The 44,151-nt window shown below is 53.4% G+C and carries 40 protein-coding genes and 1 pseudogene; 23 read left to right on the forward strand and 18 right to left on the reverse strand.

The features are described from left to right. A pseudogene (locus ACTU3N_RS06690) lies at positions 1-634 on the forward strand (IS3 family transposase); the annotation flags it as partial. Between the two features lie 37 nt (positions 635-671). Here the strand turns inward: ACTU3N_RS06690 and ACTU3N_RS06695 are convergent. Next, positions 672-1,544: a diguanylate cyclase regulator RdcB family protein gene (locus ACTU3N_RS06695; RefSeq protein WP_443085361.1), complete on the reverse strand. Its 873-nt coding sequence runs from the start codon at positions 1,542-1,544 to the stop codon at positions 672-674. Then, positions 1,541-3,895 carry a clamp-binding protein CrfC gene (gene crfC, locus ACTU3N_RS06700; protein WP_443085362.1) on the reverse strand — a complete coding sequence of 785 codons (2,355 nt, stop codon included), beginning with the start codon at positions 3,893-3,895 and terminating at the stop codon, positions 1,541-1,543. The genes ACTU3N_RS06695 and crfC overlap by 4 nt, the downstream gene beginning before the upstream one ends. A 606-nt stretch (positions 3,896-4,501) precedes the next feature. Between crfC and ACTU3N_RS06705 the strand changes: the two genes are divergently transcribed. The 13 genes from ACTU3N_RS06705 (at position 4,502) to ACTU3N_RS06765 (ending at position 13,708) form a co-directional block, all read left to right on the forward strand. Then, entirely contained in the window at positions 4,502-4,837 is a 336-nt protein-coding gene (locus ACTU3N_RS06705) for a zinc ribbon domain-containing protein YjdM (protein WP_443085363.1), read from the forward strand. A gap of 88 nt (positions 4,838-4,925) precedes the next feature. Beyond that, positions 4,926-5,369 carry a VOC family metalloprotein YjdN gene (gene yjdN, locus ACTU3N_RS06710; RefSeq protein WP_443085364.1) on the forward strand — a complete coding sequence of 148 codons (444 nt, stop codon included), beginning with the start codon at positions 4,926-4,928 and terminating at the stop codon, positions 5,367-5,369. A 191-nt stretch (positions 5,370-5,560) separates the two neighbouring features. Further along, positions 5,561-6,292, forward strand: coding sequence for a phosphonate metabolism transcriptional regulator PhnF (gene phnF / locus ACTU3N_RS06715; RefSeq protein WP_443085365.1), 732 nt, complete (start codon positions 5,561-5,563; stop codon positions 6,290-6,292). Next, on the forward strand, positions 6,293-6,745 hold the full coding sequence (phnG, locus tag ACTU3N_RS06720; RefSeq protein ID WP_443085366.1) for a phosphonate C-P lyase system protein PhnG: 453 nt from the start codon (positions 6,293-6,295) through the stop codon (positions 6,743-6,745). After that, positions 6,742-7,326 carry a phosphonate C-P lyase system protein PhnH gene (gene phnH / locus ACTU3N_RS06725; RefSeq protein ID WP_443085367.1) on the forward strand — a complete coding sequence of 195 codons (585 nt, stop codon included), beginning with the start codon at positions 6,742-6,744 and terminating at the stop codon, positions 7,324-7,326. Before phnG ends, phnH begins: the two co-directional genes overlap by 4 nt. Then, positions 7,326-8,390 carry a carbon-phosphorus lyase complex subunit PhnI gene (locus tag ACTU3N_RS06730; protein ID WP_443085368.1) on the forward strand — a complete coding sequence of 355 codons (1,065 nt, stop codon included), beginning with the start codon at positions 7,326-7,328 and terminating at the stop codon, positions 8,388-8,390. The genes phnH and ACTU3N_RS06730 overlap by 1 nt, the downstream gene beginning before the upstream one ends. Further along, the gene (locus ACTU3N_RS06735; protein ID WP_443085369.1) at positions 8,383-9,231 is read left to right on the forward strand and encodes an alpha-D-ribose 1-methylphosphonate 5-phosphate C-P-lyase PhnJ; all 849 of its coding nucleotides are present in this window, start codon (positions 8,383-8,385) and stop codon (positions 9,229-9,231) included. The genes ACTU3N_RS06730 and ACTU3N_RS06735 overlap by 8 nt, the downstream gene beginning before the upstream one ends. After that, the gene (gene phnK, locus ACTU3N_RS06740; protein WP_443085370.1) at positions 9,228-9,986 is read left to right on the forward strand and encodes a phosphonate C-P lyase system protein PhnK; all 759 of its coding nucleotides are present in this window, start codon (positions 9,228-9,230) and stop codon (positions 9,984-9,986) included. Before ACTU3N_RS06735 ends, phnK begins: the two co-directional genes overlap by 4 nt. A gap of 10 nt (positions 9,987-9,996) precedes the next feature. Continuing rightward, positions 9,997-10,683 carry a phosphonate C-P lyase system protein PhnL gene (gene phnL / locus ACTU3N_RS06745; protein WP_443085371.1) on the forward strand — a complete coding sequence of 229 codons (687 nt, stop codon included), beginning with the start codon at positions 9,997-9,999 and terminating at the stop codon, positions 10,681-10,683. Next, the gene (gene phnM, locus ACTU3N_RS06750) at positions 10,680-11,816 is read left to right on the forward strand and encodes an alpha-D-ribose 1-methylphosphonate 5-triphosphate diphosphatase (protein ID WP_443085372.1); all 1,137 of its coding nucleotides are present in this window, start codon (positions 10,680-10,682) and stop codon (positions 11,814-11,816) included. Before phnL ends, phnM begins: the two co-directional genes overlap by 4 nt. Further along, the gene (gene phnN, locus ACTU3N_RS06755; protein ID WP_443085373.1) at positions 11,816-12,364 is read left to right on the forward strand and encodes a ribose 1,5-bisphosphokinase; all 549 of its coding nucleotides are present in this window, start codon (positions 11,816-11,818) and stop codon (positions 12,362-12,364) included. The genes phnM and phnN overlap by 1 nt, the downstream gene beginning before the upstream one ends. A gap of 49 nt (positions 12,365-12,413) precedes the next feature. Then, a complete protein-coding gene (gene phnP / locus ACTU3N_RS06760; protein WP_443085374.1) occupies positions 12,414-13,172 on the forward strand; it encodes a phosphonate metabolism protein PhnP in 759 nt (252 codons plus the stop codon). Between the two features lie 200 nt (positions 13,173-13,372). Further along, entirely contained in the window at positions 13,373-13,708 is a 336-nt protein-coding gene (locus ACTU3N_RS06765) for a low molecular weight protein tyrosine phosphatase family protein (protein WP_443085375.1), read from the forward strand. 5 nt (positions 13,709-13,713) lie between these two features. On the opposite strand, the gene yjdP is transcribed toward ACTU3N_RS06765, so the two are convergent. Both yjdP and ACTU3N_RS06775 read right to left on the reverse strand, forming a co-directional pair. Then, on the reverse strand, positions 13,714-14,052 hold the full coding sequence (gene yjdP, locus ACTU3N_RS06770; protein ID WP_443085376.1) for a DDRRRQL repeat protein YjdP: 339 nt from the start codon (positions 14,050-14,052) through the stop codon (positions 13,714-13,716). A 70-nt stretch (positions 14,053-14,122) separates the two neighbouring features. Continuing rightward, positions 14,123-15,562, reverse strand: a complete 1,440-nt coding sequence (locus tag ACTU3N_RS06775) for a bifunctional metallophosphatase/5'-nucleotidase (RefSeq protein ID WP_443085377.1) — start codon at positions 15,560-15,562, stop codon at positions 14,123-14,125. Between the two features lie 693 nt (positions 15,563-16,255). On the opposite strand from ACTU3N_RS06775, the gene fdhF reads away from it, so the two are divergent. Continuing rightward, positions 16,256-18,403 carry a formate dehydrogenase subunit alpha gene (fdhF, locus tag ACTU3N_RS06780; protein ID WP_443085378.1) on the forward strand — a complete coding sequence of 716 codons (2,148 nt, stop codon included), beginning with the start codon at positions 16,256-16,258 and terminating at the stop codon, positions 18,401-18,403. A 32-nt stretch (positions 18,404-18,435) separates the two neighbouring features. Here fdhF and ACTU3N_RS06785 read toward each other — a convergent pair whose 3' ends face one another. The 5 genes from ACTU3N_RS06785 to ACTU3N_RS06805 all read right to left on the reverse strand — a co-directional run bounded on the left by ACTU3N_RS06785 (position 18,436) and on the right by ACTU3N_RS06805 (position 23,456). After that, complete coding sequence (locus ACTU3N_RS06785) at positions 18,436-19,278, reverse strand: hypothetical protein (RefSeq protein WP_443085379.1); 843 nt, start codon at positions 19,276-19,278, stop codon at positions 18,436-18,438. Continuing rightward, complete coding sequence (locus tag ACTU3N_RS06790) at positions 19,275-19,796, reverse strand: hypothetical protein (protein ID WP_443085380.1); 522 nt, start codon at positions 19,794-19,796, stop codon at positions 19,275-19,277. Before ACTU3N_RS06790 ends, ACTU3N_RS06785 begins: the two co-directional genes overlap by 4 nt. A 5-nt stretch (positions 19,797-19,801) precedes the next feature. Next, entirely contained in the window at positions 19,802-20,491 is a 690-nt protein-coding gene (locus ACTU3N_RS06795; RefSeq protein ID WP_443085381.1) for a fimbrial chaperone, read from the reverse strand. After that, positions 20,484-22,874 carry a PefC/AfrB family outer membrane usher protein gene (pefC, locus tag ACTU3N_RS06800; protein ID WP_443085382.1) on the reverse strand — a complete coding sequence of 797 codons (2,391 nt, stop codon included), beginning with the start codon at positions 22,872-22,874 and terminating at the stop codon, positions 20,484-20,486. Before pefC ends, ACTU3N_RS06795 begins: the two co-directional genes overlap by 8 nt. A gap of 66 nt (positions 22,875-22,940) precedes the next feature. Further along, positions 22,941-23,456, reverse strand: a complete 516-nt coding sequence (locus ACTU3N_RS06805; protein ID WP_443085383.1) for a hypothetical protein — start codon at positions 23,454-23,456, stop codon at positions 22,941-22,943. 594 nt (positions 23,457-24,050) lie between these two features. On the opposite strand from ACTU3N_RS06805, the gene ACTU3N_RS06810 reads away from it, so the two are divergent. Next, positions 24,051-24,896 (forward strand): EAL domain-containing protein, encoded by an 846-nt coding sequence (locus tag ACTU3N_RS06810; RefSeq protein WP_443085384.1) that lies wholly within the window; start codon positions 24,051-24,053, stop codon positions 24,894-24,896. Between the two features lie 65 nt (positions 24,897-24,961). On the opposite strand, the gene gltP is transcribed toward ACTU3N_RS06810, so the two are convergent. Beyond that, positions 24,962-26,275, reverse strand: coding sequence for a glutamate/aspartate:proton symporter GltP (gene gltP, locus ACTU3N_RS06815; protein ID WP_443085385.1), 1,314 nt, complete (start codon positions 26,273-26,275; stop codon positions 24,962-24,964). Between the two features lie 683 nt (positions 26,276-26,958). Here gltP and acs point away from each other — a divergent pair. From acs to ACTU3N_RS06835, 4 genes are all read left to right on the forward strand, one after another. Continuing rightward, the gene (acs, locus tag ACTU3N_RS06820) at positions 26,959-28,917 is read left to right on the forward strand and encodes an acetate--CoA ligase (RefSeq protein WP_443085386.1); all 1,959 of its coding nucleotides are present in this window, start codon (positions 26,959-26,961) and stop codon (positions 28,915-28,917) included. A gap of 192 nt (positions 28,918-29,109) precedes the next feature. After that, positions 29,110-29,421, forward strand: a complete 312-nt coding sequence (locus ACTU3N_RS06825) for a DUF485 domain-containing protein (RefSeq protein ID WP_443085387.1) — start codon at positions 29,110-29,112, stop codon at positions 29,419-29,421. Further along, the gene (actP, locus tag ACTU3N_RS06830; RefSeq protein WP_443085388.1) at positions 29,418-31,067 is read left to right on the forward strand and encodes a cation/acetate symporter ActP; all 1,650 of its coding nucleotides are present in this window, start codon (positions 29,418-29,420) and stop codon (positions 31,065-31,067) included. The genes ACTU3N_RS06825 and actP overlap by 4 nt, the downstream gene beginning before the upstream one ends. Before the next feature lie 152 nt (positions 31,068-31,219). Beyond that, complete coding sequence (locus tag ACTU3N_RS06835) at positions 31,220-32,515, forward strand: Gfo/Idh/MocA family protein (RefSeq protein WP_443085389.1); 1,296 nt, start codon at positions 31,220-31,222, stop codon at positions 32,513-32,515. Between the two features lie 22 nt (positions 32,516-32,537). On the opposite strand, the gene ACTU3N_RS06840 is transcribed toward ACTU3N_RS06835, so the two are convergent. Together ACTU3N_RS06840 and ACTU3N_RS06845 are read right to left on the reverse strand one after the other, a co-directional pair. Then, the gene (locus tag ACTU3N_RS06840) at positions 32,538-33,227 is read right to left on the reverse strand and encodes an LrgB family protein (protein WP_443085390.1); all 690 of its coding nucleotides are present in this window, start codon (positions 33,225-33,227) and stop codon (positions 32,538-32,540) included. Continuing rightward, the gene (locus ACTU3N_RS06845; RefSeq protein WP_443085391.1) at positions 33,220-33,630 is read right to left on the reverse strand and encodes a CidA/LrgA family protein; all 411 of its coding nucleotides are present in this window, start codon (positions 33,628-33,630) and stop codon (positions 33,220-33,222) included. The genes ACTU3N_RS06840 and ACTU3N_RS06845 overlap by 8 nt, the downstream gene beginning before the upstream one ends. 100 nt (positions 33,631-33,730) lie before the next feature. On the opposite strand from ACTU3N_RS06845, the gene ACTU3N_RS06850 reads away from it, so the two are divergent. Then, positions 33,731-34,636, forward strand: coding sequence for a LysR substrate-binding domain-containing protein (locus ACTU3N_RS06850; RefSeq protein ID WP_443085392.1), 906 nt, complete (start codon positions 33,731-33,733; stop codon positions 34,634-34,636). A 33-nt stretch (positions 34,637-34,669) separates the two neighbouring features. Here the strand turns inward: ACTU3N_RS06850 and ACTU3N_RS06855 are convergent, their stop codons facing one another. The 4 genes from ACTU3N_RS06855 to soxR form a co-directional block, all read right to left on the reverse strand. Continuing rightward, positions 34,670-36,319, reverse strand: coding sequence for a Na+/H+ antiporter (locus ACTU3N_RS06855; protein WP_443085393.1), 1,650 nt, complete (start codon positions 36,317-36,319; stop codon positions 34,670-34,672). Between the two features lie 151 nt (positions 36,320-36,470). Continuing rightward, positions 36,471-37,820 (reverse strand): guanine/hypoxanthine transporter GhxP, encoded by a 1,350-nt coding sequence (ghxP, locus tag ACTU3N_RS06860; RefSeq protein WP_443085394.1) that lies wholly within the window; start codon positions 37,818-37,820, stop codon positions 36,471-36,473. Positions 37,821-38,109: 289 nt separating this feature from the next. Next, the gene (locus tag ACTU3N_RS06865; RefSeq protein WP_443085395.1) at positions 38,110-38,778 is read right to left on the reverse strand and encodes a glutathione S-transferase family protein; all 669 of its coding nucleotides are present in this window, start codon (positions 38,776-38,778) and stop codon (positions 38,110-38,112) included. A 258-nt stretch (positions 38,779-39,036) separates the two neighbouring features. Beyond that, a complete protein-coding gene (gene soxR, locus ACTU3N_RS06870; RefSeq protein WP_443085396.1) occupies positions 39,037-39,501 on the reverse strand; it encodes a redox-sensitive transcriptional activator SoxR in 465 nt (154 codons plus the stop codon). A gap of 81 nt (positions 39,502-39,582) precedes the next feature. Between soxR and soxS the strand changes: the two genes are divergently transcribed. Further along, the gene (gene soxS, locus ACTU3N_RS06875) at positions 39,583-39,906 is read left to right on the forward strand and encodes a superoxide response transcriptional regulator SoxS (protein ID WP_443085397.1); all 324 of its coding nucleotides are present in this window, start codon (positions 39,583-39,585) and stop codon (positions 39,904-39,906) included. A 5-nt stretch (positions 39,907-39,911) separates the two neighbouring features. Here the strand turns inward: soxS and ACTU3N_RS06880 are convergent, their stop codons facing one another. Further along, a complete protein-coding gene (locus tag ACTU3N_RS06880) occupies positions 39,912-41,483 on the reverse strand; it encodes an EAL domain-containing protein (RefSeq protein WP_443085398.1) in 1,572 nt (523 codons plus the stop codon). Positions 41,484-41,811: 328 nt separating this feature from the next. Then, entirely contained in the window at positions 41,812-43,173 is a 1,362-nt protein-coding gene (locus ACTU3N_RS06885; protein WP_443085399.1) for a GGDEF domain-containing protein, read from the reverse strand. Between the two features lie 562 nt (positions 43,174-43,735). Between ACTU3N_RS06885 and ACTU3N_RS06890 the strand changes: the two genes are divergently transcribed. After that, a complete protein-coding gene (locus tag ACTU3N_RS06890) occupies positions 43,736-44,017 on the forward strand; it encodes a YjcB family protein (RefSeq protein ID WP_443085400.1) in 282 nt (93 codons plus the stop codon). Positions 44,018-44,151 lie beyond the last annotated feature (134 nt).

Below are 44,151 nucleotides of genomic sequence, written 5' to 3' on the forward strand. Positions count from 1 at the left end.
CGCTTTATTATCACTTAAAGACAATGAAGCACGCGGAAAAATATCAGCATGTCAGGGAGAAAATCACCGCAATATATCAATACCATAAAGGTCGGTATGGTTACCGCCGCATCACACTGGCACTCAGACGTTGTGGTTATCTGATTAATCACAAAACTGTTCAGCGACTGATGGGGAATATGTCCCTGATGGCAGTAATCCGGGTAAAGAAGTACCGTTCCTGGAAAGGTCAGGTTGGTGTGGTTGCCCCCAACATTCTCAGACGTGACTTCAGGGCAAAAAGCCTAATGAAAAATGGGTAACGGATGTCACTGAATTCGCCGTAAATGGTGAGAAACTTTATCTTTCACCGCTGCTGGACGTGTTTAACGGCGAGGTCATATCGTACAGTCTGTCAGAAAGACCTGTGATGGGGCTGGTACACACAATGCTGGAGAAGGCGTTCCTGAGGCTGAATCCTGGCGACACACCTTTGCTTCATTCAGATCAGGGCTGGCAGTATCAGATGGCAGCTTATCAGGGAAAATTAAAAGCTAAGGGCGTGCTCCAGAGTATGTCGAGGAAAGGTAATTGCCTGGATAATGCGATGGCTGAAAGTTTTTTTAGCACGCTCAAGTCAGAGTGTTTTTATCTGNAGGGGCTTTTTGTTTGATTAAGCAAAATGGCGGCGTTTATCCGTTTTCAAACACTTCATCGACCATCGCCGTCGCCAGGCGCACAGCGGAACACAGCCGCGGCATACCGAGCGCGACGGGTTGCCAGCTCTGCGTTACCGACCAGCAAATCGGCTGACGCTCTGCATCGCACCACTCCCCCAGCCAGCCCAGCAAATCTTTATAATCCATTAACCCCGGCGTGGACGGAATCGATAGCCACTGATGATAATAGTGCCGCGTAGTGATGGCAGCATCGATTCCCTGGGCGAGAAACTCTGCGGCCATCACGCGCAGATTATCTTTCAGCATCTTCGCCACATCCGCACTTGCCAGGCGACAGGCATCGCCAAAAGCGCCCCAACGTAACTCTTCCAGCGCCACGTAACAGCGCCCGGCCATTGACCAGCCGCTGTAGTTCCCGACTCGCCAGTGGTTAAAGACCTGCTCGCTATGATGGCCCGCCTGCACTGCCAGCCCACGCCGGGTCAACGCTTTCTCTTTCCACGCGGCCCGCTGGCTGAAATGCTCCGCCAGTTCGTCAAGCTGCCGGGCGGCGGGGTTGGCCGGGCGGCTGACGGCCTGCTGCATAGCGCTAAGCCGCTGGGTAATACGGGTCAAGGCCAGATGCCCAGGGTCACGCGTGCTGGCCAGCTTTTCCGCCAGACCTAAACGCAAGACTGCGTTTTCGTTGAGCATGCCGGACATCGCCCACGGACGCAGCTGCGTTTGCGCCATTATCTCCTGCGTTAACCGCTCGCGAAATGCCTGCTGTTGCGGCACGCCGGGTGCCTGGCGCGGGTTATCGTTGCCCTGCACCACATCTACGATAAATTTTGGGTAGATACATTCCAGTACCCTTCCCGGCCCATCCAGTAGTCTATTTTTCATGGTTGATCTGCTGCGAACAGGGTTTGTATATCATCGCGTAACAGACGTGCATCCTCATGGATCCAGCCAGCCGTCCTGATGCAGTTCTGCAAATGCTGCTGCAAAGCCTGCACGGATGATTCATTTTGCTGACGTATCGCCAGGCTATCACGCAGGCTTTCCTGCAATCCCTCCAGGCTTAATGAAAATTCCGCGAAAAACGTCGCCATCCCTGCTGACACGGAAATGTTCACCTGGGCGGCTAACGCTTTACGGATTTGCGCAAAAAAGTGGATAACATGATCGGTTAATTTCTTATGCAATGACGCCACATCGATCACGTAACGGGTACGGGTCGCCACATAATCGTCCCATCCCCAGCCAGGGTTATTGAGCCAGCGCGAGACCGTCTCTCGCATCGTCCCGCTTCGTGACGCCTGCCCGGCAGGGAGATCTTCCTCGGCGATCACGTCATTAAACAGCGCGCGGGTATTGAAGTTAAGCATGCTCGGCTGAAACGCGGGAAAAGTGATCCGTGTGCGAAACCCCGCATGATTCAGCTCTTCTTTAATACGCGTCTCGATCGGGCGCATCGCATCATTGAGCGAGCGTGCAAGCGTGGTTTCCAGTTCATCAAAACGTTGCGCCAGCTCGCGACTGATACGCTCCTGCGCCACCAGCAGAATGGTTTCGCAACCGGAGCGGATTTTGCTGAGCGCACTCTGCGCTTTGCTTTCATTTTCCAGCACCAGCTGCCCTGGCGTGTAGCTGTTCCCATACGGCTGATTCTCATGGTTTTCATTCACCATCTCGCTGACCCGACCGCCATAAAACCAGGCATCAATCGCTTCAACAATTTCAAACTGCTGCCCGTGGAGCCAGGTCTCCGCAGCCGCCAGCGCGCCTTCGACCTCATGGGAGACCTCGTCGCCAACGCTCTGCTGACGAGTTCGCAGCAGCGCCATATCCTCTTCGAGCCGCGCAATATTGTGCTCCAGCTGTTCACAGGCAACACTCAGTCCCTGATAGCGAAAATCGAGGTATTCCCGCGCGCTTTGCGTGTAATTGAGAAGCTTATGCGAGGCCGATCGCAGCGCAAACAGTGAGGCGTTTGCGTGAGCGGCCAGCAACAGTTTGCGGATCGGTTTCTCAAAGAGAGAATCCTCCCACAACAGATCGGCGGCGTGCCGGATATGCTCCGGATCGTCCAGATCGGCGCTTCGCCAGCGGCGGCCCAGCGCAGCTTCGGCAAAGTCCTGCACCCAACGCTGCTCTTGCGGGTTCGGTAATCGCCCATGATTGCGCAACTCATGGCGCGCGCGGTTCGCCAGGTATCCCCACATAGAGGAGACGGGAAAGATCTGCGACGGGTTAATATGCCCTTTCATTAATGTGCCGGAGATCATGGTGCGCACCTGATCTTCGTCGTCGCTGTTACGATCTTTCTGATCGAATTTATTCACCAGCGCATAGAGCGGCACCGAGCGGCCAACGGCAGAAATCGCCAGCCGCACTTCTTCATCAGAAATGGATTTAAGTTGGGTGTAATCCATAACGGCCAGCACCGCAGAAGCGCGCGCTAGCTGCTCGCTGAGCATTTTTTGCAGATGCGGCTGCCCGGATTCGTTCGGCCCCGGCGTGTCGAGCAGCGTCAGCTGGCCCGCCTCATTCTCAAGCCCGGCAAGATGCACAAACTCAACTTCAATCACCGGAATATGTTCGATAGCGGCATAGGCTGAAAACGGGAAGTCCACATCCAGTGCTTTTGACAAGCGCACCAGATCGTTAAGACTTTTTAAGCAGTGGAAAATAGGCTGCGCGCCGAGATAGTGCTTATCAAAAGCGCCTCCTTGCTCAATACGCTCCAGCAGCGCGGCCATGTCTTTGTCGATTTCCAGCTTTTGCGCCAGCTCTTCGCGACAATAATTCACCAGCCGCGCCTGTAGCTGTTGGGTCAGCGCGTCGATAGGCCCGACATGGGAAAAATGTAACACCGGCTCTTTCTGGCCTGGCGTGTGGCGAATCAGCGTCGGCAAAGCCGTCATCGGGCGGTTGCGGTTGGGCAGCACCTCTTTTCCCACGATAGCGTTAATCGTGGTCGATTTTCCCGCTTTCATCGTGCCGACAATAGCCAGCACCATTTCCAGTCGGGTGATTTTTCGTAGCTCGTTTTGTAATGTTGCTTGTTGCGCTTCAATACCGCGCGCCGTGAAATGTAATGGTAGAACATTTATGCCTTCAACGTTACCGATAACATTTTTTTCATCTAACGATGCGACCGGCATTTTTGTCAGTGCCAAAAGATTCTGTAATGAAAGCTGTAAAAGCCTTTCAGCCTCCTGGCTTAATTCAAAAATAGTTTGTGTGTGCATATTAAAAATCTTTCCTTAACGCAAATTTATTACTTGTTATTAAGCCGCGTTGGTTTATTAATGAAGTTGCGACTTTTATAATTACGTGTGGAAAATACTTATAAATAGATAACTCTCTGATGAGATTCAGAAAAATATATTTTGCTTACAAAAAATGTAGCCGTGTTCCTCCGGTGGAAAACCAGAGTTTCTTAGAGCGTAGCTCATTTTTAGAAACAATCAGGATATATCGTCATTTATTTTACCCAACCCCTGAAGAGGTAATATCTGCCGGTGCTGGCAGCGCCTACGGGTATGACTGTTCGTTAGCAAATAACAACTTTGCGACATCCCACAATATAGGAATTATTATTAGCTGGCAATTTCATCCAGGAAATATCATGAATATTTGGCATTAGTATTTTCTCCATTTTTTTGCTTTCTATTAGCATCGCTTAACCGAATGACAGGTTATGTCAGCACCTTTTTCTTTATATTTTTCTGAAAAAGAAATAATAACACCGGCAATTGTACGGTTTTGTTGTATAATTGCGGCCTTTTCAGGCCATGTGCCTTTTTGTTGCCGGTCACGTCCGGTTTTGTGTGTACTTTTTGAGGAAACATCCTATGCAACTTCCCCACTGCCCAAAATGTAATTCCGAATACACTTACGAAGATAACGGCATGTACATTTGCCCGGAATGCGCCTACGAATGGAACGACGCGGAACCCGCTCAGGATGCAGATGTATTAATCGTTAAAGATGCCAACGGTAATCTGCTGGCGGATGGCGACAGCGTCACCGTAATTAAGGATCTGAAAGTTAAAGGGAGTTCATCCATGCTGAAGATTGGCACTAAGGTGAAGAATATTCGCCTGGTGGAAGGCGATCATAATATTGATTGTAAAATTGATGGCTTCGGGCCGATGAAACTCAAGTCTGAGTTCGTTAAAAAGAACTAACCTGCTGCGGGAAGCCCTCTTCCCGCCGTTCATTTTTTAACCACACGAACTATACTTACTGGCTACGTTCATTACCAGGATAATGATCATGCCGCTTAGCCCTTACCTCTCTTTCTCTGGTCAATGCAATCAAGCCATTGATTTCTACCAACAAGCCTTACAGGCCGAGCTGACCTACAAAATTACCTTCGGCGAAATGCCAAAACCTCCTGACGAGGAGTACGAAGACGGCTGCGCATCCGGCCAGCCATTTTCTGAGCGTGATATCGCCCATGCGAATTTACGCATTGCCGGGAGCGACATCATGCTCAGCGACGGCAAGCCAAACGATGCCGCCTGGGCCGGGTTTACGCTAAGCCTGTCTACCGATGATATCGCACAAGGAAAAGCCTGGTTCGACGCACTCGCCGCCAGCGGGCGCATTACGATGCCGTGGCAGGAAACCTTTTGGGCACAGGGCTTCGGGATGGTCACCGACAAGTTTGGCGCCCCATGGATGGTCAATGTCGCTAAACCCATGAGCGACGCATAATTGACGACCTTCGGCGGGAGCGCCTCACAGCTCCCGCTTTTCATTCATCTCTTCGCCGCGAAAACTTCATCCGCCAGCAATCATTACATAACCGAAATGAAACAATAAATCGCCAGCATAAAGCCCATGAATGAAGGCTTGCTGCTGTTCATCAGCCTTCTGAATACATCTTTTTCGATGGTGAGGCTTTGATGACCATGCACCTATCCAGACATCCGACCACTTTCCCCACCCGCTACCAGGAGATTGCCGCCAGGCTGGAGCAGGAGCTGCGCAGTAACTACCGTTGCGGCGACTGGCTACCGGCGGAACATCAACTGGCCGCGCGTTTTGAGGTAAATCGCCACACCTTACGTCGCGCTATCGATCAGTTAGTGGAAAAAGGCTGGGTACAGCGCCGCCAGGGAATTGGCGTACTGGTGCTGATGCGCCCGTTCGATTACCCGCTTAATGCACAGGCGCGGTTCAGCCAGAATCTACTCGACCAGGGCAGCCACCCGACCAGCGAACGCATGCTGGCGGTACTGCGCCCGGCATCCAGCCACGTGGCGGACGCGCTGGGCGTGCGTGAAGGCGACAACGTTATCCACCTGCGCACCCGCCGCCGCGTTAACGGCGTCGCACTGTGCCTTATCGATCACTATTTCTCCGACTTGAGCCTGTGGTCGCTGCTGCAACAGTTTACCAGCGGTTCGCTGCACGACTTTCTACGCGAGCAGGCAGGCATCAGCCTGAAACGAACCCAGACACGCATCAGCGCCCGGCGCGCGCAGGCAAAAGAGAGCCGCTGGCTGGAGATCCCCAACATGGCGCCGCTGCTGTGCGTGCGCACCCTTAATCACCGTGACGGCGAGAAAAACGCAACGGAGTACTCCGTAAGCCTGACGCGCGCCGACATGATCGAATTTACGATGGAGCACTGAATGCACTTCGATACCCCGACGCGCCAGCGCTGGATGGCGGCGCTGTCACACTCCACACCGGAGATGCTGCGCGCGCACATGCGCACGCTTGGCCTTGCCCCCGATTATGAGCTGGTGCGCGCGCCGCAAACCGGGCTGGTACAAATCCAGGCCCGCATGGGCGCAACCGGCGAACGCTTCTTACCGGGCGATGCCACCTTAACGCGCGCCGTTATCAAACTGGCGAGCGGCACGCTGGGATTTAGCTGGGTACTCGGGCGCGATAAAGGCCATGCCGAGCGCTGCGCCGTCTGCGATGCCCTGCTGCAAGAGCCGGATGACTTTCAGACATTAATGGAAACGCTGATTACCCCACTGGAAGCCTGGCGCGCCGCGCGTATTCAGGCGCGCCAGGCCGAGATCAACACCAGCCGGGTCGACTTTTTCACCCTGGTTCGCGGAGATAGCGCATGACCTTACAACCTGCCTTCGCCTCGGCGGTACACGATGCCCAACACTGTTTCCGCCGCCTGTTAAAAGCCATGAGCGAACCGGGCGTGATTGTCTCGCTACCGCAGCTTAAGCACGGCTGGCCGCCGCTCAACCCGGCCTCCACCAGCGTATTGCTCACCCTGGTGGATAACGACACCCCTGTCTGGTTGTCAGAGGCTGTGAGTAACGACCTGATACGGCAAAACCTGCGTTTTCACACCGGCGCGCCGCTGGTAGACCAGCCAGGGCAGTCGCTGTTTGCCGTTGCCGATTACACCCTCAGCGCCCTGCAGCTTAGCGAGCTGCCCGCAGGCTCGGTGGTCAGCCCGGAAAACAGCGCCACCCTGATTTTGCAGCTCCCGGCGTTAAGCGGCGGACGTATGTTGCGCCTCACCGGGCCGGGAATTCAGGAGGAGCGCATGATTGCCCCGCAACTGCCGGAGTGCATAACCGATGAGTTTACCGATCGCCCGCACGCGTTCCCGACCGGAATCGACGTCATTCTTACCTGTGGCGATCGGGCGCTGGCGATACCGAGAACCACGCTTGTGGAGGTGTGCTGATGTACGTTGCGGTCAAGGGGGGCGAGAAGGCGATAGCCGCCGCCCATGCGCTCCAGGCGCAGAAACGCCGTGGCGACGTGGCGCTGGTGGAACTGAGCGTCGCGCAAGTCGCTGAACAACTGCATCTGGCGGTAGACAGGGTGATGACCGAAGGCGGTATCGCCGATCGCGAACTGGCTGCGCTGGCGCTTAAACAGGCGAGCGGTGACAACGTCGAAGCAATCTTTCTGCTGCGCGCCTACCGCACAACGCTGCCGCGCCTTGCGGTCAGTGAACCTGTCGACAGCAGCAAAATGCGCCTGGAGCGCCGTATCTCAGCAATTTATAAAGATATTCCCGGCGGCCAGTTGCTCGGCCCCACCTACGATTACACCCACCGTTTGCTCGATTTTACCCTGCTCGCCGAAGGAGAAACCTCTGCGCTGCAAACAGGGGAAGCCAGTGCGCAGGATGCGCCGCATGTGTTTGAGTTGCTGATCAAAGAAGGGCTGGCGAAAGCGGAGCAGGAGAGCGGCGCAACGCCAGACGACATCACCCGCCAACCGCCGGTTTACCCCTGCTCGCGCGCCTCGCGTTTGCAGCAATTAACGCGCGGTGACGAAGGTTATTTGCTGGCGCTGGCCTACTCTACCCAGCGCGGCTACGGGCGTAATCACCCCTTTGCCGGGGAGATCCGCAGCGGTTATGTCGCCATCAATATTGTGCCCGAAGAGCTGGGTTTTGCGGTAAACGTCGGCGAACTGCTGATAACTGAGTGCGAAATGGTTAATGGTTTCGTCGCCCCTCAGGACGAGGAGGCGCACTTTACCCGTGGCTACGGGCTGGTGTTTGGCCTGAGCGAGCGCAAAGCGATGGCGATGGCGCTACTCGATCGCGCCCTGCAAGCCGCCGAGTACGGTGAAGCCGTTACCAGCCCGGCGCAGGACGAAGAGTTTGTCCTCGCCCATGCCGACAACGTAGAGGCGGCAGGGTTTGTCTCGCACCTCAAACTGCCTCATTACGTCGATTTCCAGGCGGAACTGGACCTGCTCAGACAACTGCAACAGGAGAAGCGCCGTGGCTAACTCGCTGACCGGTTACAACTTTGCCTTTCTTGATGAGCAAACCAAACGCATGATCCGCCGCGCGCTATTAAAAGCCGTCGCGATCCCCGGCTTCCAGGTGCCGTTCGGCGGGCGCGAAATGCCGATGCCTTACGGCTGGGGAACCGGAGGAATTCAAATCACCGCCAGCGTGATTGGCGAAGAAGATGTGCTGAAAGTTATCGATCAGGGCGCGGACGACACCACCAACGCGGTGTCAATTCGCCAGTTTTTTACCCGTGTTACCGGCGTTGCCACGACGGAGCGCACCGTGGACGCCACGCTTATCCAGACGCGCCACCGCATCCCGGAAACCGCCCTTCGCGAAGATCAGATCCTCATCTACCAGGTTCCCATCCCGGAGCCGCTGCGTTTTATCGAACCGCGCGAAACCGAAACCCGCACCATGCACGCGCTGGAAGAGTATGGCGTGATGCAGGTGAAGCTGTATGAGGACATTGCGCGCTTTGGTAACTTCACCACCCGCTACGCCTGGCCGGTGAAGGTGAACAATCGCTACGTGATGGATCCGTCGCCGATCCCGGCATTTGATAACCCGAAAATGCACCGTATGCCAGCCTTGCAGCTCTTTGGTGCCGGGCGTGAAAAACGGATTTATGCCGTGCCGCCGTGGACGAAGGTCGAAAGCCTTGATTTTGCCGATTACCCCTTCGCGCCGCAAAAGTGGGATCACCCCTGCGCGATTTGCGGCTCAACCCATAGCTACCTCGATGAGGTGGTGCTGGATGATACCGGCACGCGGATGTTCGTCTGCTCCGATACCGATTTCTGCCGCCAACAGAGCGAGGCTTTGCATCAATGACTCAACCGCTGCTTTCGGTAAATCACCTCACCCATCTTTACGCGCCGGGTAAAGGTTTTATGGATGTGTCATTCGACCTGTGGCCTGGCGAGGTGCTGGGCATTGTTGGCGAGTCCGGTTCCGGTAAAACCACGCTCCTGAACACGCTGTCCGCCCGCCTGGCGCCGCAACAGGGGCAAGTTATCTACAAAGCGCGCGATCTGTATGCATTAAGTGAAGCCGGGCGCCGCCGCCTGCTGCGCACCGAATGGGGCGTCGTGCACCAGCACCCTCTCGATGGCCTGCGCCGCCAGGTCTCCGCCGGGGGAAACATCGGCGAGCGCCTGATGGCTATCGGCGCGCGGCACTATGGCGATATTCGCGCCAGCGCGCAGCAGTGGTTAAACGATGTGGAGATCCCCCCTTCGCGCATTGATGATTTACCCACCACGTTTTCCGGCGGTATGCAGCAACGTCTGCAAATCGCCCGCAACCTCGTCACTCGCCCGCAGCTGGTGTTTATGGATGAGCCAACCGGCGGGCTGGATGTCTCGGTACAGGCGCGCCTGCTGGATATGCTGCGCGGGCTGGTGGTGGAAATGAACCTGGCGGTGGTGATGGTGACCCATGATTTGGGTGTCGCACGCTTGCTGGCGCACCGCCTGCTGGTGATGCAGCAAGGTCGGGTGGTGGAAAGTGGCTTAACCGATCGCGTGCTTGACGATCCGCATCACCCTTACACCCAGTTGCTGGTCTCCTCTGTGCTGCAAAATTAAGGAGTTGTCGATGAATGTATTGCGTGTAGAGAACGTCAGCAAAACCTTTGTTCTGCATCATCAAAACGGCGTCCGCCTGCCGGTGCTGCATGAGACCTCCCTTTCTGTTGATGCCGGTGAGTGTGTGGTGCTGCACGGGCACTCCGGCAGCGGTAAATCCACGCTTTTGCGCTCGCTGTACGCCAACTATCTGCCCGACGCCGGGCATATCCATGTGAAACATGGCGACGAGTGGGTGGATCTGGTGCAGGCTCCCGCGCGTAAAGTGCTGGAAGTTCGCCGCCAGACCCTCGGCTGGGTCAGCCAGTTTCTGCGCGTCATCCCCAGGGTGAGCGCGCTGGATATTGTGATGCAGCCGCTGCTGGAACAGGCCGTCGCGCGAGAGCGTTGCGCGCAAAAAGCAGGCGAGCTGCTCACGCGCCTGAATGTGCCTGAACGCTTGTGGTCCCTCGCTCCGGCCACCTTCTCCGGCGGCGAGCAGCAGCGCGTTAACATTGCCCGTGGCTTTATTGCCGACTACCCGATCCTGTTACTTGATGAACCAACTGCTTCGCTGGATGCGAAAAATAGCGCTGCCGTCGTTGAACTGATCGCGCAAGCCAAAGCGCGCGGCGCGGCGATTGTTGGCATTTTCCACGATGACGCGGTGCGTGAGCATGTCGCCGACCGTCTCTATCCGATGGGAACACCCGTATGATTATCAATAATGTAAAACTGATCCTCGATGACGAGGTGGTTGAAGGATCGCTGGAAGTCCGTGATGGCATGATCCGCACATTTGCCCAGACGCCAAGCCGCCAGCCCGGCGCGCACGATGGCGAGGGCGGCTGGCTGCTGCCAGGGCTTATTGAGCTGCATACCGATAATCTGGATAAATTCTTCACGCCGCGCCCAAAAGTTGACTGGCCTGCGCACTCCGCAATGAGCAGCCACGACGCCCTGATGGTCGCCAGCGGCATCACCACGGTGCTGGATGCAGTCGCCATCGGCGATGTGCGCGATGGCGGCGATCGTCTGGAGAACCTGGAGAAGATGATTAACGCCGTGGAAGATACGCAAAAGCGTGGCCTGAATCGCGCCGAGCATCGGCTGCATCTGCGCTGTGAATTACCGCACCACACCACGCTGCCGCTCTTCGAGAAACTGGTTAACCGGGAATCGGTCACGCTGGTTTCGCTAATGGATCACTCCCCCGGCCAGCGTCAGTACGCCAGTTACGAGAAATACCGTGAATATTATCAGGGTAAGTACCATCTAACGGACGAACAGATGGACTGCTTCGAGCAGGAACAGCTGGCGCTGGCCGCACGCTGGTCGCAGCCAAACCGCCTGGCGATTGCCGCCGCCTGTCGCGCTCGCCAGATACCGCTCGCCAGCCATGACGACGCGACGCCTGAACATGTGGTGGAGTCGCATCAGTTAGGCAGCGCTATCGCGGAATTCCCCACCACGCTCGCGGCAGCGCAGGCCTCGCGCGAGCATGGGATGCGCGTATTGATGGGCGCGCCGAATATTGTGCGCGGCGGTTCCCACTCCGGCAACGTGGCGGCACACCAACTGGCGCAGCTTGGCCTGCTGGATGTGCTCTCGTCTGACTATTACCCCGCCAGCCTGCTGGACGCCGCCTTTCGCATCGCCGCAGACGAACAGAATGCGTTCACGCTCCCGCAGGCCATCCATCTGGTCACCAAAAACCCGGCACAGGCGCTGAATCTGAGTGATCGCGGGGTGATCGATGAAGGGAAACGCGCGGATCTGGTACTGGTTCATCACAAAGGTGATCACGTGCATATCGACCACGTATGGCGACAGGGCAAAAGGGTATTTTAATGGGAAGAGTGATCTGGCTGATGGGGCCATCCGGTGCCGGGAAAGACACCTTGCTGGCCGCGTTGCGCCAGCGTGAGTACCCGCAACTGCTGGTTGCGCATCGTTACATTACCCGCCCGGCGAGCGCCGGGAGTGAAAATTATATCGCCCTCAGTGAAAAAGAGTTTTTTACCCGCGCCGAGCAGCATTTGTTCACCCTGAGCTGGCATGCCAATGGCTTTTACTACGGTATCGGAGCGGAGATCGATCTCTGGTTACAGGCCGGTTTTGATGTGGTCGTCAACGGGTCGCGGGGGCATCTGGCGCAAGCGCAGGCGCAGTATGGCAGCCTGTTGCTGCCGGTCTATGTGCAGGTGTCGCTAGATATCCTGCGCCAGCGGCTGGAAAAGCGCGGGCGGGAAAACGCAGCCGAAATCGCCGCCCGGCTGGAAAGGGCGGCGCGTTATACGCCGAAAGCATGTTTAACGCTCAATAATGACGGAAGTTTGCTACAGTCAGTCGAGGGACTGGTTAAGCTGATACGCACGACACAAGGGAACAGTGCGTAAAAAGGTCAGCATAGCCGATGACGTTGACACATCCGCTGTGGAGGATGTTATGAGCCTGACAATTACCCTTCTTGGTACCGGTGGTGCGCAGTTAGTTCCGGTCTTCGGCTGCGAATGCGATGCCTGTGCTCGCGCCCGGCGAAATGCGGCATACCGCCGGGCGCCTTGTAGCGGCATGGTGCAGTTTAACGATGCAATAACACTGCTGGACGCCGGTATTCCTGATTTAATGGAGCAGTTTCCCGCCGGGCAGTTCCGGCAATTTTTGCTGACCCATTACCATATGGATCATGTGCAGGGGCTGTTTCCGCTGCGCTGGGGGGTGGGAAAGACGCTACCGGTTTACGGCCCGCCGGATGAGCACGGTTGCGACGACCTGTTTAAGCACCCCGGCCTGCTGGACTTCAGCCATACCGTCGAACCCTTTGTGGTATTTGACCTGCAGGGGTTACAGGTGACGCCGCTGCCGCTTAACCACTCAAAACTCACCTTTGGTTATTTGCTGGAAACCGCTCACAGCCGGGTGGCCTGGCTGACGGATACCGCCGGGCTGCCGGACAAGACCCAGAAGTTTTTACTGAACAATTGCCCGCAATTACTAGTGATTGATTGCAGCCATGAACCACGTAAACAGATTCCGAAAAATCACAACGATTTGAATGCCGTAATCGCCCTGAATGCGGCAATAAATTGTCCGCGAGTGATCCTAACGCATATCAGTCATGTCTTTGATCAATGGATGATGAAAAACCCGCTGCCTGCAGGGTTTGAAGCAGGTTATGATGGCATGCGGATTGTGCTGGATTAGCCAGTGTAATATGGATATATTCTTTCCGCTGTTTGTCATAACCTGGATGAGTACACGCCGCCAGAAATTGGGGTAATGGAAGGGTAAAGCGATCCTACTCATACCGACGATTGTTGCGGGCGACGCAACAGGGTCTTGATTACCCGCGTGTGACCAATAAGGAAATAGCACGACGCGGCATTGAAGAGTAATAACTTGCCATGAATGTGCTTTTTATTTGCAGCAGAAACCACTGGCGCAGCCCGACGGCAGAGCACGTCTTTCGCCGCTATCCGGGGCTGAATGCCCGCTCCGCCGGTACCCAACGCCAGGCGCGTAAAACCATTTCCCCCGCCATTCTTTCCTGGGCAGACGTTATTTGCGTCATGGAAGAGCAACACAAAAGCCGGTTACTGGCCGACTACAGCCGCCTGTTGCAGCATAAACCGGTGCATGTGCTCGATATTCCCGATCGCTACGCCTTTATGGACCCGGAACTGGTCGCGCTTCTGGAAGATATCGTTCCGCAGCGCCTGGGGTTACGCACGCCAGCATAGCGCGGCTAACGGTAATAGTCGTTTTCCAGCCTGCGCCGATCGTCTTCAAGCTGGCGCCGCTCCTGATCGAGCTGGTGCTGGCGATCGTCGAGCTGTTGTCGCCGGTCTTCCAGCTGCCTGCGGCGATCCTCGTACTGTCGGCGTCTTTCATCGCTTTGCCGCGACAATTCTGCGTCACGCCAGTCGTCATCGCGCCGGTCATCGTAGCGGCTCTCATCTGACTGATAAGCATCGCCAATCGCCCGCTGAATGTTATCTATCGCATCATTAAGAATGTCGGCGCGGGCCACTTGCCCACCGAGGAAAAACGCGCTGAAAAACAGCGCGGTAAGATAATATTTCATAAAGCCAGTCTCAAAAGGGGACTGGCTTTAACGTTAATTCAGGGTTGTACTAACGAGTAGCGGAGGAATCTCAATTCCCGCTATTGATAAACCGTATGCGCGTATCCGGTGTTGATAACACAGGGTGATTATTCACGTAATCAGTGAGCAGCGAAGCCATCGTCACATCATAGCGATCTTTGATTTTAATATCGCGGATCCCGTAATCACTGACCTGTTCGTTGCAGGCCACGCGGTACAGCTTGTCCGGGTCCAGCGGCATACCATTGACCTTTATCTCTTTCATACGCTGCCCGACCGGCAGAGAATAATCAACCATATAGGTCAGACCACTGACGTGCGCATAAGCTCCGGTTATCAGTTTTGTTTCCCGGTAATTATGCTCAAGAAAACCTCGTATCTGCCTGCCGCTCATTTCGCGTGTGACGAGTGGCAACGTGAAAGGGACGGCATTCAGCACCTGCCCGTATGAAACCGGGCCGGCTTCGATACTGTCACGCAAAAAAGCACCGACGGTGAACGCTACATCGGCCTGCGCATACTCACGCTCGGCATCGGCCAGTACGGAGCCAAGGCTGGTCTGCCCGGAGCGCACGCGCTCCCGTTTGCCATCCAGCGTCCAGGGCAGCGCCATCACGACACGGCTAAGGAGCCGCTCGCTTTTTGCTTGCTCTTCGTCAATATAGGCCTGAGTCTGCTTATCAACAGCAACTTTCATCAGCATGTTTTTATCCAGCAGGCGCTCATTCCACGCGATAATTTTTTTATCTTTGATGGTTAAGGTTAATTGCCCCAGATAGTCACCATATTGCCCGGCATTCACCATAATTGAATTGCCCAGCTGCGCCCCACCGTTCATCGCAATATGATCGTGACCATCGATAATGATATCAATATCCGGCACCGCCGCCGCCAGCTTATTAATATTCACATCCACATCCGTCTTGCCAAGATGCGCGAGCAAGACAATCACATCGACTTTGTTTTTAAGCTGCTCAACAGCATCTTTCACCGCGATGATCGGATCGCTGACAAGAAAACCGGCCAGTTTATTTTCCGTGGTCGCCACCATCGCATTAAGCGGCGAGACGCCAATAATCCCCACCGAGATATCGCCTATTTTTTTTATTATAAAAGGTTCAAATACTAATTTACCCTGGAACCAGACATTGGCAGAAATAAAAGGAAAGCGCGCTTTTTGGTGCAGCGCCAGCAAATTTTGCCCACCAAAAACAAAGTCGGCATTGCCCGGCGTAAACGCATCGTAGCCCATAGTATTCATGGCGTTGATATTCGTCGCACCCTCCGCGAGATCGCTTACCGGTACGCCACTGACGGCATCGCCGACATCGAGAAACAAGACATTATCCGCAGATTTACGAAACGCTTTCACGTAGCCGCTCATCTTACCGTAACCGATACCCTCTGCACTCATTCCCCGACCATGCGTATCCCCTGTGTGAAATACGGTTAGCGTCATTTCACTGGCATATAATGCAAATGAACTCATGATCATAACACCTGAAAGAAACCATTTTTTCACTTCAAATTCCTTTTATTTTCCCGGATGATATATTGTTAGTTTTATATACTTGTGCGATATATATAGATAAAAAAACTAAAGCACCGCCACCTTTCATTGTAAAAAGGTATAGGTATTTTAGGTTTAGCCTTAATTTAGTAGCAACCCTGCAAACACTAAGTTATAGGGCAGAAAGCAGAAGAACAAGCGTATTATTGGCAGGTCTGTGAAGCAGGTCACTTGAAAATAAAAAGATCAATAACGTTGATCAATAAGAATAATAAACCAGAACTATTCATAAAGATTAAATATTTAGTCCGAAGAATATGTTTCTCATGAAATATATTCATGCGGTTTTTTACCGTGTTATACCGCCGCACTTTGCGCGCGCGACCAGCCAGCATATTCCCCTGCTGACTAAACCTTTCCTTTCGCTCATAAGTTGCAAGAAATGATTCACCGCAATCGCACACGGCAGTGGAACCTCTCTTTTATAGCGTCTTTCGAGAGGCGCAGCATCTCGCCATACACGCCGCTTTCGACACGTCACTTTTGACGATTGCCTGCGTTTCGTCAGTACTCTGCCCAATTTTGCGCCGTATTATCGGTAAATATCCCCAATAACGATATGGCATAGAAGATGCATAATGGGGAGCGATTCTATTAACTGGAGCGAGTGTGATGAAAAAAGTCGTCACGGTTTGCCCGTATTGCGCCTCGGGTTGCAAAATCTACCTGGTGGTCGATAACGGCAAAATCGTTCGGGCAGAGGCAGCGCAGGGTAAAACCAATCAGGGGACGTTGTGCCTGAAAGGGTATTACGGCTGGGATTTTATTAATGATACCCAAATCCTGACGCCACGCCTGAAAAGCCCGATGATCCGCCGCCAACGAGGCGGCAAACTGGAGTCGGTCTCCTGGGAAGAAGCGCTGGATTATGTCGCCGGGCGTCTGAGTGCTATCAAAGAGAAATATGGCCCCGATGCTATCCAGACGACGGGTTCTTCTCGCGGTACGGGTAACGAAACCAACTACATAATGCAAAAATTTGCGCGCGCCGTTATTGGTACGAATAACGTCGATTGCTGCGCACGTGTCTGACACGGCCCTTCGGTTGCAGGTCTGCACCAGTCGGTCGGTAATGGCGCAATGAGTAATGCCATCAATGAAATCGATAACACAGATTTAGTGTTTATCTTTGGCTACAACCCGGCGGATTCTCACCCGATTGTCGCCAACCATATTATTCGCGCGAAACAGAACGGGGCGAAAATCATCGTCTGCGATCCGCGCAGAATAGAAACCGCGCGCATCGCCGATATGCACGTTGCGTTAAAAAACGGCTCGAATATCGCCCTGCTGAATGCTATCGGTCATGTCATTATCGAAGAGCAGTTGTACGACCAGGCGTTTGTTGCTACGCGTACCGAAGGCTTCGAAGCGTACCGAAAAATCGTTGAAGGCTATACGCCGGAATCGGTCGAAGATATTACAGGCGTGAGCGCAAAAACGATCCGTCATGCTGCGCGGATGTACGCGGGGGCGAAATCGGCAGCTATCCTGTGGGGCATGGGCGTGACCCAGTTCTACCAGGGTGTGGAAACCGTCCGCTCGCTGACCAGTCTCGCCATGCTGACCGGCAACCTCGGTAAACCCCATGTGGGCGTTAATCCGGTACGCGGTCAGAACAACGTTCAGGGTGCCTGTGATATGGGCGCGCTGCCGGACACCTATCCGGGTTACCAGTACGTGAAAGAAGAGGCTCACCGGGCGAAATTCGCCAAAGCCTGGGGCGTGGAGAGTCTGCCTGCGCATACGGGCTATCGCATCAGCGAGTTGCCGCATCGTGTGGAGCATGGCGAGGTGCGCGCAGCGTATATTATGGGCGAAGATCCGCTGCAAACGGATGCGGAGCTGTCGGCGGTGCGCAAGGCGTTCGACGAGCTTGAGCTGGTGATTGTGCAGGATATTTTCATGACCAAAACCGCAGCAGTGGCGGATGTCATTCTGCCGTCCACATCGTGGGGCGAGCATGAAGGGGTCTACACCGCAGCGGATCGCGGCTTCCAGCGCTTTTTTAAAGCGGTCGAGCCGAAGTGGGATCTGAAAACGGACTGGCAGATAATCAGCGAAATCGCGACGCGGATGGGTTATCCCATGCATTACAACAACACGCAGGAGATATGGGACGAGTTGCGTCACCTGTGCCCGGATTTTTACGGTGCTACCTATGAGAAAATGGGTGAGCTGGGCTACATCCAGTGGCCATGCCGTGATACATCGGATGCGGATCAAGGTACCTCTTATCTGTTTAAAGAGAAGTTTGATACCCCGAACGGGCTGGCGAAATTCTTTACCTGCGACTGGGTTGCGCCTATTGATAAGCTCACCGATGAGTATCCGATGGTGCTCTCCACGGTGCGTGAAGTCGGTCACTACTCCTGCCGCTCAATGACCGGTAACTGCGCCGCGCTCGCCGCGCTGGCGGATGAACCGGGCTATGCGCAGATTAACACGGAAGATGCAGCAAGGCTGGGTATTGAGGACGAAGCGCTGGTGTGGGTGCATTCTCGCAAGGGCAAAATCATCACCCGCGCGCAGGTTAGCGAGCGCCCGAACAGTGGTGCGGTGTATATGACCTACCAGTGGTGGATTGGCGCCTGTAACGAGCTGGTCACTGAAAACCTCAGCCCGATAACCAAAACGCCGGAGTATAAATACTGCGCCGTGCGCGTGGAGCCGATTGCCGATCAGCGCGCCGCCGAGCAGTATGTGATTGATGAGTACAGCAAGTTGAAAACCCGACTGCGTGAAAGCGCGATGGGTTAAGCACTCGCGGGCGGGGGGTTCCCCGCCCTTTTCTATAACCACCGCAGCGTGATATTCATCGTTGCTGTGTGCTGCCCAGGCGTAATCTGCTGCCGGGGTTTTACGCTCAGCAGACACTGGCGCTTATTTTGAGCCGGAGCCACCTCGCACTGCCCCTGCGACGCACTCCCTTGATGGCTGCTTAATGTAAGCATTTGTGCCGGGTCGGAGAGAATACGAAACTCCACGGCATACAAGGCCAGGTCGTTGCCATCAGACACGGTGATGTATTTTTCCAGATACACATTCTCCCCCGGTTCGAGCGTGACCTCCGGCGAATAACGCACCTGCACGGTTTGCGTCTTCTGCGAGATGGGCATATCCCAGCGCTCGTGCACCGCAATACCGGCAAGCGTATGCGCGTCGATAACCGTGCCCGGCGTTGTATCCGGCGGTACGCCAGCCGCCAGGTAAAAAACGCCGAGGTGCAAGGAGCTCAGAAAGTGGTTCCCGACCAGGTTAAAGGTACAGGTCAGGGTATCGCCCAGCGCTTGCGGCGGGAGCCAGTTGCCGCGCGCGTATTGCAGGTTCACCTTGGTCAGAATTGAGGCCGGCGTACTGGTTCCCGTTACGCTATCGTTTATCTGTAGCGTTCCCTGCCCGGCCGGTGCCACGGGCGAGTTCCACACCTGTTCCAGCCACGCGCCGCAGGCAATATGGCTCGAACGCTTCACCGCATCCGACTGCGTATTCAGGTTGACCGTAAACGTCCGCGTCCCGCTGCCATTTGGCGCGATTTCAACGCGCGAGATAGTTATCTGGTCGGTGGTTTCCCATGCAGCATGGCTGGATGCGATAGCGCAAATTGCTGTAATAAAAAGAAGAAGCACTCTCATAGCAGATACACCACATCAAAGCGAATGGCTGCCTCAACCAGCCCTTTTCTGTCGCTGGCATGCACTTCTGTGACGGGCGTCAGCGTACATTCCCGGTGTAGCTCCGCCATTTGCCCCACACAGAATGCATCGTTTTCGCTCCCGCTGAGTTTGATTTTGCGGTTATCTTCCTCCTCCAGCCACAACAGTGTTCCATTGGGTACGCCGCCGCTCACCATCTCCAGCTGGTCTTGCGCGGGTCGCAAATACCCTTTCACAAGCGTGGCCTTAAGCCCCGACCTGACGGGATTATCACAGAACCATTTCACGGCAAACGGCGCGTGTCTTTTCTGTTGCGTCGCGGGGCCAGTCGTCAGCTGTCCGAGGTAATACTCTGCCGGCACTTCCAACCGACAGGTTGGCGCGGGGTTGTTGACTCTTATTGTGACCACGGCAGAGGCGGATTCACTGGCCTGCGCCGCTGTGCCGAAGCAGGCAAGCCCGCCCGCCAGCAAAAGGGGTGTTAATCGTGCCCGCATCGTTTTCAGTTCAGCGCCCAGGACTGAACGCCTCCCCAATCATTCACCGCATTGACGCTAATCTTCCCGGAAACAGAGGTGCCGAGAGACACTTCACTAAAAGGCGCCAGGCGGGCGATGGCCGACGTAGCGCTGGCGGGCAGTTTGACCGTTTTACCGTTGCTGGAAACGCTGGCGATAGCCATATAGTACGGCGTCGGGTTTTTAAGCCAGGTAGTCGCGCCGCGCTGTTCAATCTGCAAGCGTTTTTCCGCATCCTGACGCTCGCCCGCGATGGCTTTCGGGCGATAAAAGAGCTTAACCTTTGTATTCATCGCAATCGCCAGCACGTTGCCATCTTTGGCATCGGGTTTTGGCGGCACTTCCTGCACATTCAGCCAGAACAAGGATTCCCGGTCTTTTGGCAGCGATTCATTCACCGCCATAATGCGTACAATCTGTTTATTTCTGGCATCAACCTTAAAGAAAGAGGGCTGCGGCACCAGGTAAACCTGGCTTTTTTGCATATCGCTGTTTTCAACCCACACTTGCCCGCCATAGGTTTGCTCAGCGTTATTCGTCACCTCAAAGGAGATATTTTTCTTACCTTCCTCATAAATGAAGCGCGTACCGTTGAGCGTAAACGCCGCCATCGCCTGAGCACAGGCCGCAAAAGTGAACGTGGCGGCCAGTATGGCCTGAGTCAATTTATTCACACCGAACCTCCTGAACCTTGTTGGTGTTAGCGTTAAGAGAGTTTGTCGGGATACGGCACTGGCTACCGTCGCCCTTTTCAATCGTGAGCGTTTTCGGTGCGGCCAATAGATTCATAAGCAACACACCTTGATTTGAGATAAAACCCGCGCTGAGCTTCTGTTCGGTAAACGCATTCCCGCCGGTGAGCACATTGCCTTGCGCATCCTTCACCAGCAGGATGTAGCGCAGCACGGTATTGAAATCGAACTGCCGGTAAACGAGGGCTTTTTCTGTTGGCACCACGTTGTAGGATGTCGTCTGTAATTCCAGGCTGTCGGGAATATTCTCCATATCCACGCTGATGATGTTTTCTGCGTATTCCGACAGCGGAACCACGGCGTAACCGTTTTTGTTACTGGGCAGCGATCCGTTAAACGAAACGTCAGACATACCGGGAACAGCCACAATCCCCAGCGTGTCAGACGACTCTTTGCTGAACATCAGGCCCGTTTTGCCGCTCGCCAGCACTGACCCATTGAAGCTGGCAGAGAAACCGGTCTGCTTGCGCTCTTTCGATAGCGACATATTGGTCTGCACCGCATCGAAGGTGTAGCTTGCAGAGGCCGACATCCCACTGCTGCCTTGCTCACCGACATTTGCGTTAAGGCTGTAATTCAGCCGCTTGTTCACCATGGCAGAGACCCCGTGATTCAGGGCATATCCGCTGCTGCGTGAATAACTCAGCGCGCTGTTGCTATAGTGCCGCGTTCCGCCAAAGGTAAAAGGCACGCTGACGCTTAACGACGCCGAGAGATCGGGGCGGCGCTGCTCAGGGGTTTCGCTATAACCCAGGTTCATAAACAGTGTGGTATCGCCAAACATGCTGGTACTGAGCGAGGCGCTCACGCCTGTGGCATGTTGTTTTATCCCCCAGTAATCCTGCCGCCACCAGCTACCACTGAGCCAGGTGTCATTGATGCGATGCGATAAACGTGCCTCATAGCGCGACTTCGCCTTGCCATAAGACTCATGGTTACTCCCATCGAAATCGGCAAATTCGACGTACCCAGGCCCGGTATAACGGCGGGCAGAAACCTGCAGATCGCTTCGCTCGGTAAAACTCCAGGCGTACTTCACTTTCACGCTATGACCTTTATGCTCCTGGCCATTGTCATAACGCGCTTTGGCAGCGTTGCCGCTGAGTGAAATCGCGCCAGGGAAACCAACGGTTTGCGTGATGCCAAGCCCGGTGTTCTGGTAGTCACGATGCCAGACGCCGGCAACGCTTAATGTCAGCAGGTCAAAACCGTAATCCACGCTGCCAAGCCAGAACAGGCCACTATCTTCTGTAAAAGCGTGCTCTACCCGGTTGCTGGCAACCTTTTGCCCGACTGCGGTGTTGTAATGAAACTCACCCGCACGCAAGAGTGTTGGCAGCGTGCCGACCGGGTACACCGTTTTGGTGATATGACCGCTTTCATCTTCTACTGTTACGACAAGCTCGCTGTTGCCGCCGGGTTTTAAATCATCCAGTACGTAAGGGCCTGCCGGGACGATTTTTGAATAAATGGTGTAACCGTTCTGCATCACCGTGACGCGCGAAGGCGACGGGGCGACGCCGCTGATCCGTGGCGCATAGCCGCGCAGCGCCCAGGGGCGCATTTTATAGTTGGAGCGTAATAACGCGCCGTAAAAGTTAAAATCATCAAACATATCGGTGCGAACCTGCGCCTCACCGACAAATAAGTCGCCCTGCACCTGGCTAATCGCGGTGGAGAGTGTCAGCGTGCTGGAAGATATCGAGGTTCGGCTATCCGTGCGCGATGCATTAATATTGCCGAACAATACCCAACGGCCCATATTGATAACGGGCGCAATATTGCCGAAAGCGGCAATTTGCCCACTGGCTGTTTTATTCAGGTTGGCATAATAGTTCAATCGCCCGCTATTAATACCGTAGTCCCAGCGCTCCGGCGCTGTTTCTCTGAGCAGCCAGGCTTGTGGTATTTTAAATTCCAGCGTCTGCGCGCCATAATTAAAGCTTACCTGGGTGTGTGATTCTTCATTCAGAGCGTAGCAATCTTTGCTTTTATCATAAACCGATAAATAATTTTGCCTTTTAAAGAGCACACCGGCATGGGTTAACCACTGTGATGAAAAACAGATACAGTTATTCGCTTGTTCCTCTGCGCTAATATTTAAATCGACGCGGCCAATGTTTTTATTATTGACCTTCACATCGACCGAATATTGCCCTTGTGGATATTGCGTACTGGTTTTTAATATTTCAGGAACCGTGGAGATCCCCTGTAAAAAATCGAGGTTTAATTCTGTAGCGACACAACTTTCGCAATATAACCACAGCGAAATTAACGATAATGCCGGTAGCCGACCGCGTACCAACGCACCTCCCCCATTGATGCAAGCGCAGATAACGGATGGCGAGGGAGCCGCTCCCCCGCCCGGTGATTATTTGTAGGTGACGACATAAGCCGCCGCTGAGCGAAAGTCTCCCACTTGTTCTTTACCGTGTAATGCAGCGCCGAAGCGGAAACCTTCCTGCGTTACTTTGTTGGCTTCAAATTGGACGGTATTGTTAGATACGGTTACGTCCTGTTCATTATTACCAGAGCTATTTAACGTTTTTAAATAAACGACAGCATCCGACGCAGAGCCTGACTGTGCTGCTAACCCTTCGCCATTAAACGCGCCCGCCCAGGAAATTTCGGCAATATTACTGCTGGACAAGCTTGTGCAGTCATCAGGATTTTTAGCTTTTAACGTAAACGGTATATAAGAACCTTTTGTATTCTTTTTTACCGTCCCTAATTGTACCAGCCCGGTAACGGAGCCATTAACTTCTACCGCCAAATCACAGGTCGTTTCAGAAACGTTGCCAAAAAAAGAAACTTCACCGCTGGAGGCCAGCGCCGTTCCGGATATCATCGACAACCCAATAAAAGAATTGATAATAGATTTTTTCATTTATATTCCCAGTTCAATTAACAGGTATAAAGATATCTGCCCCTGCGTTCACAGAGCATAAAATTTGACAAAGTCAAAATAGATTAGAAATGGTTAACAGTTCAGAAAAATTAACTCCTTAATATACCCAAAATAAAAAAGAGATTATTCCGGGCGCGCAATTTAACTTAAAATTTCAAAATTTAAAAGAAAGACCTGAAGATTAAAGCGCTAACTAACGATTATCTTTACAAGTCATTGGCTGGGTTTTCGATAAAAACCAGGAATAACATTCAAAAAAACACAGGAATTAAGAATTTTATATCGTTTTATTTTTAATCGTAAATTAATTAAAACACATAATAATCAATAAGTTATTATATAAATCATGAAAAAATAATCCGTTTGAAATGATACCACGTAGAAATGAATGAAAAGCAATAATTTACGAATTAACTAACAAGCATAAAATTCACACCATACTAACAACTGCGGATACAGAAATAGCCACGTCTGGCGCCATAAGAGATATGCTATAATAGCCACACAGCGAAAATGGATATCGCATAAAGGCGGGACGGCCATTATCAGGAGTGATAATAAATGGCGAGGGATATGTTGAAGCGGAGCACGCGGCCCATTAGCCGGGTGATGAAAACACTTGTTGCCCATGTTACCCGGTCAGGAGGTGAGCCTTCGCCGCTGGAGGCGTTAAAAACCGCTATCGCGCGCGGAGAGTTTGAACCCTGGTTCCAGCCAGTCGTATCGTCGGATACGCGCGAGTGCTGCGGCTGTGAAGTCCTGATGCGCTGGCGTCATCCGTTAATGGGTATCATCCCGCCTGAACAGTTTATCCCCCTTGCTGAGTCCTCCGGGCTTATTGTTCCGATGACGCAATCGCTGCTAACGCAGGTTCAAACTATCCTCTCGCCGCTGGGAAACCAGCTGCCGGATAATTTTCACGTCGGGGTGAATATCAGCCCTGAACACATCACCCAACCTCACTTTGTCGACGAGTGCCTGAGCTTTGTTGCAGCCTTCCCGCCGCAAAAAATTAAGCTGGTACTGGAGCTGACCGAGCGCGATAAGATGCCGATGCGCGAAGAGATCAAAGCGCGCCTTAAAACCCTTAAAAAAGAGGGCATCCTGTTCGCGCTTGATGATTTTGGTACCGGTTATGCCACGCACAGCTACTTGCAATATTTCCCGGTTGATTTTATCAAGATCGATAAATCCTTTGTGCAGATGCTGGATGTTGACGAGATTTCAGGCCATATCGTCGAGAATGTCGTGGATCTGGCGATAAAGCTTAATATCAGCGTCGTTGCAGAGGGTGTGGAAAACGAACAGCAGGCTGCGTTTCTGGTGAAAAAAGGTGTGGAATTTTTGCAGGGTTTTCTCTTTTCCGCCCCGCTGACCAAAGAGCTATTTATTAAAAACTGTTTAACACCAGAAAAATAAGGCGCAGCAATACGTCTTATGCACCCATAAAAAAATCCCTCCTTTATAAGGAGGGACTGAGAGGCTTACTGATCGGCTGTCTTATCGAATTTTCCGAGCACTTCGCGCTCGTAAGCCAGCGCTTTTTTACGGTCGAACTTGTGCTCCCACTTGGCAATCACCAGCACCGCCAGGGCATTACCCACCACGTTTAGCGCGGTACGCGCCATATCAAGGATACGGTCAACACCGGCAATAAACGCAAGGCCTTCCAGCGGGATCCCCACACTACCCAGCGTTGCCAGCAACACCACAAAGGAGACGCCCGGCACGCCCGCAATCCCCTTAGAGGTCACCATCAGAGTCAGCACCAGGATGATTTCCTGGCCGATGGACAGCTCAATACCGTACAGCTGCGCGATAAAGATAGCGGCAATACTCTGGTAAAGCGTGGAGCCATCAAGGTTAAAGGAGTAGCCGGTCGGCACCACAAAACTGGTGATCGAGGCAGGCGCTCCGTAGGCTTCCATCTTCTCAATAATACGCGGCAGCACGCTTTCAGAACTTGCCGTGGAGTACGCCAGAATCAGCTCTTCTTTCAAAATGCGAATCAGGATCCACACGCTCAGGCCGCAAAGGCGCGCCACTATGCCGAGCACCACCAGCGCAAAGAAGATGATGGCGAAATAGACCAGAATCACCAGCTTAGCCAGCGGCCAGAGCGAGGCAAAACCGAAGTTCGCAACGGTCACTGAAATCAGCGCAAACACCCCAACCGGCGCATAACGCATCACCATATGGGTGACTTTAAACATGGTTTCAGAGATAGAGCGGAACACGGTGACCAGCGGCTCGCGGTGCGTTGCCGGTAGCGACGAAAGCCCCAGACCAAACAGCACCGAGAAGAAGATAACAGGCAGCATATCGCCCTTCGCCATCGACGCGACGATATTGGTCGGCACCAGCGATAAAATCGTCCCCATCAGGCCGTGAGCGTGACTTTGCACTTCCGCGGTAGTGCTTTGATATTTCGAAATATCCACCGTCGCCAGTTGCGACATATCAATACCTGAGCCAGGCTGGAACACATTCGCCAGCGTAATACCCAGGATGATAGCAACCGTAGTGATCACTTCGAAATAAATAATGGTTTTCGCACCGATACGACCAAGCTGTTTCGCATCACCTACACCTGCGATCCCGACAATTAACGTAGAGATAACAATCGGTACCACGATCATCTTGATCAGATGGATAAAAATATCCCCTGCCGGAGACAGAAGATTTACAACCAGCCATTCGCGGCTGTCGCTGTGATAATGCAGATAACTACCCAGAAGAATACCCAGCACCAGGGCCAGCAATATCTGCCAGGCCAGGCTGACTTTTATGTTTTTCATAACTACAGACATCCTCAATGAAGCGCCTTCCCATGCTCGGGAACGACACATACTGAAAGGGTATGATTAGCGTCGCACGGTATTGCGGGGTTTTTTAACGCGCATTATCAGTATCATTTGCAGGGTATAGCGCGCAACCCTATACGGGGAGGGGGTTTGACTGAATTTTTACATAAAAACCGCCTTTTATTTCAGTTAAGTTCAATAAGTAATTGTTATGGAAAACTTTTCACTAAGACGAATTCCAATAATCCTTATTTGAAATTATTCACTGCTTACTGTTCATTTGCGCGCTTTTTGTCCAGCCGAATCGGATTTTACCCGCCCTTTGACTAAAAATACGCCCCTGCTTTTCATGAGGGAAAGGAATGGTTGAATGCATAAATAATGATATTGCTATCAATTCATCTGGCGTTTATTTCACCACGACACCATAACGCACAAGCCCTGCTTATGAAAAGTAATCAAAGTCAGAACTAACATAACTTGCTGTTATGAATAATTTTTATTGTTCCACATTGCTCTTCGCCGCGTTTTTATCTCTTCGCATTTCTTTTCCGGCTTTTTCATTCCATGCAATTAATGCGTGATCTATCGCGCAAATAGTAAACAAAACGCGCTCCGGCACTACTATTAACTATTATGTGACATATTATTAACATCTTACAAGGAGAGCAAATGCCATGAGCCAAATTCATAAACATGATATTCCCGCAAATATTGCGGAGCGCTGCCTGATAAACCCGGAACAGTATGAAGCTCAATATCAACAATCGGTCACCGATCCGGATACGTTTTGGGGCGAGCAGGGCAAAATTCTCGACTGGATAAAACCGTATACGAAGGTCAAAAATACTTCTTTTGCGCCGGGTAATGTGTCGATTAAATGGTACGAAGACGGCACGCTGAATCTGGCGGCCAACTGCCTTGATCGCCACCTGGTCGAACATGGCAACCAGCCTGCAATCATTTGGGAAGGTGATAACGCAAGCCAGAGCAAAATCATCACCTACCGTGAATTACACCGTGACGTCTGCCGCTTCGCGAATGTGTTAGTCGATTTAGGTATCAAGAAAGGCGATGTGGTGGCGATTTACATGCCGATGGTGCCGGAAGCAGCGGTCGCCATGCTGGCCTGCGCCCGTATCGGCGCGGTGCACTCGGTTATTTTTGGCGGCTTCTCGCCGGAAGCGGTGGCCGGACGCATTATCGACTCCAACGCACGCCTGGTGATCACCGCCGACGAAGGTGTTCGCGCCGGGCGCAGTATTCCGCTGAAGAAAAACGTTGATGATGCGCTGAAAAACCCGCATGTCACCAGCATTGAGCACACCATTGTTCTCAAACGCACCGGTGGCAATATTGAGTGGCAAGAAGGCCGCGACCTGTGGTGGAACGCTCTGATGGAGAAAGCCAGCGACCAGCACCAGCCCGTTGAAATCGGTGCCGAAGATCCGCTGTTTATCCTCTATACCTCAGGCTCCACCGGTAAACCCAAAGGCGTGCTGCACACCACCGGCGGCTACCTGGTTTATGCCGCGTCCACCTTTAAATATACCTTCGATTACCATCCGGGAGATATCTACTGGTGTACCGCAGATGTCGGCTGGGTGACGGGTCACAGCTACCTCCTGTACGGGCCGCTGGCCTGCGGTGCGACCACGCTGATGTTTGAAGGTGTGCCGAACTGGCCGACTCCGGCGCGCATGTGCCAGGTGGTGGATAAACACAAAGTTAATATTCTTTACACCGCACCAACCGCGATCCGCGCGTTGATGGCGGAAGGTGACAAAGCCATCGAAGGCACAGATCGCTCTTCCCTGCGCATTCTTGGCTCCGTCGGCGAACCGATTAACCCGGAAGCCTGGGAATGGTACTGGTCGAAAATTGGTAACGGGAAATGCCCGGTCATTGACACCTGGTGGCAGACCGAAACCGGCGGCTTTATGATCACGCCGCTGCCTGGCGCTACGCAGTTAAAAGCCGGCTCCGCGACGCGCCCATTCTTTGGCGTGCAGCCGGTACTGGTGGATAACGAAGGCAACCCGCAAGAAGGCGCAGCGGAAGGTAATCTGGCGATTATTGATTCCTGGCCTGGCCAGGCGCGCACACTATTTGGCGATCATGAGCGCTTTGAGCAAACCTATTTCTCCACCTTTAAAAATATGTATTTCAGCGGCGACGGCGCGCGCCGTGACGAAGATGGCTACTACTGGATAACGGGTCGCGTGGATGATGTGCTCAACGTATCGGGCCACCGTCTCGGTACCGCCGAGATTGAATCGGCGCTGGTCTCACACCCGAAAATCGCAGAAGCGGCAGTGGTGGGCATCCCGCACAATATCAAAGGCCAGGCCATTTATGCCTATGTCACCCTTAACCACGGCGAAGAACCGTCGCCGGAGCTTTACACCGACGTGCGTAACTGGGTACGTAAAGAGATTGGCCCGCTGGCAACGCCAGACGTACTGCACTGGACAGACTCCTTGCCGAAAACCCGTTCCGGCAAAATTATGCGCCGTATATTGCGCAAAATCGCGGCTGGCGATACCAGCAACCTCGGCGATACCTCAACGCTTGCCGATCCTGGCGTGGTGGAAAAACTGCTCGAAGAGAAGCAGGCGATCACGATGCCTTCATAAACCTCACCTCACCCCTCTCTGGTGAGAGGGGAAAAATAACAAACCCTACACCCTCCCCCAAGGATTTCGTGTTGCAGGAAGGCAGCAAATCAGTACCTCTCCGGTCACAGAGCAACAGTGACCGGGGCGGGCAAGTGCGGCCAACAAACCTGCGGCACAAAAAACGCAGGGGTTACTTCTGGAGAAACTGCGATGAATAATATTTATCAGCAGATAGAAAACAGTGCGCATTTCAGGGAGTTAGTCGAAAAACGGCAACGGTTTGCCTTTATCCTGTCCATCATCATGCTGATTGTCTACGTCGGCTTTATTTTATTGATCGCTTTTGCTCCCCAGTGGCTCGGCGCACCGCTGCATGCAGGAACCAGCGTGACGCGAGGCATACCTATCGGTATTGGCGTGATTGTTATCTCTTTCTTGCTAACGGGCGTCTACGTCTGGCGGGCAAACGGTGAGTTCGATCGCCTGACAAAAGTGGTTATGAATGAGGTAAAGGCATCATGAAAAAAGTCCTGACGGCGCTTGCCGCCACGCTTCCCGTTGCCGCGAATGCCGCCGATGCCCTGACCGGCGCGGTAGAACGCCAGCCAACAAACTGGCAGGCGATTGTGATGTTCGTGATTTTTGTGCTGCTGACCCTCTATATCACCTACTGGGCGTCAAAACGCGTGCGCTCGCGCAGCGATTATTACACCGCTGGCGGCAACATTACCGGCTTTCAAAATGGGCTGGCCATCGCTGGCGACTTTATGTCTGCCGCATCATTCCTCGGTATTTCCGCACTGGTTTACACCTCCGGCTACGACGGCCTGATTTATTCGCTGGGCTTTCTTGTCGGCTGGCCGATTATCCTGTTTCTGATTGCTGAGCGCCTGCGCAACCTGGGGCGTTATACCTTTGCGGACGTCGCGTCCTACCGGCTGAAACAAGGCCCCATCCGCACTCTCTCTGCCTGTGGTTCGCTGGTGGTGGTCGCGCTCTATTTGATTGCGCAAATGGTTGGCGCAGGCAAGCTGATTGAACTGCTGTTCGGCCTTAATTATCACATCGCGGTGGTACTGGTTGGCGTGTTGATGGTGCTGTATGTGCTGTTCGGCGGGATGCTCGCCACCACCTGGGTACAGATTATTAAAGCAGTACTGCTGCTGTTCGGCGCAAGCTTTATGGCCTTTATGGTGATGAAGCACGTTGGCTTTAGCTTCAACAATCTGTTTAACGAAGCGATGGCGGTACACCCGAAAGGCAATGCCATCATGAGCCCTGGCGGACTGGTTAAAGATCCTATCTCCGCGCTTTCCCTCGGGCTTGGGCTGATGTTTGGTACCGCCGGGCTGCCGCACATTCTGATGCGTTTCTTTACCGTCAGTGATGCTCGCGAAGCGCGCAAGAGCGTGTTCTACGCCACCGGTTTTATGGGCTATTTCTACATCCTGACCTTTATCATCGGCTTTGGCGCGATTATGTTGGTCGGCGCAAACCCGGCCTTTAAAGACGCGGCGGGGCAGTTGATCGGCGGCAATAATATGGCTGCGGTACACCTTGCCGATGCGGTCGGCGGCAATCTGTTCCTCGGCTTTATCTCAGCCGTCGCATTCGCCACTATCCTGGCTGTCGTGGCCGGGCTGACGCTGGCGGGTGCCTCGGCGGTTTCGCACGATCTCTATGCTAATGTGTTCCGCAAAGGTGCCACCGAGCGTCAGGAGCTGAAAGTGTCGAAGATCACCGTGCTGGTGCTTGGCGTGGTGGCGATTCTGCTCGGCATCCTGTTTGAGAACCAGAACATTGCCTTTATGGTCGGTCTGGCCTTCTCAATAGCCGCCAGTTGTAACTTCCCGATTATTCTGCTCTCCATGTACTGGTCGAAACTGACCACCCGTGGCGCGATGATCGGCGGCTGGCTGGGGCTATTAACCGCCGTGATACTGATGATCCTCGGCCCCACCATTTGGGTACAGATCCTCGGTCACGCCGCTCCGGTGTTCCCGTATGAGTACCCGGCGCTATTCTCCATTGCGGTGGCGTTTATTGGTATCTGGGTTTTCTCAGCCACCGATAACTCTGAAGCGGGCAATCGCGAGCGCGAGCTGTTCCGCGCGCAGTTTATCCGCTCTCAAACCGGCATCGGTATTGAGCAGGGTCGCGCACATTAACCTTCTGCCCCGGTCAGGAATGGCCGGGGATCACACTTTCCCCTTCTGCCTGTATCCATCTTGCGCCATCGCGCTACAGTATCCAAAGCAAAAATGAAACATCGTTTTTAATACATCAATACGTTAATTCATTTATGACTTGCGAGGATGCGATGAAGAAATATGCTCTTGTGGGAACAGGCGGGCGCTCCGGGTTATATATCTCCGCCATCGGCGGGCAATGGCGCGCAAACGCGCGGCTGGTGGCGTTTTGCGATACGAACCAGACGCGTATGGACTACGCCAACACGCTGTTACAACAGGCAGGTGCTGCGCCGGTGAGTACCTGGAAAGCGGCTCGGTTTGAAGAGATGATCCGCGAAACGAAGCCGGACGTTATTATCGTCACCACGATGGATCGCACCCATGACGATTACATTGTGCGGGCGTTGCATGCGGGTTGCGATGTCATTACGGAAAAACCGATGACAATTGACGAGCAGCGCGCGCTACGCATCCTGGATGCGATTGAGCAAACCGGGCACACGGTACGGGTAACGTTTAACTATCGTTACGCGCCGCATCACAGCAAAGTGCGTGAACTACTGATGAATGACACCATTGGCGAAGTCTATTCGGTGCATTTTGAATGGCTGCTGAATACGGAGCATGGCGCGGATTATTTCCGCCGCTGGCACCGCGAAAAGCGCAATAGCGGCGGGCTGCTGGTGCACAAATCCACCCACCATTTTGACCTGATGAATTTCTGGCTTGGCAGCTATCCGCAGCGCGTTTACGCCGAAGGCGCTCTGCGCTTTTACGGTAAAGAGAATGCCGAGAAACGCGGCGTAACGCATTTCTACCCGCGCGCTCACGGCTACGCCGCAGCAAAAGACGACCCCTTTGCCCTGCATATGGCCGACAATCCACAGCTTAAAGCGCTCTATCTGGATGCGGAGCACGAGGATAATTACTGGCGCGATCAGAGCGTATTCAGCGATGGCATCACCATTGAAGATACTATGTCGGTGCTGGTGAAATACCAGAACCAGTGCCAGCTTAGCTACTCGCTAAACACTTATCTGCCCTGGGAAGGTTTAAACGTTGTGTTTAACGGCAGCCGCGGGCGGCTGGAGATGAAACTGGTGGAGAAATCCTACGTGAATGCGGGCGGCGATCGTGAGAACGAGGGCAGCCTGCAACAGTGTGATCTCACCGTGTTTCCGCTGTTTGCCGCGCCGTGGAAAGCAGACTTCACCGTAGGTGAAGGCGGGCACGGCGGCGGCGACAACGCCATGCTTGCCGATCTATTTGGCGAACCGGGCAACGACCCGCTGCACCGCGCGGCCGATCATCGTGCCGGCGCGATGTCTATCCTGACCGGTATCGCCGCCAACCTCTCCCTACAGCAGCAGCGCCCGGTGAACTTCAGCGAGTTTGAACTGATAGCCCGCCTGAAAGCGCAGTAACACGCGGCCACAGCGCGGGGCGCTAGAACAGCACCCGCGCGACCAGCGGCGCAGAGAGTACCATCAATACGCCGGAAAGCATCATCACCAGGCTTGCCACTACGCCCTCCTGCGGCCCCAGCTCATAAGAGCGCGCCGTTCCCGCACCGTGCGACGCCGCGCCAAACCCGGCACCTTTCGCCATACCCTCGCGGATAGCCAGGCGCAGAAACAGCAGATCGCCAACCGCCATGCCAAACACGCCGGTGACCACCACAAACAGCGCGACCAAATCCGGCTGCCCGCCCAGCGGCCCGGCGGCAGCGAGCGCAAACGGCGTCGTCACGGAACGCACCGCCAGGCTGCGCTGGATCTCATCGGATAAGGTAAACAGGCGCGCCAGCCAGACCGAGCTGGTGACGGCCACCACCGTTGCGGTGAGAACGCCCGCGCTCAGCGACATCCAGTGGCGGCGAATAATTCCCAGGTTTTCATACACCGGCACAGCAAAAGCGATCGTGGCCGGGCCTAATAACCACATCAGCCAGTGCGACTCGCCCATATAGTTCTGATAAGAGATATGCCCCAGCGCCAGCATCAACACCAGCAATAGCGGGGTAAACACCAGCGGCATAAACGCCAGTTTATGAAAGCGCCGATACAGACGTTGATTGAGGAAGTAACACACCAGCGTCATCACCAGGCACAGCACGCTTAGCCAACCGTTATTCATCTTTCAGCCTGCTTAGCTCAAAGCGGTAAATTTTATCCACCACCCAGGCCGTCGCCCCCAGCACCATCAACGTACTCAGCGCGATAACGGCAAAAATACGCCAGCCGTCCACCAGCAGGAGCTGGGTATAATTCACCACGGCCACCACCGCCGGAACGAAAAACAGCAGCATTTCCGCCAGCAGCCAGCGCGCGCCCGCACGTACCCAGGCAAGCGGAATGATGCGGCAAACAATCAGCGCCAGCATCAATACCATACCAATCAGGTTCGCCGGGAGGGGAAGGTGTAACCACTGGACAAGATATTCGGCAAAAATAAACATCACGGCATAAAGCGCGACCTGAGCCGGAACGTGTAAACGACGTACAATGGCAAGCGATATTCGCTTTGATGCCATGTCCATAATGGTTTCCTGTCAGTTGAGTCGATGGGCATTATAGTGAGCCTCTTTGTGCTGCAAAAATGAATTAAACTCATCGCAGGCATAGTCTGAAGGAATAATCATGGACATAAGAACGCTGCGCTATTTTGTGGAAGTGGTTCGCCAGCAAAGCTTCACCCGCGCGGCGGAACGGCTCTTCGTCACCCAGCCCACTATCAGTAAGATGCTGAAAAACCTGGAAGATGAGCTGGAGTGTACGCTTATTATCCGCGACGGGCGCAAACTGCTGCTGACCGATACCGGGCAAGTGGTGTTTGAGCGCGGTGTTGCGATCCTGGCGGAGTTTCACCAACTTAAGGCGGAACTTGCAGACATCAACCACCTCGACAAAGGCACCCTGAGGCTCGGTATACCGCCGATGGTGGGGATGCTGATGGCCGGGCCAATCAGTCTGTTTCGCCAGCGCTACCCTGGCATTGAGCTGAAAATCGCAGAGTTTGGCGGCTTAACGGTACAGCAGGCAGTAATTAATGGCGAGCTGGATCTCGCCATGACGGCGCTGCCGGTTGAGGAGGAGAACGGTCTGGCGACGCTTGCCTTGTTCAGCCATTCGTTGTGCGTACTGGTGCCGCGTACCGACGCGTGGCTGGCCTGCGAAGCGGTCACCCCTCAGATGCTCGCCGAACACCCGCTGCTTATTTACAACGAAGAATTTTCGCTTAACCGCCAGCTGATGCAGCTATTTAACCAGCATGGCGTAAAACCGCGTATCGCGGTGCGCAGCGGGCAGTGGGACTTTCTGGCGGCTATGGTGCAGGCGGGCGTTGGTATCGCCATCCTGCCGGAGCCGGTGTGCCAGCGGCTGGATAAAAACGCCCTGCTCTGGCTGCCGCTGCAAAGCGACCTGCGCTGGCAGCTTGGGATTATCTGGCGTGACGGAGTTTACCTGTCGCACAGTGCGCAAGCCTGGCTGGCCTGCTGCGAAGCGTTCTGGCTAAAAACGGGAGAGGCCACGCCGCTCCCCTGATATGGGGCGGGAAAACCCGCCCCCGGAAGGCAACTACTTGTGATGCTCGACCAGCAGGCTTTCCAGCAAATCGAGATCGTGGAGCATTTTTTGCAGCGTCTCATTGCTAATTTGGCGTGTAGCGCGCAGGTGGTACAGCTCGGCCCGCTCGGAACGCAGCGCCGCCAGACGGAAGCGACGCTCCAGGTTCTCTTCCAGCTGCGAGCTTTCAGCATCGTTGCGCCCGTCAGCGCGGCGGCGCAGGTTACCAATCACCCGTGAACTCACCTCGGTCAGCAGCTGGTTATCGATATTCTCCTGCGCATCTGCCGCCAGGCGTTCTTCCATTTTCTGGATCGCCACGATAGCCACTTCAGCCGTTACCGAACGCGCCAGGCGCTCCTCTTTTATCTGCTGCGCGCTGTCGCGCACTTCCACATGCTGGAGCAGGCGCGGCAGCGCAATCACCCCGACAAACAGCGAGAAGAGGATCACCCCTGCCGCCAGGAACACCAGCTCATAACGCGCCGGGAAGACGTCGCCAGAAGGTAAAAGCAGCGGAATGGAGAGCACACCGGCTAAGGTAATCGCCCCGCGTACGCCTGCGAAAGTGGCGATCAGCAGCTCGCGATCGCTCCAGGAGGCGAACTCCATCGGTTTTTTCTTCAGGAAGCGGCGGCTTAGTCTTTTCATTGTCCACAGCCAGCCGAAGCGCACCACCATCAGCGCCAGGTAAATCATTACGATATCGACAAACAGCATCCAGGTTTCAACGTTCGGATCGGCTTCCGCCGCCACCAGAGAAGACTCCAGAATGCCCGGTAATTGCAGGCCTAACAGCAGGAATACCATGCCGTTAAAGACGAACTCCAGCATCGCCCAGGTACTGTTGGCACGCAAGCGCATGGCCAGCGGCGCGGTACGCATCACGCCGGAACGGGTAATGGTCATCCCCGCGGCGACCGCGGCCAGGATGCCGGAAAAACCGATATGTTCCGCAATCAGATAAGAGGCGAACGGCAGCAGAAACAGCAGAACAATTTGCGTGGCCGGTTCATCACCGCCCCAGCGGCTAAGAAAGCGTAGCGAACGCCCGTAGAGCCAGCTGACGACAAACCCGGCCAGCAGCCCGCCGATAGCGACTTTGAAGAACTCCACCGTCGCGCCGCCCACGGTAAAGACCATGGTGCCCATCGCAACGGCAACGGCAAACTTCAGCGACACCAGACCAGACGCATCGTTCATCAGCGCCTCGCCCTGCAAAATCCCCATGATTTTTTTAGGAATTCGCCCTTCGCCAACGATACCGGAAAGTGCGACCGCATCCGTCGGCGATAGCACGGCAGCCAGCGCAAAAGCGGGCACCAGCGGTATGCCAGGCACCAGCCAGTAAATCAAAAAGCCGATGCCCACGACGGTGACAACCACCAGCGCCAGCGCCAGACCGAAGATCTCTCGCCCATGCTCCAGAAACTCACGCGTGGGGGTTTTCCAGCCGTCGGCAAACAGCAGCGGCGGAATAAAGAGCACCAGAAACAGCTCCGGGTCGAACTCAACATGAAGCCCAAAGGTTGGGAAAGCGAGCAGCGCCCCGATGGCGATTTGCATCAGCGGTAGCGGAATTTGAAACGGCAGAACACGCGTGACAACGCCTGATAGCGATACCACGAGCGTCATAATCAGTATGGTAAAGAAAATTTCCATGCGTTCCCTGTTTGCAATGAATGTGTTTTTTATAGTGGCTTCAGACCTGAAACCAGAATATTCAGCTTAACGCAAAGGAACAGGGATGTGTGTAAAAAAAAGGGCTGAAAATCCAGCCCATTTTGCCGCTATTTCCAGGCATAGCGCGGGATTAAATCGCCCAACCGCCTGCATAGAAAGCAACCAGCGCCACGGCAATCACCACGGTGCCGATGTTGAGTTTGCGCCACTCGCCGGACACCACGCGGCCAATCACCAGCGAGGCAAAGCCAATCATGATACCGGTGACGATATTGCAGGTCAGCACGATAAACACCGCCGTAATCAACCCTGCCATCGCATCGACAAAATCGGAAAAATCGATTTTCGCCACGTTGCTGAGCATCAGCAGGCCAACGTACATCAGCGCAGGTGCCGTTGCATATGCCGGGACAAGATAAGAGAGCGGAGAGAGGAACAGGATAAGCAAGAACAGCACGCCAACGGTGATTGCCGTCAGCCCTGTCTTGCCGCCCGCCGCCGTACCGGCTGCCGATTCGATATACACCGCCGCAGGCGCCGCGCCGACAATCCCGGAAAACACGCTGCTCAGGGAATCGGTCGTTAGCGCTTTGCCGCCGTCAATAATCTGGCCGTCTTTATCCAAAAGATTAGCCTGACCGGCTACCGCGCGAATAGTCCCGGTGGCATCAAACACCGCCGTCATCACCAGCGCCAGCACGCTTGGCAGCACGATAGGGTTCAGTGCGCCCATAATATCCAGGCTGCCAATCAGCGAGTTACCGTTGCCGTCGCTCAGCGAAGGCATGGCGAAAATACCGGAGAAGTGCACCGCCGGGTCAAAAATCAGCCCGACAATAGAAACACCAATAATGGTCAGCAAAATGCCGCCCGGCACTTTCAGTTTTTCCAGCCCGATAATCACCGCCAGACCGACCAGCGTCATAATGACCGGGAAACTGGCGAAATGGCCGAGCGCAACCGGCAGCCCTTCCAGCGGGTTTTTCACCACTAAACCCACGCCGCTGGCTGCAATCAGCAGCAGGAACAGACCAATACCAATGCCGGTGCCGTGGGCAACACCTTGCGGCAAGTTGCGCAAGATCCAGCTACGAATACCGGTCGCAGAGATAATGGTAAACAGCACGCCCATCAGGAACACCGCGCCAAGCGCAACCGGCACGCTTATCTGCTGGCCGAGCACCAGGCTAAATGCGGTGAAAGCCGTTAACGAGATTGCGCAACCGATAGCCAGCGGCAGATTTGCCCACAGCCCCATCACAATCGAGCCAAGACCGGCAACCAGGCAGGTCGCCACAAACACAGCAGCAGGAGGGAACCCTGCTTTACCCAGCATGCCAGGCACAACGATGACCGAATAGACCATCGCGAGAAAGGTGGTTAAACCGGCAACGATTTCCTGACGAACCGTGCTGCCACGGGCGGAAATTTTAAAGAGTGCGTCAAGCGAACCGTTGGTACGCGCAGAAGGCGTAGACATAGAAAACATCCCCTGAGAATTTTATCGTTCGTTGACATGCGCGGTGGACAGTCCCCTGCCGGTTAAACATCATCTCCCTGTGCAGCGTTGTGGCAAGGCGCCACAAAAAAGCAAACGTTTAACTTCGCGCAGACAACGGTTGGTCAAAAAAAGCAAACGATTATCCAGCGTTTGGATAACGCTTTTCAACTGAACTTTGCCGCTTTGCCCCAAAATTTGCTCAAACAGGTGATGAAGCTGCGCAAACGTTACCGCCGATGCGCAACTTTGCAACATTTGCCGCTGATTTTTAGCCGCCAGGCAGATCAAAAGGCCCGCCCTGCACCACCGCGCGTTGCCAGGCCGGGCGCATTTCCACACGTTTTTTCCATGCCCGCAGATTCGGCAGGTTTTCCACGCCGCCGCGCGCAAGCAGGGCGAAAACCGGGAAACTCATCTGGATATCCGCCATGCTGAGTTGGTTTCCGGCAAACCAGATGCGTTGCGCCAGTTGTGACTCAATAAAATGTGCATGGGTTTCGATTTGCTGCCTGAGGTAGGCTTTCTCCACGCCTTTACCGAGCATTTTACCGATGCTGCGCACACCAAAAGGCACCGGTGGCTTGCCGAGACTTGCAAAGACCAGCTTCAGCAGCAACAGCGGCATCAGCGAACCTTCTGCGTAGTGTAACCAGAAACGGTAATCCTGCTTTTGCGCCGCTTCCTGTGGTTTAAAGCGCTGTTGAGCGTCGTAGGTTTCCTGCAAATATTCCAGAATCGCCCCGGACTCGGCGATGACCAGACCATTATCTTCAATAACCGGCGATTTACCCAGCGGATGAATTTTTTTTAACGACGCGGGTGCAAGCATCGTTTTTTCGCGCTGATAGCGCACTATCTGGTAAGGCACGCCCAACTCTTCTAATGCCCAGAGCACGCGCTGCGAACGCGACTGATTGAGATGATGCACCGTTAGCATAGTTTTCTCCCGCTGAGATAGACTTGTTAACTATAGTCGTCAGCGCCAGCGAAACGGGAAAGAATTCAAAAAAATAGCGCAAAAAATGAGCAATTCTGATTTGATGGCCTATACTAAAAGTGTCAGCGCAATCCGGAACCTCAAAATTAGCTGAGGCGTGTTGATGTCGGGGGAAACCCTCCCGTATCGTAGCGGGATAGAGAGAAAGACAAAGACCGGGAATGACTAAAGCGCCCCCCAACGGGCGCTTTAGTTTTTTTAAAGCGAGTCGTCTTCCAGCAGGCGCGCGCCGGTGCCGAGTTCCCCGAGCTTGTCGCCAGGGTTACGCAGCGGGCAATCACTGCGCGAAAGGCAGCCGCAGCCAATGCAGCCGTCCAGTTCATCACGCAATGAAACCAGTGTATGAATGCGGCGGTCCAGTTCTTCCCGCCACTGGGAAGAGAGCTGCTTCCACTCTTTTTTACTCAGCGTGTGCCCCTCCGGTAATACGCCGAATGCCTCGCCAATAGTCGCCAGTGGAATACCGATACGTTGCGCAATCTTAATGATCGCCACATAACGCAGCACGTCGCGCGTATAGCGCCGCTGATTGCCCGCATTACGTTTGCTTTTAATTAAGCCTTTGCTCTCATAAAAGTGCAGCGCCGAGACGGCAACGCCGCTACGCTTCGCCACTTCGCCCGGCGTGAGCAGCGCTTTAATACGCGGCGGTCTCTTTTCCATAAATCCTCTTTACCTCAAGTTAACTTGAGGAATTATACTCGCTCCCAGACAAAATGACGAATCGCGAAATGAGGAAGTAATATGTCCCATCAGCAAATTATTCAGACACTTATTGCATGGATTGATGAACATATCGATCAGCCGATGAACATCGATGTTGTCGCCAGAAAATCAGGTTATTCCAAGTGGTATTTGCAAAGAATGTTCCGCACCGTGATGCATCAAACGTTGGGTGACTATATTCGCCAGCGCCGCTTATTACTGGCAGCAGAAGCACTGCGTACTACGAAGCGCCCTATTTTTGATATTGCGATGGATTTAGGTTATGTCTCACAGCAGACATTCTCACGGGTATTTCGCCGTGAATTCGACCGCACGCCCAGTGATTATCGCCATCAGGCATGAAAACATTATTTCAGGGAAGGAGGCTGCTGCACCCAGCGTTTAAATTCCTGCGGCGGCAGCGCTCTGGCGAAATGCCAGCCCTGGCAAAACTGAACGCCGCGTTTTAATAGCCAGGCCACTTGCTCCGCCGTTTCCACCCCTTCTGCAATAATCTTCAGGCGCAGGCTTTGCGCCATCTCAATAATATGCTCAGCGATCAAATGGCTGGTGCTATTGGTGGTTAAGGTATCGATAAACGATTTATCAATCTTCAGGATATCCACATTCAGTGAATAGAGATTATGCAGGTTGGAATAACCGGTACCAAAATCATCGATCGCCACTTCATATCCGGCCTGGCGAAATGCCTGAATAACCGGCGTGGTTTTCGGCACGTCAATAAACCCCCGCTCGGTCACTTCGATTTTTATTTGCTCGGCGCGTACGGCATGCATTTTGGCTTTATTGGCGATCAACGAAATCAGCCGTGAGGAGTGAAAATCAGCGGCGGATAAATTAATAGAGATGTAGATATGCGGCACGACTGCGAGAAAATCACCGAGGTCGCTAAACACTTCGTCGACCACATAATCGGTAATGCTTTCAATCATGCCCTCTTTTTCTGCCAGCGGGATAAATTCCGCCGGACTCATCACCGGGCCGTTAAAACCAGGCCAGCGTAACAATGCTTCTGCGCCAACACATTTGCCATTTTTGATATCGATAATCGGTTGGTAATGGAGCTGAAGCTGGCGCTGCGATAATGCCCGGTTGAGCATACGGCGAGGAGAGTGAAATTCCCGCCGTGTTCGTGACCACAACAATAAAATAATCAAACTGCAAACCAGGCCCAGCGGCAGCGTAAACGTGACCTGATGCCAGAGCGAGATAAAATAACGGTCGTTAGAGGTTGAAACAATGATGGCGATGGGCCGCTTAGCCGAATGCGCGATGGTGTAAACGCGTTTTTCTTGCTGAAAGGTTGACTCTTGCGAGCGGATCAGTTGCGAGAGCATCGCTCTATCAGCCTGGCGGCTGGCGGAAAAAAAGGACCCGGTAAGCGTATCGTAAATAGCGTAAGTCAGCGCATTATCGTCACTGGCCACATCGCTGTAAGTAAGAGGATTAATTATCGCAACGTAATTGCCCCGGCGCATATAGACCATTTTATAACCTGCATAAAAAGGTGTATCCCGATAGTAATAAACGGCGAGATCAGGCTTGCGTTGATACTCAGCAGGGGAAATGACATACGGGTTGGCGGGTGTGAAAATAGTGGAGCATAAAAAGGAATCACCGTGCGCATAAATTAAATCTGCCAGATATAAGCTGCCGCGCACAATATTAAGCATAGCGGCGCGATGCTGTGGGGAACACATTTCACCGTGATATTTCTCAGCCGCCTGGCGCGCGGTATTCACTTGCTGGATGACCACGTCTGTTTTATCCAGCGCCTGCTGAGCAAATGTGCGAAGTTGCGTGCCTGTTTCATTGACGGCCCGCAGATGCGCAAACCATAGCGATAGCATCACCGGCAGGAGCACCGCCAGCATTACCCCGACGACTCTGAGCAGCTTGCGTCGCACGCTATGATTCATGTTCGCCTATATCCCTGCAATGATTGTGCCTGTTAATGAGTGGCAGGTTGTTTTGATAAACAGGTGATTACGTTGCATGAATCATACGACATTAGCAACTGACTTTTCTCGTTAAAAAGTTAATATCTCGTGACGGCTCCCATAACATCCCGTAAGCCAAACATAAAATGTGCCCGTGGTTTATATTAGGTGGAATATTTATCCATCTCTGCACCCCTTTTTTTGGCTCTCGCAACAGAGTATCGCTAATTAACCTAAACCAGACGAAGAATAAAAAGCTGCGGCTCTTTTGCACTATTTTTCCGGTGCCAGAGAACCTCTCTTTTATTTATGAGAAAGCGCTGGCAACCACGGTTTTACTGCGCCCGTTACGCTTTGCTTCATACAACGCGTTATCAGCAAGCGTAAGTAAAACTGAACTGTCCTGCCCTTCACCGTTCACGAAAACTAAACCCGCGCTAAAGGTTAAGGTTATTTTTTCGTCGTCACGGCAAAGCGGAGTTTGTAATAATGCCGCGCGAAGTTTATGACTAAAACGCAGCGCCGTTCGCCGACGAGTGCGCGGCATTAAAATCAGAAATTCCTCACCACCTAAACGCCCAAATACATACGCCGGCTCGCTAACCTCACGAACCTGCTCGCAAAAGTGTACCAGCGCCGCATCGCCGGTCTGGTGTCCCCAGCGATCGTTAATGCTTTTAAAGTGATCGAGATCCAGCATTAACAGGCTGAAATGGCTGCGGGTATCGTTCGGCAGGCAGAGTTTGAGCGCCTCTTTAAGCTGACGCAGAAGTGCGGAGCGATTGTAGCAACCGGTGAGTTCATCGATGGTCGCTTTCATCGTCAGCTGCTGCTCCGCTTTTTTACGCTCCGTGATATCCATTCCAATACTGAGTATTGAGTTATCGGGTAAAAGAATGTTTGACCACAGCACGGTGAGCGGCTGCCCATCCCGGCGGATCGGATGCCATTCGTGCATGTCCACGGTCGCCGATAGATTAACCGACGCGCGAACACGCTGGCGCACGCCTGGGTCAGGGTAAAATAATGCTAATGGATCGGGCTGCTGATTAAGCTCTTCCAGCGTCCAGCCAAATAAGCGCTCGCACTCGCCATTCCATAATACGCAGCGGTTGCTTTTATCAAAAGAAGTCATCAGCACCGGAGCGCGATCAAATAATGCTCTGTATTGTGTGATAATACGCTGAAGCTCTTTCGCAGTACGATCTTTTATTATTATTTCAGCCAGATAATCCTTTAGCTTTTCAACCAGTATGACGACGATGTTTTTCATTACAGTTAACGAAGTCAACGGTTCGGCAAAAGCCAAAAAGAAATAGCCACTGAGATTGGCCTGTTGCAAGTGTAATTTACACAGAATGCCGCTCTGTAATTTATTCGCGCGGTTAGCATGGGCCGGAAAGAGTAAGTTTCCGACATTTCGCCGCCAGCAAATAACGCGCCAGGCGCGCTGCTGGCGATGCATGGGCAGGTGTTCAATAAAGCGCTGTGCGGCGCTTAACGTGCACGTCGCTTTCCCTGCGCTGGCAATCTGCGCTACGCCATCTTGTTCGACAATCACCCACGCGAGACGCGCGCCTAAAGCGGCATTGATCGCACGCAGGATCTCTTTTAACGTACGTTGCGCGGTAAGCCACGGCATGAGTTTTGCCAGAACCGCCAGCGCCACTGCTCCCTCCTCTGGAGGAAGAGGATTTTCTTTTTTCATATTTTATCATTCGCAGGTTATTAAGTATCTGTTTGTACCTGCCATGATTTATTCAGGAAGTGAAAAATAGCTTTTAGGCTGTTTAGCCATTACGCGCTTTAACAATAAAAAAGAATTACAAATAGGCCACCAGAGAAATATATCAAGAAAGATCAACCCCCTGCACTATCATTAGCAGAATTAGCAAAACCCTGAATAAGCATAATAGACGATTTTCACATCTTAAATATGCTGAAAATTAGGCTGCTATTTATCATATTTTCCTATCACAATGAATTTGCGCGTAATAATCCTTGAGAAAGGAAAATATATTTATCTGAAAATAAGGATATATCGTTCAGGAATAAAAGGTGCAAAAACAGCGCAGAGTGCGTTTTTCATACTGGAGAATAAACATACAAATGTGATATAGTTCACACATTAATGAAACAGAAATCTATGTTTCATTATGTTGTGTCTGCGGATACCTGCCGTTCGTGCATCGTCTTATCCGCCCCGGAATTTGTTCGTTGAGGATGGTTTCATGGCTACCTTTACCGCCAGCATGGTGCTTCTGCGCTGGCAGTTATTGAGCGCAGTATTGATGTTTATGGCCAGCACGTTGAATATCCGTTTTCGTAAAGCTGATTACCTTGGGCTTGCCGTGATCAGTAGCGGCATGGGTTTAGCAGCAGCATGCTGGTTCGCCACCGGCTTGCTGGGTATGACGACGTTAGATTTATCTACTATCTGGCATAATATAGTCGAGGTAATGATTGAGGCTTCGCAAAAAGCCCCGCCCGACTGGCCAATGGTTGTTACCTGATAGTTTTAAAGCGCCTGCGGGCTAATGCCGGTCACTTAAGGTGACCGGCATTGTTTTTAACAGGATATTTCGGCCTTTTTTGCCTCACTTCCCTTTCATATTCCCGTTCCCTCCTCGGCGGTAGTTTCAGCATC

This window comes from Vagococcus sp. WN89Y, from assembly GCF_052220145.1.
Classification (GTDB): domain Bacteria; phylum Pseudomonadota; class Gammaproteobacteria; order Enterobacterales; family Enterobacteriaceae; genus Kosakonia.

Coding starts and splice junctions, on each gene's coding strand:
- phnP (WP_443085374.1), top strand. CDS start 12,414: ATGAGCCTGACAATTACCCTTCTTGGTACCGGTGGTGCGCAGTTAGTT.
- phnG (WP_443085366.1), top strand. CDS start 6,293: ATGCACTTCGATACCCCGACGCGCCAGCGCTGGATGGCGGCGCTGTCA.
- ACTU3N_RS06845 (WP_443085391.1), bottom strand. CDS start 33,630: ATGGACATGGCATCAAAGCGAATATCGCTTGCCATTGTACGTCGTTTA.
- ACTU3N_RS06695 (WP_443085361.1), bottom strand. CDS start 1,544: ATGAAAAATAGACTACTGGATGGGCCGGGAAGGGTACTGGAATGTATC.
- soxS (WP_443085397.1), top strand. CDS start 39,583: ATGTCCCATCAGCAAATTATTCAGACACTTATTGCATGGATTGATGAA.
- ACTU3N_RS06705 (WP_443085363.1), top strand. CDS start 4,502: ATGCAACTTCCCCACTGCCCAAAATGTAATTCCGAATACACTTACGAA.
- crfC (WP_443085362.1), bottom strand. CDS start 3,895: ATGCACACACAAACTATTTTTGAATTAAGCCAGGAGGCTGAAAGGCTT.
- phnF (WP_443085365.1), top strand. CDS start 5,561: ATGACCATGCACCTATCCAGACATCCGACCACTTTCCCCACCCGCTAC.
- ACTU3N_RS06855 (WP_443085393.1), bottom strand. CDS start 36,319: ATGGAAATTTTCTTTACCATACTGATTATGACGCTCGTGGTATCGCTA.
- ACTU3N_RS06790 (WP_443085380.1), bottom strand. CDS start 19,796: ATGCGGGCACGATTAACACCCCTTTTGCTGGCGGGCGGGCTTGCCTGC.
- soxR (WP_443085396.1), bottom strand. CDS start 39,501: ATGGAAAAGAGACCGCCGCGTATTAAAGCGCTGCTCACGCCGGGCGAA.
- gltP (WP_443085385.1), bottom strand. CDS start 26,275: ATGAAAAACATAAAAGTCAGCCTGGCCTGGCAGATATTGCTGGCCCTG.
- ghxP (WP_443085394.1), bottom strand. CDS start 37,820: ATGTCTACGCCTTCTGCGCGTACCAACGGTTCGCTTGACGCACTCTTT.
- ACTU3N_RS06805 (WP_443085383.1), bottom strand. CDS start 23,456: ATGAAAAAATCTATTATCAATTCTTTTATTGGGTTGTCGATGATATCC.
- ACTU3N_RS06880 (WP_443085398.1), bottom strand. CDS start 41,483: ATGAATCATAGCGTGCGACGCAAGCTGCTCAGAGTCGTCGGGGTAATG.
- yjdP (WP_443085376.1), bottom strand. CDS start 14,052: ATGAAATATTATCTTACCGCGCTGTTTTTCAGCGCGTTTTTCCTCGGT.
- phnK (WP_443085370.1), top strand. CDS start 9,228: ATGACTCAACCGCTGCTTTCGGTAAATCACCTCACCCATCTTTACGCG.
- ACTU3N_RS06865 (WP_443085395.1), bottom strand. CDS start 38,778: ATGCTAACGGTGCATCATCTCAATCAGTCGCGTTCGCAGCGCGTGCTC.
- ACTU3N_RS06825 (WP_443085387.1), top strand. CDS start 29,110: ATGAATAATATTTATCAGCAGATAGAAAACAGTGCGCATTTCAGGGAG.
- phnN (WP_443085373.1), top strand. CDS start 11,816: ATGGGAAGAGTGATCTGGCTGATGGGGCCATCCGGTGCCGGGAAAGAC.
- phnH (WP_443085367.1), top strand. CDS start 6,742: ATGACCTTACAACCTGCCTTCGCCTCGGCGGTACACGATGCCCAACAC.
- ACTU3N_RS06785 (WP_443085379.1), bottom strand. CDS start 19,278: ATGAGAGTGCTTCTTCTTTTTATTACAGCAATTTGCGCTATCGCATCC.
- phnL (WP_443085371.1), top strand. CDS start 9,997: ATGAATGTATTGCGTGTAGAGAACGTCAGCAAAACCTTTGTTCTGCAT.
- ACTU3N_RS06765 (WP_443085375.1), top strand. CDS start 13,373: ATGAATGTGCTTTTTATTTGCAGCAGAAACCACTGGCGCAGCCCGACG.
- ACTU3N_RS06730 (WP_443085368.1), top strand. CDS start 7,326: ATGTACGTTGCGGTCAAGGGGGGCGAGAAGGCGATAGCCGCCGCCCAT.
- ACTU3N_RS06835 (WP_443085389.1), top strand. CDS start 31,220: ATGAAGAAATATGCTCTTGTGGGAACAGGCGGGCGCTCCGGGTTATAT.
- ACTU3N_RS06775 (WP_443085377.1), bottom strand. CDS start 15,562: ATGAGTTCATTTGCATTATATGCCAGTGAAATGACGCTAACCGTATTT.
- phnM (WP_443085372.1), top strand. CDS start 10,680: ATGATTATCAATAATGTAAAACTGATCCTCGATGACGAGGTGGTTGAA.
- ACTU3N_RS06810 (WP_443085384.1), top strand. CDS start 24,051: ATGTTGAAGCGGAGCACGCGGCCCATTAGCCGGGTGATGAAAACACTT.
- yjdN (WP_443085364.1), top strand. CDS start 4,926: ATGCCGCTTAGCCCTTACCTCTCTTTCTCTGGTCAATGCAATCAAGCC.
- ACTU3N_RS06890 (WP_443085400.1), top strand. CDS start 43,736: ATGGCTACCTTTACCGCCAGCATGGTGCTTCTGCGCTGGCAGTTATTG.
- ACTU3N_RS06850 (WP_443085392.1), top strand. CDS start 33,731: ATGGACATAAGAACGCTGCGCTATTTTGTGGAAGTGGTTCGCCAGCAA.
- ACTU3N_RS06840 (WP_443085390.1), bottom strand. CDS start 33,227: ATGAATAACGGTTGGCTAAGCGTGCTGTGCCTGGTGATGACGCTGGTG.
- actP (WP_443085388.1), top strand. CDS start 29,418: ATGAAAAAAGTCCTGACGGCGCTTGCCGCCACGCTTCCCGTTGCCGCG.
- acs (WP_443085386.1), top strand. CDS start 26,959: ATGAGCCAAATTCATAAACATGATATTCCCGCAAATATTGCGGAGCGC.